General features: G+C 55.1%; 56 protein-coding genes (2 of these 56 cut by a window edge). 28 read left to right on the top strand and 28 right to left on the bottom strand.

Going from position 1 to position 56203, the window contains the following annotated elements; translation table 11 throughout:
* From RRF56_RS07010 to RRF56_RS07000, 3 genes are all read left to right on the top strand, one after another.
* Positions 1-219, top strand: partial view of an AzlC family ABC transporter permease gene (locus RRF56_RS07010; RefSeq protein ID WP_317036921.1) — the 3' portion only. Its footprint begins 459 nt before the window's first position; only the last 219 of its 678 coding nucleotides appear in the window; its start codon lies off the left edge, out of view; it ends in the stop codon at positions 217-219.
* Complete coding sequence (locus tag RRF56_RS07005) at positions 216-521, top strand: AzlD domain-containing protein (RefSeq protein WP_317036920.1); 306 nt, start codon at positions 216-218, stop codon at positions 519-521. The genes RRF56_RS07010 and RRF56_RS07005 overlap by 4 nt, the downstream gene beginning before the upstream one ends.
* A gap of 163 nt (positions 522-684) precedes the next feature.
* Positions 685-876, top strand: a complete 192-nt coding sequence (locus RRF56_RS07000) for a hypothetical protein (protein WP_317038344.1) — start codon at positions 685-687, stop codon at positions 874-876.
* 124 nt (positions 877-1000) lie between these two features.
* Here the strand turns inward: RRF56_RS07000 and rodA are convergent, their stop codons facing one another.
* The 3 genes from rodA to RRF56_RS06985 form a co-directional block, all read right to left on the bottom strand.
* Complete coding sequence (gene rodA, locus RRF56_RS06995) at positions 1001-2260, bottom strand: rod shape-determining protein RodA (protein WP_317036919.1); 1260 nt, start codon at positions 2258-2260, stop codon at positions 1001-1003.
* A 117-nt stretch (positions 2261-2377) separates the two neighbouring features.
* Complete coding sequence (locus RRF56_RS06990) at positions 2378-3442, bottom strand: Mrp/NBP35 family ATP-binding protein (protein ID WP_317036918.1); 1065 nt, start codon at positions 3440-3442, stop codon at positions 2378-2380.
* 195 nt (positions 3443-3637) lie between these two features.
* Entirely contained in the window at positions 3638-4168 is a 531-nt protein-coding gene (locus tag RRF56_RS06985) for an SRPBCC family protein (protein ID WP_317036917.1), read from the bottom strand.
* A 377-nt stretch (positions 4169-4545) separates the two neighbouring features.
* Between RRF56_RS06985 and hemF the strand changes: the two genes are divergently transcribed.
* From hemF to RRF56_RS06960, 5 genes are all read left to right on the top strand, one after another.
* On the top strand, positions 4546-5574 hold the full coding sequence (hemF, locus tag RRF56_RS06980; RefSeq protein WP_317036916.1) for an oxygen-dependent coproporphyrinogen oxidase: 1029 nt from the start codon (positions 4546-4548) through the stop codon (positions 5572-5574).
* A gap of 299 nt (positions 5575-5873) precedes the next feature.
* Positions 5874-6161, top strand: a complete 288-nt coding sequence (locus RRF56_RS06975) for an HU family DNA-binding protein (protein ID WP_317036915.1) — start codon at positions 5874-5876, stop codon at positions 6159-6161.
* An 8-nt stretch (positions 6162-6169) separates the two neighbouring features.
* Positions 6170-7276: a threonine-phosphate decarboxylase CobD gene (cobD, locus tag RRF56_RS06970; protein WP_317036914.1), complete on the top strand. Its 1107-nt coding sequence runs from the start codon at positions 6170-6172 to the stop codon at positions 7274-7276.
* Positions 7277-7339: 63 nt separating this feature from the next.
* Entirely contained in the window at positions 7340-8884 is a 1545-nt protein-coding gene (locus RRF56_RS06965) for an ABC transporter ATP-binding protein (protein WP_317036913.1), read from the top strand.
* A 132-nt stretch (positions 8885-9016) separates the two neighbouring features.
* Positions 9017-9499, top strand: coding sequence for a peptidoglycan-binding domain-containing protein (locus RRF56_RS06960; protein WP_317036912.1), 483 nt, complete (start codon positions 9017-9019; stop codon positions 9497-9499).
* A 286-nt stretch (positions 9500-9785) separates the two neighbouring features.
* Here the strand turns inward: RRF56_RS06960 and RRF56_RS06955 are convergent, their stop codons facing one another.
* The 6 genes from RRF56_RS06955 to holA form a co-directional block, all read right to left on the bottom strand.
* The gene (locus RRF56_RS06955) at positions 9786-10361 is read right to left on the bottom strand and encodes an FKBP-type peptidyl-prolyl cis-trans isomerase (protein WP_317036911.1); all 576 of its coding nucleotides are present in this window, start codon (positions 10359-10361) and stop codon (positions 9786-9788) included.
* An 85-nt stretch (positions 10362-10446) separates the two neighbouring features.
* The gene (locus RRF56_RS06950) at positions 10447-11196 is read right to left on the bottom strand and encodes a response regulator transcription factor (RefSeq protein ID WP_317036910.1); all 750 of its coding nucleotides are present in this window, start codon (positions 11194-11196) and stop codon (positions 10447-10449) included.
* 465 nt (positions 11197-11661) lie between these two features.
* The gene (locus RRF56_RS06945; protein ID WP_317036909.1) at positions 11662-13122 is read right to left on the bottom strand and encodes a GAF domain-containing sensor histidine kinase; all 1461 of its coding nucleotides are present in this window, start codon (positions 13120-13122) and stop codon (positions 11662-11664) included.
* Between the two features lie 228 nt (positions 13123-13350).
* A complete protein-coding gene (gene obgE, locus RRF56_RS06940; RefSeq protein ID WP_317036908.1) occupies positions 13351-14424 on the bottom strand; it encodes a GTPase ObgE in 1074 nt (357 codons plus the stop codon).
* Complete coding sequence (locus RRF56_RS06935) at positions 14424-14966, bottom strand: DUF4168 domain-containing protein (RefSeq protein ID WP_317036907.1); 543 nt, start codon at positions 14964-14966, stop codon at positions 14424-14426. The genes obgE and RRF56_RS06935 overlap by 1 nt, the downstream gene beginning before the upstream one ends.
* Before the next feature lie 201 nt (positions 14967-15167).
* Entirely contained in the window at positions 15168-16154 is a 987-nt protein-coding gene (holA, locus tag RRF56_RS06930) for a DNA polymerase III subunit delta (RefSeq protein ID WP_317036906.1), read from the bottom strand.
* A 288-nt stretch (positions 16155-16442) separates the two neighbouring features.
* On the opposite strand from holA, the gene RRF56_RS06925 reads away from it, so the two are divergent.
* Positions 16443-17060 carry a precorrin-8X methylmutase gene (locus tag RRF56_RS06925; protein ID WP_317036905.1) on the top strand — a complete coding sequence of 206 codons (618 nt, stop codon included), beginning with the start codon at positions 16443-16445 and terminating at the stop codon, positions 17058-17060.
* Positions 17057-18328, top strand: a complete 1272-nt coding sequence (cbiE, locus tag RRF56_RS06920) for a precorrin-6y C5,15-methyltransferase (decarboxylating) subunit CbiE (protein WP_317036904.1) — start codon at positions 17057-17059, stop codon at positions 18326-18328. Before RRF56_RS06925 ends, cbiE begins: the two co-directional genes overlap by 4 nt.
* Before the next feature lie 163 nt (positions 18329-18491).
* Here the strand turns inward: cbiE and RRF56_RS06915 are convergent, their stop codons facing one another.
* The 3 genes from RRF56_RS06915 to acs form a co-directional block, all read right to left on the bottom strand.
* Positions 18492-19304 (bottom strand): CPBP family intramembrane glutamic endopeptidase, encoded by an 813-nt coding sequence (locus RRF56_RS06915; protein ID WP_317038343.1) that lies wholly within the window; start codon positions 19302-19304, stop codon positions 18492-18494.
* A 77-nt stretch (positions 19305-19381) separates the two neighbouring features.
* A complete protein-coding gene (locus RRF56_RS06910; protein WP_317036903.1) occupies positions 19382-19759 on the bottom strand; it encodes an AbrB family transcriptional regulator in 378 nt (125 codons plus the stop codon).
* An 856-nt stretch (positions 19760-20615) separates the two neighbouring features.
* Entirely contained in the window at positions 20616-22583 is a 1968-nt protein-coding gene (acs, locus tag RRF56_RS06905) for an acetate--CoA ligase (protein ID WP_317036902.1), read from the bottom strand.
* 530 nt (positions 22584-23113) lie between these two features.
* On the opposite strand from acs, the gene RRF56_RS06900 reads away from it, so the two are divergent.
* Both RRF56_RS06900 and RRF56_RS06895 read left to right on the top strand, forming a co-directional pair.
* Complete coding sequence (locus tag RRF56_RS06900) at positions 23114-24688, top strand: adenylate/guanylate cyclase domain-containing protein (RefSeq protein WP_317036901.1); 1575 nt, start codon at positions 23114-23116, stop codon at positions 24686-24688.
* A 131-nt stretch (positions 24689-24819) separates the two neighbouring features.
* Entirely contained in the window at positions 24820-25233 is a 414-nt protein-coding gene (locus RRF56_RS06895; protein WP_317036900.1) for a hypothetical protein, read from the top strand.
* Positions 25234-25299: 66 nt separating this feature from the next.
* Here the strand turns inward: RRF56_RS06895 and RRF56_RS06890 are convergent, their stop codons facing one another.
* The 3 genes from RRF56_RS06890 to tsaD form a co-directional block, all read right to left on the bottom strand.
* Positions 25300-25647, bottom strand: a complete 348-nt coding sequence (locus RRF56_RS06890; protein WP_317036899.1) for a metal-sensitive transcriptional regulator — start codon at positions 25645-25647, stop codon at positions 25300-25302.
* 64 nt (positions 25648-25711) lie between these two features.
* Positions 25712-26125 (bottom strand): hypothetical protein, encoded by a 414-nt coding sequence (locus RRF56_RS06885; protein WP_317036898.1) that lies wholly within the window; start codon positions 26123-26125, stop codon positions 25712-25714.
* Between the two features lie 87 nt (positions 26126-26212).
* Positions 26213-27271: a tRNA (adenosine(37)-N6)-threonylcarbamoyltransferase complex transferase subunit TsaD gene (tsaD, locus tag RRF56_RS06880; protein ID WP_317036897.1), complete on the bottom strand. Its 1059-nt coding sequence runs from the start codon at positions 27269-27271 to the stop codon at positions 26213-26215.
* A 209-nt stretch (positions 27272-27480) separates the two neighbouring features.
* Here tsaD and RRF56_RS06875 point away from each other — a divergent pair, with 209 nt between their 5' ends.
* The 3 genes from RRF56_RS06875 to RRF56_RS06865 all read left to right on the top strand — a co-directional run bounded on the left by RRF56_RS06875 (position 27481) and on the right by RRF56_RS06865 (position 28749).
* Positions 27481-27981 carry a Photosystem I reaction center subunit III gene (locus RRF56_RS06875; RefSeq protein WP_317036896.1) on the top strand — a complete coding sequence of 167 codons (501 nt, stop codon included), beginning with the start codon at positions 27481-27483 and terminating at the stop codon, positions 27979-27981.
* A 38-nt stretch (positions 27982-28019) separates the two neighbouring features.
* Positions 28020-28145: a photosystem I reaction center subunit IX gene (gene psaJ / locus RRF56_RS06870; RefSeq protein WP_317036895.1), complete on the top strand. Its 126-nt coding sequence runs from the start codon at positions 28020-28022 to the stop codon at positions 28143-28145.
* Between the two features lie 121 nt (positions 28146-28266).
* Positions 28267-28749: a photosystem I reaction center subunit XI gene (locus RRF56_RS06865; RefSeq protein ID WP_317036894.1), complete on the top strand. Its 483-nt coding sequence runs from the start codon at positions 28267-28269 to the stop codon at positions 28747-28749.
* 113 nt (positions 28750-28862) lie between these two features.
* Here the strand turns inward: RRF56_RS06865 and RRF56_RS06860 are convergent, their stop codons facing one another.
* Positions 28863-30071 (bottom strand): methionine gamma-lyase family protein, encoded by a 1209-nt coding sequence (locus RRF56_RS06860; RefSeq protein ID WP_317036893.1) that lies wholly within the window; start codon positions 30069-30071, stop codon positions 28863-28865.
* Positions 30072-30280: 209 nt separating this feature from the next.
* On the opposite strand from RRF56_RS06860, the gene RRF56_RS06855 reads away from it, so the two are divergent.
* A complete protein-coding gene (locus RRF56_RS06855; protein WP_317036892.1) occupies positions 30281-31102 on the top strand; it encodes an acyl-CoA desaturase in 822 nt (273 codons plus the stop codon).
* A gap of 137 nt (positions 31103-31239) precedes the next feature.
* On the opposite strand, the gene RRF56_RS06850 is transcribed toward RRF56_RS06855, so the two are convergent.
* Positions 31240-32496 carry an aldehyde dehydrogenase family protein gene (locus RRF56_RS06850; RefSeq protein WP_317036891.1) on the bottom strand — a complete coding sequence of 419 codons (1257 nt, stop codon included), beginning with the start codon at positions 32494-32496 and terminating at the stop codon, positions 31240-31242.
* A gap of 4 nt (positions 32497-32500) precedes the next feature.
* The gene (locus tag RRF56_RS06845; protein ID WP_317036890.1) at positions 32501-32911 is read right to left on the bottom strand and encodes a hypothetical protein; all 411 of its coding nucleotides are present in this window, start codon (positions 32909-32911) and stop codon (positions 32501-32503) included.
* A 376-nt stretch (positions 32912-33287) separates the two neighbouring features.
* Here RRF56_RS06845 and RRF56_RS06840 point away from each other — a divergent pair, with 376 nt between their 5' ends.
* On the top strand, positions 33288-33935 hold the full coding sequence (locus RRF56_RS06840) for a hypothetical protein (RefSeq protein ID WP_317036889.1): 648 nt from the start codon (positions 33288-33290) through the stop codon (positions 33933-33935).
* 12 nt (positions 33936-33947) lie between these two features.
* Here RRF56_RS06840 and RRF56_RS06835 read toward each other — a convergent pair whose 3' ends face one another.
* Both RRF56_RS06835 and RRF56_RS06830 read right to left on the bottom strand, forming a co-directional pair.
* Positions 33948-34763: an FkbM family methyltransferase gene (locus RRF56_RS06835; protein ID WP_317036888.1), complete on the bottom strand. Its 816-nt coding sequence runs from the start codon at positions 34761-34763 to the stop codon at positions 33948-33950.
* 286 nt (positions 34764-35049) lie between these two features.
* Entirely contained in the window at positions 35050-38928 is a 3879-nt protein-coding gene (locus RRF56_RS06830) for a hydantoinase B/oxoprolinase family protein (protein ID WP_317036887.1), read from the bottom strand.
* Positions 38929-39105: 177 nt separating this feature from the next.
* On the opposite strand from RRF56_RS06830, the gene RRF56_RS06825 reads away from it, so the two are divergent.
* Positions 39106-40065, top strand: coding sequence for a GDP-L-fucose synthase (locus RRF56_RS06825; protein ID WP_317036886.1), 960 nt, complete (start codon positions 39106-39108; stop codon positions 40063-40065).
* Here RRF56_RS06825 and RRF56_RS06820 read toward each other — a convergent pair.
* Together RRF56_RS06820 and RRF56_RS06815 are read right to left on the bottom strand one after the other, a co-directional pair.
* Positions 40062-40253 (bottom strand): hypothetical protein, encoded by a 192-nt coding sequence (locus RRF56_RS06820; protein ID WP_317036885.1) that lies wholly within the window; start codon positions 40251-40253, stop codon positions 40062-40064. The genes RRF56_RS06825 and RRF56_RS06820 overlap by 4 nt on opposite strands.
* A 70-nt stretch (positions 40254-40323) precedes the next feature.
* Entirely contained in the window at positions 40324-40959 is a 636-nt protein-coding gene (locus RRF56_RS06815; RefSeq protein WP_317036884.1) for a type II secretion system protein, read from the bottom strand.
* Between the two features lie 317 nt (positions 40960-41276).
* Between RRF56_RS06815 and RRF56_RS06810 the strand changes: the two genes are divergently transcribed.
* The 4 genes from RRF56_RS06810 to RRF56_RS06795 all read left to right on the top strand — a co-directional run bounded on the left by RRF56_RS06810 (position 41277) and on the right by RRF56_RS06795 (position 45025).
* Entirely contained in the window at positions 41277-42386 is a 1110-nt protein-coding gene (locus RRF56_RS06810; RefSeq protein WP_317036883.1) for an S-(hydroxymethyl)glutathione dehydrogenase/class III alcohol dehydrogenase, read from the top strand.
* Between the two features lie 196 nt (positions 42387-42582).
* Positions 42583-43434, top strand: a complete 852-nt coding sequence (gene fghA / locus RRF56_RS06805; protein WP_317036882.1) for an S-formylglutathione hydrolase — start codon at positions 42583-42585, stop codon at positions 43432-43434.
* Positions 43435-43484: 50 nt separating this feature from the next.
* The gene (locus tag RRF56_RS06800; RefSeq protein ID WP_317036881.1) at positions 43485-44048 is read left to right on the top strand and encodes a DUF4168 domain-containing protein; all 564 of its coding nucleotides are present in this window, start codon (positions 43485-43487) and stop codon (positions 44046-44048) included.
* A 368-nt stretch (positions 44049-44416) separates the two neighbouring features.
* On the top strand, positions 44417-45025 hold the full coding sequence (locus RRF56_RS06795; RefSeq protein WP_317036880.1) for a TetR/AcrR family transcriptional regulator: 609 nt from the start codon (positions 44417-44419) through the stop codon (positions 45023-45025).
* Between the two features lie 91 nt (positions 45026-45116).
* On the opposite strand, the gene RRF56_RS06790 is transcribed toward RRF56_RS06795, so the two are convergent.
* The gene (locus tag RRF56_RS06790; RefSeq protein WP_317036879.1) at positions 45117-45803 is read right to left on the bottom strand and encodes a glutathione binding-like protein; all 687 of its coding nucleotides are present in this window, start codon (positions 45801-45803) and stop codon (positions 45117-45119) included.
* A 277-nt stretch (positions 45804-46080) separates the two neighbouring features.
* Between RRF56_RS06790 and RRF56_RS06785 the strand changes: the two genes are divergently transcribed.
* Positions 46081-46848: a hypothetical protein gene (locus RRF56_RS06785; RefSeq protein ID WP_317036878.1), complete on the top strand. Its 768-nt coding sequence runs from the start codon at positions 46081-46083 to the stop codon at positions 46846-46848.
* Between the two features lie 145 nt (positions 46849-46993).
* Entirely contained in the window at positions 46994-47683 is a 690-nt protein-coding gene (locus tag RRF56_RS06780) for a DUF4079 domain-containing protein (protein ID WP_317036877.1), read from the top strand.
* A gap of 203 nt (positions 47684-47886) precedes the next feature.
* Here RRF56_RS06780 and RRF56_RS06775 read toward each other — a convergent pair whose 3' ends face one another.
* The 3 genes from RRF56_RS06775 to RRF56_RS06770 form a co-directional block, all read right to left on the bottom strand.
* On the bottom strand, positions 47887-48219 hold the full coding sequence (locus RRF56_RS06775) for a hypothetical protein (protein ID WP_317036876.1): 333 nt from the start codon (positions 48217-48219) through the stop codon (positions 47887-47889).
* Between the two features lie 233 nt (positions 48220-48452).
* Entirely contained in the window at positions 48453-48713 is a 261-nt protein-coding gene (locus RRF56_RS26380) for a tyrosine-type recombinase/integrase (protein ID WP_410510543.1), read from the bottom strand.
* Positions 48714-48716: 3 nt separating this feature from the next.
* Positions 48717-49082: a phage integrase N-terminal SAM-like domain-containing protein gene (locus tag RRF56_RS06770; RefSeq protein WP_317036875.1), complete on the bottom strand. Its 366-nt coding sequence runs from the start codon at positions 49080-49082 to the stop codon at positions 48717-48719.
* A gap of 355 nt (positions 49083-49437) precedes the next feature.
* Between RRF56_RS06770 and RRF56_RS06765 the strand changes: the two genes are divergently transcribed.
* The 4 genes from RRF56_RS06765 (at position 49438) to RRF56_RS06750 (ending at position 54875) form a co-directional block, all read left to right on the top strand.
* Positions 49438-50463: a hypothetical protein gene (locus RRF56_RS06765; RefSeq protein ID WP_317036874.1), complete on the top strand. Its 1026-nt coding sequence runs from the start codon at positions 49438-49440 to the stop codon at positions 50461-50463.
* Between the two features lie 292 nt (positions 50464-50755).
* The gene (locus tag RRF56_RS06760; RefSeq protein ID WP_317036873.1) at positions 50756-51163 is read left to right on the top strand and encodes a hypothetical protein; all 408 of its coding nucleotides are present in this window, start codon (positions 50756-50758) and stop codon (positions 51161-51163) included.
* A gap of 42 nt (positions 51164-51205) precedes the next feature.
* Positions 51206-53977, top strand: a complete 2772-nt coding sequence (locus RRF56_RS06755) for a tetratricopeptide repeat protein (protein ID WP_317038342.1) — start codon at positions 51206-51208, stop codon at positions 53975-53977.
* 196 nt (positions 53978-54173) lie between these two features.
* Entirely contained in the window at positions 54174-54875 is a 702-nt protein-coding gene (locus RRF56_RS06750) for a class I SAM-dependent methyltransferase (protein WP_317036872.1), read from the top strand.
* 227 nt (positions 54876-55102) lie between these two features.
* On the opposite strand, the gene RRF56_RS06745 is transcribed toward RRF56_RS06750, so the two are convergent.
* Positions 55103-55552, bottom strand: coding sequence for a surface-adhesin E family protein (locus RRF56_RS06745; protein ID WP_317036871.1), 450 nt, complete (start codon positions 55550-55552; stop codon positions 55103-55105).
* A 3-nt stretch (positions 55553-55555) separates the two neighbouring features.
* A protein-coding gene (locus RRF56_RS06740) for a hypothetical protein (protein WP_317036870.1) crosses the window boundary here: on the bottom strand, positions 55556-56203 show its 3' portion. It continues 72 nt past the right edge of the window; 648 of the gene's 720 nt are visible here — the last part of the coding sequence; its start codon lies beyond the right edge, outside the window; its stop codon occupies positions 55556-55558.

The raw sequence follows: 56203 nt of genomic DNA, 5'->3' as shown, positions 1-56203 counted from the left end.
CTTCAGTTTGCGCTGCCCGCGCTGTTTATCTGCCTGCTGTGCAGCGGTCTGCAAGGCCACTGGAACCGAGATGCTGCTGTTGCGATCGCCGTGGGTATTGCCTTCACTCTGATCGCTCAACCCCTTGGTGCAACCGGGCTGCTGCTGGCGATTGTGGCGATCGCCCTGGTGGTCTCGCGGCTGCCGGGCCTGCAAACCCTAGGGGAGGATCGGCCATGAGCATCGGCTGGGTGATTTTTCTGGCCGGGCTGGGCACCTACGCCATGCGTAGCACCGGCATCTGGATGCCGGCCCAGGTGGTGCAGTTGCGCTGGCTCGGCTACCTGCCCCTGGCGGTAATTTTGGTGATGGCAGTGAGCAGTGTTTCAGGACTGGTGGGTACTGGGCAGGCAGCTACCGTGCAGACGACGCTGGCCGCCCTGGTCGCCAGCGCCGTCGTAGTAGTGGCCAACCTCAGGCGGCTGCCGCTGGTGGTCTGTATCGCTCTAGGCTGCGCTGCCTTTGGGCTGGGGGCTAGCTAGTAACGGTAACAATTCTTACTTGCGTCCAGTGCGCCATTGGACTAAATTACTGAGCTAAGGCTGTGTGCGTGCAGCTTGTTTTCCCAAAAATTTGGTCTAACGCCACTGGAAGGTGCTACCACCCGCCAAGACCTCCGAGTTCTTCAAGAACTCGGAGGTCTCGATCCCCTGCGCCTTGCCAGTAATTGGCACACCAGAGGGGGTGCGAGGGGCTATTAACTACCTGCATTTACTCAGATACGCCGAGCAGCGCGAGTGGAGCCAGTTCGTGACAATTCCGCCATCCGGAATTTTGATTACCCCGGAGCAAGGAGAGGTGTTTAGCTTACTGAGGCGCGATCGCCAGGTAGATTGAGGCTTCTAAGGGGTCAGGTGCCTTTTATAGCCATGACCTGATCAGTCGCAGCACCAAAGGCACCTGACCCCTGATGCAAAAACACCACTTATTAGGGTAAGGATAGAGAACTCATGCGATCGCCCTAATCGGTAAACTTGAGTCGATGGCGAAAGTTAGCCACCGATTCCACAATCCCCAGGGCAATAAAATTCGTCAGCAGCGCCGATCGCCCGTAGCTCATCCAGGGCAGCGGAATCCCCGTAATCGGGGCCAGACCAATGGTCATGCCAATATTGACGATCACCTGAAACATGATCATCGCCAGCACGCCCACCACCAGCAGCGAACCAAAGTCATCCTTGGCGTTTTGAGCAATAATCACCAGGCGATAGCAAACCAGCCAGTAGACCCCAATCAGCACCATCGACCCGACAAAGCCCCACTCTTCGCCCACCGCCGAAAAGATAAAGTCGGTGTGCTGCTCAGGAATGAAGCTTAGCTGGGTCTGCGACCCCTGACCTAGCCCCTGGCCCCACAGCTTGCCCGCCCCAATGGCAATGCGCGACTGAATCAGGTGGTAGCCTCCCCCCAGGGGGTCTTTGTGGGGGTCGAGAAAGAGAATTAATCGGTCTTTTTGATAGTCTTGCAGCAGGCTCCAAAAAATATCGCCCAGCTTGCCCGCTACCAGACTGAAAGCTGTAGCCACAACGGTACAAAACCAGCGCCAGGGCAGCGTAAACCAGGCGATCGCCCCCATCCCCACGCTCCACAGCAGCCACACCGGCAGCGACAGGTGAAACAAAATCGCCGCCACTAGGGGCGACACAAACAGCACCAGCCAGCCGGGGTTGCAGTTGGCCCAGTAGAGCATCGCCAGGGTAATCACCCCAAACACTAGGGAGGTACCCAGGTCAGGCTGAATAAACACCAGTGCCCAAGGCAAAATTGTCGCCACCAAGGCATTGGCTACCCCCCATAGCGTCGACGCATCGCGGCGGCTGAGCATAGAGGCCAGGGTAATAATCAACCCCAGCTTGGCAAATTCTGAAGGCTGAAGGTTAAAGCCGCCGATGGTGATCCAGCGCTGGGCACCCAGGCCCACAGTGCCAATAAAGATCACCGCCACCAGCAGCAGGTTTACCACGGCATAGATAATCCACTGCCAGTTCAACAGCCTTTCGTAGCGACTGCGGGCAATCCATAGGGCCAGCCCCAGGCCAATGGACCCCATGATGGCGTGGTTAAAGCCGTAGGCCACAGTATCGGTATGGCGCTGGGTGCTGTAGATGACCACAGCCCCAAAGATGGTCAGCAGCACCGGCAGCGCCATCAGGACCCAGTCAACGCCTTGCCAGCCCGCTGCCAGCGATCGCCAGCGCTTTTGTACATCGGTTACAAACATAGCCGTCGCCTACCCGTTCACCCAATCGATTATGACAAGCAGGAAGGGTTTTGGGTTTTAGGTTCTGGTCTGCCTCTAAAGCTCAACCCTGAAACCTAGCACCCAAAACCTTACTTACTAAGAGGCCAACGCCACCACCGAGACCTTCGCCGCCACCTGCTGGGCCATTGCCCGCAGCGCCTTGGCGCTCTCAGAGTCGGGGTGCTGCACCACGATCGGTATGCCCGCATCGCCGCCCTCGCGCACCGCCATTTCTAAAGGAATGCAACCCAGCACCGGCAGGCCCAGCTCCTTTGACAGCAACTCGCCGCCGCCAGAACCAAAAATGTCGTAGCGCTTCTCCGGCGCATCGGGGGGAATAAACACGCTCATGTTTTCGACAATGCCCAGCACCGGCACTTGCAGCTGCTGAAACATCTTTAGCCCCCGCCGCGCGTCGGAGATCGCCACCGACTGAGGCGTGGAGACAATCACCGCTCCGGCCATGGGCACCGCCTGGGCTAGGGTGAGCTGAGCGTCGCCGGTGCCGGGGGGTAGATCGACCACAAGATAATCGAGTTCGCCCCACTCCACCTGGTAGAGAAACTGGCGAATAATGCCGTTGAGCATGGGGCCGCGCCAGATCACCGGCTGATCGCGATCGATCAGAAAGCCCATCGATACCAGCTTGACGCCGTGGTTAAAGGCGGGTTCGAGCACTTCGCCCTGTTTCACCACTACCTGGGCTTCACTCAGGCCCATCATGATTGGCGCGTTGGGGCCATAGATGTCGGCGTCGATTAGGCCTACCTTTGAACCCATCTGGGCCAGGGCCACGGCTAAATTTACGGCCACGGTGCTCTTGCCCACGCCGCCCTTGCCGCTAGACACCGCAATGATGTTTTTGACGCCGCTAATGCCGGTGCGATCGGGGAGGGCTTTTTGCTGGGGGGTTTCGGCAGTGACTTCAACCTCGACGGTTTCAACCCCAGGTAGGGTGCGCACGGCCTTCTCGCAGTCTTCAACGATGAACTCGCGCAGGGGGCAAGCGGGGGTGGTCAGCACCAGGGTAAAGCTCACGGCCCCATCGGCGATCGCCACATTGCGGATCATATTGAGTTCGACCAGACTCTTTTGCAGCTCCGGATCTTGCACCGGGCGCAGTACGTCTAAAACGGAAGCTTCGGAAAGAGTTAGGCTCATGGAGTCGCAAAAGTGGGGCTGAGAAATTGCAAACGCAACAGAATGGCTCATCCAAAGAATGACTTTTAATCATTCCCTAGACGCTCATTCTGTTCGGGCCGGGCTCACTCTCTCGCCTTAGGCGAAAGAAAGCCAGCTAAAACCTATCTTAAGCCGCCTCGCCCCCCCTTGAGCACAAGTGCTTAGGAAGAAGCGTTACCAGGCCTGGGAGCGGGATCTGGGGCGATCTAATAGATCGGGGTGCTCAGCTGCCTCCGCTAGGGCCAAGGCTACTTTGGCGGCGTAGGGCCGCAGCAGCGACCAGGCCAAGGGTGACAGCCAACCCCGCAAGGTCACCGAGTAGGAAATCTGGGTGCCGCGCACGGTAGATTTAAGGTGGTAGGTGACCTGCTCTTCTAGGCCGGGAATGGGCAGCACCCGCACGCTGATCAGTTCGTGGGGCTGTACCCGCTCGACAAAAATTTTGACCGGAATTGGACAGAGGCGAGTAAAGGCTCGATAGATCAGCCCTGGCTTAGGGGTTAACCCCTGGGGCGCGTTAGTGCTAGTCAGCAGGGGATGCCAGGAGACATCGGCCAGGTTCATAATTGTTTGCCACAGGGTGTCAACCGAGGCTGTGCTGACGGTGAGGTAAGACTTTTCGAGCTGCTGCTGTACCTGCACCCACCGATGAATTAGCTGCAGGAGGGTGAAAAACGGACGGGGAAAACGCTCGGCGCTAAACATAGCAATGCCCTCCATCGCTAATGCCCCAAGACAGTAACTTGGGGCGGTGGCGGGTTAGGGGAATGGGCAAGACGATCATGGGGTTTACAGGGGGCAAAAGAGCGCTGGCCTAGGCCGAGCTGTCGTTACAGAACGTTGCGTTTCTAAACATTTTTCTCAACCTGGCGGATCAGGTTGGTGTTGGGTCGGGTTTCACGGTAGCGTGTGAAAACTGGGTACCGTGAAGGGCGCTGTCTAGAGCCGACTTGCCTAGGGCTGCCACTGGGCACAATGCAGGTGGCCGGAGAGAAATGGATCCGCAAGCCCCTGCTGAGGCCATTCCACAGTGTGACATATTCGACCCGGTGCCGACATAACATATTGTTTTCTCCACGCCCATGACCACTACCCCTGTTTCTAAACCTGCTGCCGCAACCACCGCACCCCCGGCAGATTCGCGCGATCGCGTCAGCGCCATGCTGATGCAGCTACAAGACAGCATTTGTCAAAAGCTAGAGGCCCTCGACGGCGGAGCCCAATTTCAGCAAGATGCCTGGGAACGCCCCGAGGGCGGCGGTGGGCGATCGCGCGTGATCAAGCAGGGCAAAGTGTTTGAGCAGGGCGGCGTTAACTTTTCTGAAGTGTGGGGCGACCATCTGCCGCCGTCAATTTTGGTGCAGCGCCCCGAAGCCGCAGGCCACCGTTTCTACGCCACCGGCACCTCAATGGTGCTGCACCCCCGCAACCCCTACGTGCCCACGGTGCACCTCAACTACCGCTATTTTGAGGCGGGGCCGGTGTGGTGGTTTGGGGGCGGCATTGACCTCACGCCCTACTACCCCTTCGATGAAGATGTGGTGCATTTTCACCAAACCCTAAAGGCGACCTGCGATCGCCACAACCCCCACTACTACCAGGTATTTAAGCCCTGGTGCGACGAATACTTCTATCTCAAGCACCGAGACGAGACCCGAGGCGTAGGCGGCGTTTTCTTTGACTACCAAGACGGCCAAGGCTTGCTCTACCGAGGCCCTGATGCGGGCAAAACCGCCGACCAGACCAGCCAGGGCATTGGCGAACTGCCCTCCCGCAGCTGGGACGATCTGTTTAACTTTGCCCGCGACTGTGGCGATGCCTTTTTGCCCGCCTACGTGCCCATCGTTGAGCGCCGTCATACCACCGACTACGGCGATCATCAGCGGCAGTTTCAGCTCTACCGTCGGGGTCGCTACGTAGAGTTCAACCTGGTGTACGACCGGGGCACTATTTTTGGCCTGCAAACCAATGGCCGCACCGAGTCGATTTTGATGTCGCTGCCGCCCCTGGTGCGCTGGGAGTATGGCTATACCCCAGCGCCCAGCAGCCCCGAAGCTCGGCTCTACGAGGTGTTTCTCAAGCCCCAAGACTGGGTTAACTGGCTGACCTAAGCGCTTGCCCCAGCGCTCAATGCTTGCCTTTTGAGGTGGTTACGGCTTGTCCAGGGTCGTCCTTTTTTTGGCGGCCCTAGGTTTTTTGGTTAACTTTCTTAAAAAAGCCCGAAATCCACATAAATTAAAGCTTTTGGCGATCCACTTTCCTGGGGATGCCCTTAGAATGGGGCAGTGAAATTCTGGATTGACAGGGGTTTCAGCCGTTCTGGCTACTGGGGCTATTGTCTATGCCCTGGGCCTATCGTCAGATAGCGGCTGCTACTCCAATATTTGTTCTTTGCCCATAGGAGACAGTTATGAACAAAGCTGAACTCGTTGATAAGGTGGCTGAGAAAGCCTCTGGCGATAAGGCCATGACCAAGAAAGATGTGGACTCAGTAATCACTGCCACCATCGACGCCATTATGGAAGCCGTAGCCTCGGGCGAAAAAGTCACCCTGGTAGGGTTTGGCTCGTTTGAGCGCCGTGAGCGCAAAGAGCGCGAAGGCCGTAACCCCAAAACCGGAGACACCATGGTGATTCCGGCCACTAAGGTGCCTGCCTTTTCTGCTGGCAAGCTGTTTAAAGAAAAAGTGGCCAAGTAACCACTCCCTTGATTCATCCACTGCCTCACACACCTTCAAATCGACCGATTCACGGGGGAAATTTAGCTTGGGCGGCTGCGATCGCCAACTGTTCCCCCGGTTCTCTTTTAGATTTTTCAGCCAGCATTAACCCCCTGGGGCCACCGGCATCGGTGACCGAGGCCATGACCGAGGCCCTGGGTCAGCTGCGCCACTACCCCGACCCCGAGTACACCGACCTGCGCTGGGCCTTGGCCAGCTACCACCAGGTACCCCCCGACTGGGTGCTGCCGGGTAACGGGGCGGCTGAGCTGCTCACCTGGGCGGCCCGCGACTTAGCCGAAGCGGACAAGCCCTGCGGTTGTCACCTGCTTACTCCGGCCTTTAGCGACTATGGGCGATCGCTGGCTGCCTTTGGGGTTCCTGTCCATCCCTGGCCGCTGCCGCTAGGTGAAGACTCCGCTGACTATGCCTTTCCCGCTGCCACCGACTGGCCCCAGGCGGCGGGCCTGTTGATCAACAATCCCCATAACCCCACGGGGCAGCTGTTTAGCACCGTTAGTCTCAAGCCGCTGCTCGATCGCTTTGCCACGGTCATTGTGGATGAAGCGTTTATGGATTTTTTGCCCCCCGACCAGCAGCAGTCGTTGATTGGCGAAATGGCTCACCACCCCAATTTGGTCGTGCTGCGATCGCTGACTAAGTTCTACACCCTGCCGGGGCTGCGGATTGGCTATGCGCTGGGCCACCCCGATCGGCTGGCGCGCTGGCAGCGCTGGCGCGACCCCTGGCCCGTCAATGCCCTGGCGGCGGCGGCGGCGATCGCCGCTGTCCAAGACACTGCCTTTCAGGCTCGTACCTGGCAGTGGTTGCCCCCCGCCCGCCAGGCCCTATTTGACGGCCTGCGGCAGCTGCCGGGGTTATCTCCCCTGGCTGGGGCCGCCAACTACCTGCTGGTACACACCAATACCCCTGCCCCTGGGCTACAAGAACGCCTGCTGCGGAGTCATCAGGTGCTGATTCGAGACTGCCTGAGCTTTGCTGAGCTAGGAGAGCACTACTTTCGAGTAGCAGTACGTCACTCTGCTGAAAATGAATGCTTGCTCACAGCTTTAAGCCAGGCTCTGGAGCTATGATGCCCAAAGCTTTGAGCGACCTGAGACCGCAGCTTCGATCAACCATCCGCTGACGTTTCCCCTATGACTGCCACTGCGCCTCCCCTGCTGCATCTCACTCCGCCGCCCGAGCTGAAGGTGGTCAGTATGACCAAGCGGTTTGGCACCCTGGCGGCCCTTGAGAATGTCAGCCTCACCCTCAAACCTGGTACGTTTCACGGGCTGCTGGGCGAAAATGGGGCGGGTAAGAGCACCCTGGTGAAATGCATTATGGGGTTCTATGCCCCCACCGCTGGGCAGATCTTAGTCAATGAGCAGATCTACCCGATCAAAAGTCCCAAAGATGCCCACGGCTGCGGCATTGGCATGGTGTATCAGCACTTCACCTCGGTGCCCGCCATGACCGTTGCCGAAAACCTGGTGCTCAGCCGCTACGATCGCACTCAGGTGATTAACTGGGGGCGAGAATACGCTGCCCTGCGCACGTTTATGGCGCGATCGCCCTTTCAAGTCGATCTTGATACGCCCGTGGGCCAGCTGGCGGCGGGGCAAAAGCAAAAACTCGAAATTCTCAAGCAGCTCTACCTGCAAAGCCGCATCCTAATTCTTGACGAGCCCACCTCGGTGCTTACCCCCGACGAGGCCGACGAGGTGCTGGGGCTACTGCGTCAAGAGGTAAAGGCCGGACATCTGAGCGTGCTGCTGATCACCCACAAGTTTCGGGAGGTGCTGGCCTTTACCGACGAGGTGACGGTGTTGCGCAAGGGGCAACTGGCGGGCCACGGAGCCGTCGTCGACCTGACTGTGGCCGATATGGCCCGCATGATGTTGGGGTCAGAGCGAGTCACCAAAGCGGTGGATAAAACCCCCCAGGCCGCGTCTCAGCCGGTGCTGACCGTCAATACCCTAGAAGCGATTAAAGACAATGGCTTGCCCGCCTTTGGTCCCCTCGACCTGACCGTGCACAGCGGTGAAATCGTCGGCATTGCCGGGGTCTCAGGTAACGGTCAGCGGGAGCTCGTCGAAGTGCTGGCCGGACAGCGTCCTGCCAGCGCCGGCCAGGTCAGCATCAACGGCACCCCCTACCGCGCTACCCGCCGTGAGATGGTGCGCCACGGCGTCTACGCCCTGCCCGAAGAACCCCTGCGCAACGCCTGCGTCCCCGGTATGTCTGTGGCTGAGAATATGGCCCTACGCACCTTCGATCGCCCTCCCCAGGCCCGAGGTCGCCTGTGGCTCAGTCTCAAGGCGATTCGCCAGGCGGCTCTGGGTTTAATTCAAGCGTTTGGCGTTAAGACCCCCTCCCCCGAAACCCCCATTCAAAACCTATCGGGGGGAAATGTGCAGCGTACGGTGCTGGCACGGGAGTTATCTTCCCCCGACGTTAACCTGCTGATCGCCGCTAACCCGTGCTTTGGGCTAGATTTCGCTGCCGTAGACCAGATTCACAATGCTTTGGTCGAAGCCCGCAACCGGGGGGTGGCCGTGTTGCTGGTGAGCGAAGATTTAGATGAGCTGCTGGCCCTGGGCGATCGCATTCTCGTGATCAGCGACGGGCAATTTGTCTATGAGAGTACCGTTGCCGCCGCCAACGTCGCCGATCTGGGTCACAAAATGGCTGGGCACTAGATGCCATGGGGGTTTACCCCCTCGCCGAGCGGCCTATGCAGCGGGTAAACTACAGATTCAGCCTTGGGAATGCTTCGTTGATTTTGTGAATACTGTACCGTCAATACCACACCGAACCACACGAGTCAGACTATGGGTGAATCGTTAGCGCATCACATTCCAGGCATTGCCAATGCCCACTGCCTGGCCCTTGTGCGGGAGTATTGCCACCTGGCCACCCGCCCCAGCCTCAACGATGCCGACAGCCAGCGCATGGCCACGCTGCTAGCCCAGGCCGAAACCGATGGCCGCCTCGACTTTTGGATCAATGAAGCCGACCACTTTATCGACCACGCTATTGGCCTGGGCAGCGCCACCAAGGTCTATGCCTCGGTGAACGAAAACCTCAAGTCGCGGCTGCGAGAACTACTTGACCTCAGCCACACCGCCAACCCCGGCGATGAAGCCCTAGAGCTGCTCGAAGAGCTAGACGAAAGCCTCACCGAGGGCACCCGCCAGGTGCAGCAGCAGTTAGCCAAGCGCGGTTACGATCCCGGCCCTGTCGATGGCGTGGCTGGTCCCAAAACCCAGCGCGCCCTGCGCCAGTTTCAAAAGTCCCAAGAGGCCGATCGCTAAGGTAGGGGCTGGCTAGGCTGGTCTCTACCCTTAGCCCCAGGGTCGTAGCCGCCTGTTCATGCTTTGCAGCGATCGCCTTCCTCTAATACCGACTCGCCATCTCACACCCCCAATTCCCAAACGGCCAACCTGTAGGGCCGCTTCGGATACGCCCGGCTGAATCGGGGGTAGCCGGGTGGTCTTTGGTGTAATTGCCTTTGGGGTAATGACACCAAAGACCGCTGCGACATCGTCAGCAGCGGTCTTTGAGTAGTTTGGAAACGGTGATTAGCTGTAACGGGTTGCCCTAGCCAATTCGCAGTAGCTCGACATCAAACAGCAGAGTAGCATTAGGTGGAATTACCCCACCTGCACCCCGGCTGCCGTAGCCCAGCTCAGCCGGAATCACCAGCTTGCGCTGACCGCCCACCCGCATGGTGCCCACGCCTTCATCCCAGCCTTTGATCACCTGGCCGACACCGATCTGAAAGCTAAAAGGCCGTCCGCGATCGCGGGAGCTGTCGAACTTAGTGCCATCTTCAAGGGTGCCCGTGTAGTGCACCGTAACCCGTTGGCCAGCCTGGGGCATGGCTCCAGTGCCTTCCACCACATCTACATACTGGAGGCCAGAGTCAGTCGTAACCAGGGTTTCTTCGGTGGGGTTCGTCATAGCGTCAGCAGTCTCAGCAGAAGTATTAGGAGCTAAATCGGCGGCTTGGGCAATTTGGGTCGCTGTATCGGTTAGAGTAGCTGCCGTTTCGGCCACCTCAACGTTCCCTAGATTAGAGGCCATTGCCTCTGGCTGAGGGCTAGTAAACTGAGCTACCACTAGCACCAGCAGGCAGGCCGCCAACACGCCCACGCTAATCAAAATCTCTCGCAAAATCTACCTCCCCTTGAGGATTCAAACCTTCTCGATCATATCGCAAACCCTTCCTCCGCTTTCATGCTTGCCATCGGCTACCCGCTCACCCAAACCGGTAGCCAAACCCTCGCAGCGTCGTCACGTACTGGGGATTGGCCGGATCGGCCTCAATCTTCTCTCGCAGCCAGCGAATGTGGACGTCAACGGTTTTGCGATCGCCCACAAAATCGACCCCCCATACCACCTGAATTAGCTCCTCCCGCGACCAAACCCGATGCGGATTCTGCAAAAACAGTTCTAGAATGCGAAACTCCTTGGGCGAAAGGTTGACCTCTTGCCCCCCCACGATCACCCTAAACTCTGCTGTGTAAAGAACAATATCTCTATAGGCTAAGACAGCAGTATCGGGCTGCGAGAGCATCCACTGGTGTCGCCGCAATAGCGCTCGGCAGCGAGCAATTAGCTCCCGCATGCCAAAGGGTTTTGCGAGATAATCGTCGGCTCCCACCTCTAAGCCCACCACCCGATCCATCTCGGTGGCCTTGGCACTCAAAATTAAAATGGGTATGTCTAGGTTGTGGTGACGCATCAGCCGACAAATATCCAGCCCGTTGACACCGGGCAACATCAAATCAACAATTGCCAGATCAATCGTTTGCCCTGGCCCGCGATCGTTAGCTGCCGCAAAGATTAAATCCAGGGCAAGCTGCCCCGATTCAATGGCCACCACCTGATAGCCCTCATCGGTCAGGGCCAAGGCCACAGTTTCACGAATCAAGTCTTCGTCATCAATAATTAAAATGCGCTCTGGGGCATGGGCGGCTGGCGATCGCCCAGGGGTTGTGTTTTGCACGGCAGAAACGCCCCATGACGGAGCGCCGACAGAACGACCAGGGCAAGCATGGGGCAATAGTCATTGCTAACGGTGGAGCAATGACTATTGCCTAAAAACAACGGATTAGCCTCTGACCTGAACGCTAATCACCCTGTCAACGCCTGCACCACGTTGTCATAGTGTCGGGCTAAGCTTAAGACAAGACCGGTTTCTGGTTAAGCTTACGTAAATAGGGCAGAACTATAGCCATAGTCACCTGGGTTAGGACATCCAGAAACCTCAAGCACGTTTGAACGTTCGAACGTCCTTGAGGAACTGTCTCAACCAGACTGGCTACAGCTAGAACAGCAGAAATTCATGCCGCTGTGATGCCTTACTCCCTGGAGAGTGAACAGTCACCCTAACGTTCAACCTTGACAGCGCAAGCGAACCCGAGACCCAGAGTTAGAGTGGGGTTATACCGCTGTATCTACGCCGCAAGTGCTAGCGCAGTACTCCTACCTCAGCTGCAACGTGGGTGGCCTCAGCCCGTACCTTTGCCCCATCGAGAACGGGTAGCAATACTGCCAGTCGGCAGCCGCTGTCTGCACTACCCTGCACCCTAATCTGCCCACCGTGACGCTGGGCCAAGTGCTGACTGAGCAACAGCCCCAAAAGCTCTTGAGGCGCAGAGCTAGCGTTTGGCAGGGGCATGGTCTGTATCCAATCATCTCTATCGGTCGGGGGCTGAAACACAGTCAGCACTTCGCTCGGTAGCCCTTCCCCCAGCCACGGATTAGCCAACCACATCACTAGCGAAAGTGCTTCACCTCGACGACAGGCATGCACACAGAGATCACTGTTGTCGCCAGCCACCTGCATGATGCTAAAGATGAGGTGGTACAAGATTTGCTTCACTGTGCGCTGGTCTAAAATCCAGTGGTGTTCCCCCGGTTCTATCGTAAACCTCAAGGTCTGGGCGGCTTTCTCGGCCAGGGGCGTAAGGGCCGTAATCACCTGCTGGCCTAGGGTGGCAATATCGACGGAGGTGGGCACCAGATCGGGCCGCTCCGGCTGGGAGGTATTTAGTTCTAGAATTTCGTCTACCAGGGCCATCAGCGTTTGGCTGCTGTGGCACATGATGTCGGTGTATTCTCGCTGCTTTTCGGTCAGGGGGCCATAGATTTCCCGGCTTAGCATTGTGGCCATGCCCAGCACCGTCGTCAGCGGGCTGCGTAAATCTTGGGTAAGTTGGTTGATCAAGTTCAGGCGCACGGCATTGATCAGCGCTTCTAGGGGCGGAGTGGCCATGGCCGAGATCTGGCCACCCGGGGATACCCTTAGCCCTAGCTTCGCGGTTGCCGTGGTGGAGGTCGCCTGCTGGCGTTCGTATTCGCTCATGCCCCAGCGAGCGGCCATGGCCAAAACCCCCAACTCTTGCTCACTGAACGAGCGCGACTGCATGTCCATCACCGCCAGGGTGCCAATACAGATGCCCTCGGAGGTCATCAAAGGTACGCCACCATAGGCTCGAATACCGTAGGCGCTAACCCATTGACTCTGAGCCACAACAGGGTTATCGGTAGTATCGGGCAACAGCAGCGGCTGTTCGCTATCTAAAATGTAAAGCCCCAGCCCTTGCTCTAGGGGCAGTTGCCGTTGCTGCGACAGCGGGTTGCCCACACCCAACGAAGACAACCCGTAGGCGGCTCGAATATATTCTGTGGGGCCGTGCGCTAGGGTGGCCACCGCCAGGGGCATTCGCAGTAATTGAGCGGCCATCTGCGCAGCCTCTTCCCAGGCAGGTATGCTGCCTGGCCCCATGAGCGCTAATGCCGAAATTGCCAGGCTGCGCTGCTGCTGTTGCTCAGCTTGAGTTAACCCCTGAAGGGGGCAACAGGGCCAGATCAGGGGAGCAAGGGCAGATTTATCCTCAGACAGTGCCGAAAAGACAGGAACGCTCATAGCCAAAGCTCAAACCTTGCTGAAACACAGCCTTAGCATGCCCGGGGAGGGCAACCTAAGTAACGGCAGTGCGGGCAAGATGGTAGCTTTTTTTACCAAGTATCCCTGGGGTAAGTGTTTGTCTTGTACCCAATCCGAATTGCATAACCCCGATTCCCAAACGGCCAGACCGTAGGGGCGCATGGCATGCGCCCTGCTGAACCGAGGGCAACCAAACAGGATTCAGTATTAGGCATCTTGCAGTTGCTCTGGGGGAGACAAGTCTGGGGTTGCCACGGCGGCAGCGGCGGCAGCGGCAGCGGCAACAGCAGCCGCATGATCGAGCAGAGTCCAAATGTGTTGCAACATGGGTGCGGTGCCGGTACCCGCCACCGCCGAAATTGCATAGACTGGCCCCGGCACTAGGGCTTCAAACTGTTGAGTTAGCTCAGCCAAATCTTCGGCGGTGAGGGCATCAATTTTGTTGAGAGCCAGCACCTGGGGGCGATCGATCAAGTCGCGTCCGTAGGCCGCCAGTTCCTGCTGAATGGTGTGGAAGTTTTCGACAGGGTGCTCAGCGGTGGCGTCGACTAAGTGCAGTAGTACCCGAGTGCGCTCAATGTGGCGCAAAAACTCGTGGCCCAGTCCTAGCCCCTGGTGAGCCCCCTCAATCAGCCCTGGAATGTCGGCAAACACCGTGCCATCGCCCGTTGGCCGACGCACTACTCCTAGGTTGGGAATGAGGGTGGTAAAGGGGTAATCGGCAATTTTGGGCCGTGCTGCCGACAGCGCCGCAATCAGCGTCGACTTGCCGGCGTTGGGCAGGCCGACAATGCCGACTTCGGCTAGCAGCTTGAGCTCTAGGCGCAGGCGACGTTCTTCGCCAGGCAAACCTGGTAACGCATGCTCTGGAGCGCGGTTGCGGTTGCTGAGAAAGTGGCGGTTACCCAAACCGCCCTTACCGCCCTGAGCAACGCAGAGTACCTGCCCTGCTGTCACCAAGTCGCCAAGCAACTCGTCAGAGTGGGCATCGTAGATGGCCGTACCGCAGGGCACTTCTAGATATAAATCGGACCCCGTGGCCCCGGTCATGTTTTTGGGACCACCGCGCTGGCCATCGTCGGCCTTAAATCGGTGGGCATAGCGAAAGTCGAGTAGCGTCTGGAGTTGCCCAGACGCTCGCAAATAGACTGACCCTCCAGGGCCACCGTTGCCTCCTGCTGGCCCACCGGCGGGCACGTACTTTTCTCGCCGAAAGGCGACGATGCCATCGCCCCCGTCACCGGCAATTACCTCAACTTCAGCCTGATCAATAAATTGCATTAGTTCGTGTCGCCGTTAACCGAGCGGGAAGATCCCTGGGACTGCTGAATTTGTACCATCGCCGTGCGAATTTGCTCGGCTAGGGATGGGTCTTGGGGGTGGGCCGCGGTGATGGCGTTGAATCGCCGCACCGTCAGCCCATTGGCCTGCACAATGGTGCTGGCTTGGTTGCAGTAGTTGACCACAATGGTGCGCACGTTGTTGCGCAGGGCGCGGGGCAGCTGGTTGAGATTGGCTGTTCCTGTGCACGACATATCAATGGCGTTGATATCGTGACTTGTGCCCGTCAGCAGGGTTTTGATCTGGCTAAAAGCCTCGTTGCGGGGGCTATCCATCTCTAACACCGAGGCGGCATAGCCCATGACTTCTTCCGGTGATATGCCGCTATCTTGGGCTTGAGCTACAGCCCCGAGGGTAACGCCCTCGGCTACGGGACTCGGTACCCCAGCACCACCCGCTAGGACGGTGAGGCTAGCCACCACCGCCGCTAAGGCCAGGGTGCGATTAGACAGGGGTAAAACGTTAATCAATCGATGAATCATTAGGTGTGTCTCTCCTGTGCTGGTTCTAACCAGAATGGTCCCGTGCTCCAATTCCATGCTCCGATAACCTTAAAACCGCTGGGAATTAAACCACTCTTGTAGGGTAAGGGTGCTGACCCCGGCGTAGATGCTGTGTCTTTTAACCCAAAAGGGTCTCCCAGCCCAGACGGGTCAGGCCCCCCATGAGTTCCAAACCTTGGGCTAGAGGCTGCCCGGTTTAAACACTCGACAGAGTTCTATGACTTTTGTTTGGAGGATGGCGCGCTCATCTCGGCCCTGCTTTAAGTCAGATTCTAATTCTAGTAGCAAAGGCAGACTCTGTTGCAATTGGGCTAAACTTAGCGATCGCACCTCTTGCTTTAAGAAATAGATGCGCTTGGGGTTGGCAATTTCGGCGGCGGCGGCCACTTCAGCATCGCTAGCCACCCCGGCCAAGACCTTGAGCCACAGCCACAGGCGAAACTGGCTAACCAGGGTTGCGACCATGCGCAGGGCCGGTTCGTTGCGATCGAGCAGATCGCTCACCAGCCCCAGGGCTGTGGAAGTGTCGCCCTGCTTGAGGGCCTGGGCAAGTTTTAGGCTAGTTTGAGTCGATACCGTTACTAACTCAGCAGCGGCGGCGGGAGGAATCGGCTGGGGGTTTGTACCCCAGTAGAGGGCTAGCTTTTCTAGTTCTAGGTGGAGTTGGCGAGTGTTGTTGCCTACTGCTTCTGTCAACAGATCTACGGTGCCAGCTTCTAGAGCCATACCCCGATCGCTGGCCACCGCCGCCACCTGTTGGTGAATCTGGTCGGTCTTCCAGGGAGGGATGGTGGCAAATTCGCGTACCTCACCCCAGGTCTTAAAAAATTTAGTAAATTTAGCTCGACCATCGGGCTTCGCGACACTGGTCAGCAGCAGTACTGTGGTGTCAGGAATTTTGGGGAGCGTGCGCTCGAACTCAGCCAGCACGGGCTCAGGACAGCGTTGACCCAGGCCCGTATTCACCAGCCACACCAGCCGTTGACCTTGCCCAAACGGGGGCGTCATGGCCTGGTTGAGGGCCTCGGCGGGGCCATTGGCAGCATCGGCCGGGATCACGTCGTAGTTGAAGCTAGCCCAGTCCTCATTGAGGGTGCGCTGGCGCAGGTCGTGGACGGCGGTTTGCAGGGCAAAATCGTCATCACCCCAGAAATAGTAGGCGGGCATGGGGAGAAGGGCGTAGATGGGTAAAGGGTAAGCAGTGAGGGGGAGATAGACAATGAGCTGATCAAGCTAGCCTGCATTATTCACAACCCTAAGGCAATGCCCGTCATTCCTATGAAAACGGGAATCTATGCGAAGCAACCTACTTCCAACTGGATTCCCGCATTCGCGGGAATGACAGCCTCCAACGTCTGTTTTCATGAATCATTTGGACTAGGGACTGTGGGATGATAGAACGTCCTAGGCCGGAACTGGCGGCTTAGCAGCTCTATGACCTACGGCGAGTATTCCATGGCGAAGCTTTGGCAAAGCCCTATTTTAGAAGAAAGCTTTGCGCTGATCGATCAAGAGTTTGGGGCTCACTCGTTTACCCCGGCAGAGTATGCCGTCGTGCGCCGGGTGATTCACAGTACTGGCGACTTCGAGTTTAAGCAGTTGGTGACCTTTGGCGAGGGGGCGATCGCCGCTGCCATCCAGCACTTGGCTAAGGGCGGCCCCATTATTGTCGATGTGACGATGGTGCGCCAGGGGGTGGTGGGCCTAGTGGAGCGCACCTTTCAAAATCCGCTGCTGACGGCGGTGACGGTGGGCGATCCGGCTGAGCCGGGGCGCACTCGTACGGAGACGGGGCTGCTGCGGTGTTTAGAGCAATATCCTGAGGCTCTGGTGGTGATTGGGAACGCGCCCACGGCGCTGATGGCGCTATGCGATCGCATTGACGCCGGTACCGTCCATCCATCCCTGGTCATTGGTGCGCCAGTGGGCTTTGTGGCGGTTACCGCGTCGAAGCAGCGCCTGGCCCAGACCGCCGTGCCGCAGATTCGGGTAGAGGGGCGCAAGGGGGGATCGCCAGTGGCTGCCGCCATGCTCAACGCTCTGCTGGTCTTGGCCTGGGAACAACAGCCATGACCCCGATTCAAGTCGTGGGCGTCGGTATGGATGGTCGATCAGGCTTGGCCCCTAGGGTACAAACCCTGATCGATCAAGCCGCTGTGCTGGTGGGGAGCCGTCGCCACCTCAGCTACTTTGCCGATGCGATCGCTGAGACCTGGTCGCTAGATGACCTACAAACCACCCTCGATCGGTTGCGTCAGCGGCTCGCCGCTGATCATACTGGCCCCATCATTGTGCTGGCCTCGGGCGATCCGCTGTTTTTTGGCCTGGGACGGCTGCTACTCGAACAGCTCCCCGCCGAGAGCTTGACCTTTCACCCGCACCTGAGTTCGGTACAGCTGGCCTTTAGCCGTCTGAAACTGCCCTGGCAAGGGGCAACGTTGATTAGTGTTCATGGCCGATCGACCGATGAACTGATGGCTGCCCTGGGCCGGGGGGATGAGTTAATCGCCGTACTCACCGACCCTACCCATACCCCCGCTGCCCTGGGCCAGTTGATTCTCGACCTGGAGTTGCCCTACCGCTACCAGCTCAAGGTCTGCGAAACCCTGGGCGGTGAGGACGAACAGGTGCGCTGCATCAGCCCAGAGGCGGCGATCGCCGCTACCTTTGCCCCGCTCAACGTGGTCGTGCTTCAGCGACAAGCCCAGGACGGCCCAACCTTAGACCCGCTGCCGCTGATCGGGTTGCCCGATCGCGCCTTTGCGACCTTCCGCGATCGGCCCGGCCTGATTACCAAGCGCGATATTCGCATTCAAATCTTGGCCGACCTCGCCCCTGAGCCCGAGCAGATCGTCTGGGATATCGGAGCTGGAACCGGCTCTGTGAGCATTGAGATCAATCGCCTGTGCCCCACGGCCCAGGTCTATGCCATCGAAAAAACCGCCGCTGGTCATGGTTTGATTCAGCAAAACCAGCACCGTCTGGGCAACGCCAATCTGTACCCGATCTATGGATCCGCACCCCACATTCTGGGCGATTTGCCCGATCCCGATCGCATTTTTATCGGCGGCAGCGGCGGTCACCTGAGCGAAATTTTAGATCGGTGTGCCGATCGCCTCAGCGCCAAGGGGCGGATAGTGCTTGCCCTCGCCACCCTAGAGCATACGGGCACCGTGCTGGCCTGGGTCGATCGATCGACCGCCTGGCAAGCTCAGCTTCGCCAAATTCAAGTACAGCACGGCGTCCGAGTCGGCTCCTTGACCCGCTGGCAACCGCTGACGCCCATTACGGTAATTACGCTCAGTCGGGATGAGGAGAGAACAGGGGGGCTAGGTGACTAGTTTTAGGATCAGGCCCCAGGGTGGGTTGTACCTAGGAGATTTCCAGGCAAAAAGATACCAGCTTTAGCCGATCAACTGTAGCCGCTGTAGGGTGGGCACTGCCCACCATTTGGGAAACTATGGTTTAGAAGTCGCCTTAGCCCAAATCCCACAGTTCCCAGGCCTAAAGCCCACTCCACCCCCAAACTCCGATCCCCGTTAACACCAGCAGCGCCAGCGGCAGCACTCCAGTCAGGGGTTGATCGGGCAGCCCGATCAGCCATGCAGGACCGTCCTTGCCGGGTTTAACTAGGGCCAGGGCGTCGATCGCGGCGATCGCAAACACCCAACCGGCATGGAGACCCCACGCTAAGCCGAGGCTGCCGCCAACTGCCCAGCGGGCTAGCAACAGCACGGCCCCCATGATCGCTAGCCCTGGCAGTTGGGGGGCTCCGGCGGGGCCATCCCAGACCAGATGAGAGACGGCAAAAATTAGGCTGACGGCGATCGCCATTGCCCAGAGAGGCCACGCCTGCCCCAGACCATTGACCAGCACACCGCGAAACACCAGTTCTTCGATCCAGCCAATAAATAGGGCCAGGGGGAGTACTGCCAGTAGCACACCCCCTGGCCCTGGCCCAGCCGCCGGCTCTGGGTTAGATGGGTCGGGTTTAGAGACAGATAAATCGTCGGGGGCTTGCCGGTGAGGCTGCCACCGCCGCCAGCCCAGCCCTATCTGTAAGGCTACCAGAGCTATTACTCCCCCGGTGGCGATCGCAAACCCGACTGCCACAAGCTGCCAAAACGGCACATTCCAGGCCACGCCGTAGTCTGCCCAGGTGCCTGCGCTTAGGCGGCGATGCCCCTCAACCGCCACGGGTGCTAACAGGTAGAGGGGCAGCAGCAGGGGCAGTTTGTGCTGCGGGGCTACCGGATAGGTGAGGGGAATTTTTCCCAAGCGAACAACCAGCAAACTAGCTGGAATGCCCAGGGCCATCCAGATCAAAAAAAAACAACCAGATGGGCGATCGCTAACATTTTTATCGTCAATGTTGGAATGGTGTATACGTACTGCTACTCGTCGGTATCGACGTCTAACTGTTTTAGATGAATGTGTTTATAGCCCAGCTTAATTTCAAATTCATCGCCAGACTTAAGGCCCATTTCTTGGGTATAAGTAGCGCCAATAACAATCTGTCCGTTTTTGTGGACGCTAACCTGATAGGTCGGTTCGCGGCCTCGGCCATCTTTGTTGCTTTCAGGATCAAGGTTGATACCTTTGGCTTCTAGCAATGCATCATAAAAGCCAGACAAATTGACCCGCACCTGCTTGTCTTTGGTGAGGGTATAGTAACCGCATTCTTTAGCGGTTTCACGTTTGGTTAGGTCAGACAGGTCTTTAACCTTTTGGAGCAATGCTTTGCCGGTTAGGGGAGTGGGTTTTTCTGCCATTGTCAGTGAAAATCCTTAGGTAAGACGTGAAGCTAGTGCTGAAAAACAACAGGTCGACTCTGAAAGTGAGGTTGGCGACCGTTCATGAATAGCAAAAGAATAATAGCAAATAAACCTGCCGATTCGCACAACTCATTCTAGTCAGGTCGCTAAAAACTGGCCCCTAAAAAGCAAATGATTTCAATGAGCCTTGCTAATTTCCTAGATTTGCCTACCGCTTAACCCCATCAGTATCTACGCTTTTACGCTTTGTAAGCAGATGGCTTGGGTCAAACACCGGTACAGCGCCTTGAATCGTTAGGGACTTTGTCGGGTTTTCTTGCGGAGCGATCAGTAGCCCGATCGATCTGTAAGAAAACCCATGCAACTCAATGCTCCTATCCTATTTTGAGCGATTTCGCCTATCTCTTAGGGTATAAAATAATTTTATTGAGATAACACTTTTTGGAGTGAGAGGTAGAGGCGTCGGTGCTTTTAGTCCAGAGCCGAAGGGCATTGACTCTGATATAGCCAGTCCGGTTAAGACATGTCTCCTAAGAACGTTTGAACGTTCGAACGTTTCTAGGGTTTCTGGATGTCCTAACCCAAGTGACTATGGCTATAAATGGCGGTGGCTAAGCGAGATTTATAGTCACGAGGTAACCCTATCTATAGCTTGGCGAATCCCCTAGTTGGGGCGATCGCCCTAACTAGGCCAAGCTTGGTCGCTAGCCAGCACCGTCATATTAAGCATCGGCTGGATAGAAAATTGGGATTAGAACATCAATAGAACCCTTGCTCCGGGCGCGATCGACAATCTAGGGGCATAGCAGGCTATGCCCCTACAAACCGGGGGATGACTAGACTTAGACGAGGATTAGCCCTGACGCAGCTGATCGAGTACGCTTTGATCCTCCATAGTGGAGGCATCACCAGCGATCGCTTCACCACTGGCTAGATTGCGCAAAAAGCGGCGGATAATCTTACCCGATCGGGTCTTGGGTAGGGCATCGGCAAACTTAATTTCGCCGGGTCGGGCGATCGCGCCAATTTCATTCACCACATGCTGCTTTAGTGCCTGCTTTAGCTCATCACTGGCGCTATAGTGGCCCTCTAAAATGACAAAGGCAAAAATATCTTCGCCCTTGATCTCGTCTTTGCGCCCTACCACAGCAGCCTCGGCCACCGCTGGGTGAGACACCAGCGCCGATTCCACTTCCATGGTGCCCAGACGGTGGCCCGACACGTTGATCACATCGTCGACGCGGCCCATCACCCAGAAGTAGCCATCTTCGTCTTTACGGGCACCGTCGCCCGCAAAATAGAGGTACTGGCCGTCAATCGGGGCAATGTGCTCCCAGTAGGTGCGGCGGTAGCGATCGTCGTCGCCGTAGACCGTGCGCATCATGCTGGGCCAGGGGTGTTTGATCACCAGGTAGCCGCCCTCGCCGGGGGGCACCGGGTGACCGTCTAAATCTACTACGTCAGCGAGAATGCCAGGGAAAGGCAGAGTAGCGGAACCGGGTTTGGTGGCGATCACCCCCGGCAGCGGCGTAATCATAAACCCGCCGGTTTCTGTCTGCCACCAGGTATCGACAATGGGGCAGCGCTCGCCGCCAATCACCTGGTGATACCACATCCAGGCCTCGGGGTTGATCGGTTCACCCACGGTGCCCAGCAGCCGCAGGGACGACAGGTCACGGGCTTTGGGCAGTTCGTCACCCATTTTGATAAAGGCCCGAATGGCAGTGGGTGCGGTGTAGAAAATGGTGACACCGTACTTTTCGATCACGTCCCAAAAGCAGCCTGGGTTTGACGGTCGAGGCACCCCTTCGTACATCACCGTCGTCGCCCCGTTGGACAGGGGGCCGTAGACAATGTAGCTATGGCCGGTAATCCAGCCCACATCGGCGGTACACCAGTAGACATCGGTATCTTTGATGTCAAAGGTCCACTTAAAGGTCATGTGGGTGTAGAGGTTGTAGCCGCCGGTGGTGTGCACCACCCCCTTCGGTTTGCCTGTAGTGCCGCTGGTATAGAGAATAAACAGCAGGTCTTCGGCATCCATTTCCTCCGGCGGGCAGTCCGCCGAAGCGGTGGCCTGAAGCTCGTGCCACCAGTGGTCGCGCCCCTCCACCATGGGACTATTGTCTTTGGTGCGCTGCACCACCAGTACGCTCGACACGCTGGGTACGCCGCCCCCCTCTAGGGCCTGATCGACCGCTGCCTTTAGCGGCACCACTTTGTCTTTACGGAAGCCGCCGTCAGCGGTAATCACCACCTTGACCTCGGCATCGTTAAGGCGATCTTTAAGGGCCTCAGCGCTAAAGCCGCCGAAAATCACGGTGTGGGGTGCGCCAATGCGGGCGCAGGCTAGCATCGCGATCGCCGCCTCAGGCACCATCGGCATGTAGATACCAACGCGATCGCCCTTTTGCACCCCCAGTCCCTTGAGCACGTTAGCCACCTGGCATACCTCGCGGTGCAGCTGGGCGTAGGTCAGGGTGCGAGTGTCGCCGGGTTCACCCTCCCAAATTAAAGCGGCTTTATTGCGTCGCCAGGTGGTCAAATGGCGATCTAAACAGTTGTAGGAAATATTGATTTTGCCGCCCACAAACCACTGGGCAAAGGGCGGCTGCCAGTCGAGCACCGTATCCCAAGGTTTAAACCAGTGCAGTTCTTGGCTGGCGAGCTCAGCCCAGAAACCGGCGGGGTCTGCCGCTGCCCGCTCACTGAGGGCATGATACTCCTCTAGGCTACGAATGGATGCCTTTTGAACAAATCCTTCGCTGGGGGAAAACAGGCGATTTTCGTGGAGAATCGATTCGATGGTGGGAGAAGCCATAGACAATGCTGAGTCTCTTGCGAACACAAATAACGTGAGATGAAAGCCGCTGTGGGGGTGCGGTGTCCTCTAAAAACCATACGATTTTTAGCGACCCTTTGAACATCGTCTACGGTTTCCTTAATGTTTTTAGGCTGATAGCTATAGCCATAGTCACCTGGGTTAGGACATCCAGAAATCTAAGAACGTTCAACCGTTCAACCGTTCTTAGGGGAAATGTCGTAACCAAACTGGCTACAGCTATAAAGGCCCCCAAAAAGGACTAGGCCAGGCCTAGCGACTACCCCAATGCGGAATTTAACGCCGAGACGGTGAGGTTTACACCCAAGGCTCATCGACGCTAAGACCGAATGACCTGGTTTATCCCAAATCTGACAACGCTAAGACTTAATGTAGAGGCGCTGTTTTTCGTCCTGCTGCTGATTTAATCAGAGTCATTATTACCACTATCGAACGGGCTAGAGCCGCTATGCTCCACCGGATAGGAGCCCGTCGCTTGAAGGGTTTGTCATTTCCATTTAGGGTTATCAATGGCTAATGCTTTATCGTCGGTTCAGCACTTCAGCCGAGGGTGGCCCAAGCTTTTAGCTGTGGCAGCGGGCTATTTTATTGTGGCCAAACTCAGTCTTCAATTCACTATTCTATTTGGTGACGGGGAGCCGGTTCTACCCATTTGGCCCCCAGCGGGCTACAGCCAAGGCGTTTTACTGCTGACGGGGGCCCCCCTGACCCCGGGAATCACCGTGGGGTCGCTCTTATTTACCCTCACCTCCTCTGATCTAGACTGGCACTGGCATCTGGTTGCCGCCGTCAACAACACTCTTCAGCCGCTAATGGGGGTTTGGCTGTTGCGTCGGGTCGGTTTCAGCAACTCGCTCGCTCGGGTTAAAGATGTGGGAGCCTTCATTGGTCTGGGGGCCGTAGCCACAGCTATCTTTAGCGCTACGGTAGGCATCACCTACTTTTGCTTGATGACCCCTATGGTCTGGGCGACCTATTTCTCGGCCTGGTTTAGCTGGTGGATTAGCAATGTAACCGGGGTCGTGTTAATTACCTCTCTGATGATTACCTGGCAGCAGGGTATACGGCGGTTTCGTAATTGCTACGCCCCCCTAATCGGGCTGTGGTTGGCTGTTTTAATCGCGCTGAGCTGGTATGTATTCTGTACCGCCGACAGTCACTACAGCTTGAGTTACATGCTTTTTCCGGTCGTGATGTGGGCAGCGTTGCGGTTAGGGCCCTTTGGGGCGGCTTTAGGCTCCGCTCTGGTCACCGTAATCGCCACCTGGGGAATTACCCAAGCGGCAGGGACCCTTGTGCCCGCTTTCCCCAATCAAAATTTGGCGCTGTTGCATTTGCAGGCCTATCTCTGTGTGCTCACGTTTACGGCGCTGATCTTAGCGGGTGTGGTGGCCGAGCGCGAGCAGGCTCGCCAAGCCCTGCAAGCAGAAAAAGAAAAGTCGGAGCAGCTTTTGCTGAATATTTTGCCTTTGCCCATTGCCACTCGCCTTAAACAGGGGCGCAGCACCATTGCCGATCACTTTGCCGAAGTCACTGTGCTGTTTGCCGACATTGTAGAGTTTACACAGCTGTCTGAAACCCTGAGCCCGCAGGAACTAGTCGCGCTGCTCAACGATGTGTTTTCTCAATTTGACCATCTGGCCGAGCAGCACCAGCTGGAGAAAATTAAGACCATTGGCGATGCCTATATGGCGGTGGGAGGCATACCCTACGAGCGCCATGACCACGCCCAGGCCGTAGCCGATATGGCTTTGGATATGCAGGCTATGGCCCAGACCTTTAGCGATCGCACCGGCAAAGCTTTCCGCCTACGCATTGGCATCAACACTGGCCCCGTGGTGGCTGGGGTGATCGGCACCAAAAAATTTATTTATGACCTCTGGGGTGACACCGTCAACACGGCGAGCCGCATGGAGTCGTTCGGCGTCGCCGATCACATTCAGGTAACTGAGACTACCTATCACTGCCTCAAAGACAGCTATGATCTTGACCTGCGTGGAGAGGTATTGGTCAAGGGAAAAGGCCCCATGCGCACTTACTTTTTACGGCAAAAAACCTTTGTAGCTACCGTCCATTCGATCTAGGCTCAACGTCTAGCCGGTAACCACGATTTTGATCGGGCGACTGGGTAAGCTAACGTTAAGGGGAGTTCCTCTTCAGGCCGGTTCTGTCCTAGGCCTGACTATTCAGCATTCTGTGTCATCTTCATTGGTCTATGACTACGGCTAAGGCATCGGTACCGGCGCAGCCTGCGCCCTCCCTCTCTACCCAAGACGCCCAGTTGGAGAATATTATTGGGGTTGCTATTTTTGATTTCAGCGGTCTCCCCCGTGAATATTTCATCACCGCCGACAACGAAAGTACCAGCTGGGTGCAGCTGGTGTTTCAGGCCCTGGGACTCAAGTCACTGTTGATGGCATCTCTCAAGCTGGAGGGATTTTCCCATATCTCCATTGACTTAGACCAGCAGAGTGCGATTGTCGTTCGTACCAAAGAAGAGTACGTGGCCTTGCTATTGCGCCATCCACCCACCTTTGCCACTGCTCAAGAGAGCGATCGCTTTAGCCATTGGGTGAGGCAATTTGAGCGTCACCTGCTGCGTGAGCACAAACGATTTATCGCAGCCTAAGCAAAAAATAGCGATCGGTTATTGGTTTCAGGCTTGCCCTCAACCCGATAACCGGCTGCTGCAAACCTACGGCAAGAAGCGATCGAGCGCGGCCTTGAGTTCGGCAATTTCGGCCTCAATATTGCCGTCTTCGGCGGCGCGGCCAATACATTCGGTCAGGTGTTCGTCAAGAATGATGCGGGCTACCCGATCTAAGGCCCCGCGCACGGCAGCCACCTGCACCAGAACATCGGGGCAGGGACGACTCTCCTGCACCATCGTCTTGATACCGCGAATGTGACCCTCAATGCGGGCCAGACGATTGACAATCCGCCGCAGCGACTCAGGGTCGTGGATGTGGGGATGAGCACTGCTGTCGGCGCTGATGTCGACCTCGTGCAGGTGAGGATGGGGCTGGGAGCTAGGATTTTGCAAGGGAGGTGATCTTGATAAACATCATCAAACCTTAGTCTCTGCCGTCTGGCAGTTCCAGATAACTTTACTGGGCTGAGAAGCGCGATAGAGCGGCTAATTCATCTAGGGATTTCACCCCAGGATACAACTGACCGTCAATTTCCCAGGTGGGATAGCCCTGAATCCCTCGCTGCTGGCAGAGTTCTGGTTGGGCATTTTCGCCGTCGGCGTCGCACTCTACGTAGGGCACGCGATCGACAGCGGCTTGAAACATGTCTTTTTGATCGGCGCAGTAGGGGCACCAGTGGGTGCCATACATCACACTGCCGGTAGTGGTTAAGTGATCGGCTAGCTGGGCTTCGTAGGTGTTAGCGCTGTCTGCGCCGCCGCTACCCCCCTGGGGGCCACAGCCCACAATCAGCAGTGACCCTAGGGCCAGACCGCCTACCATCGCCCAGGACGAAATCTGCCGAGGCTGAGAATCATGCGATGTAATCATAAAACTCATTGAGATTAGACTTGGCTTCTGGGCTATAGCTCAGAAGGTTGCCAGACAGACTCTTGCCAGACACCCTTTAGTCTAGCGTTAAGCCATTGGGATAGGCTGGTAGAGCTCCATAACTCGGGCTAGATCGAGCCGAGACTGTACCCCGAGCGCCAGAGTCGAGCGGTGCCCTCGATTGAGGTGGTCGGCGGCGGCACAGCCGATCATGGCCGCGTTGTCGGTGCACAGACTCAGCGGTGGAATCATCACCCGCAGGCCCTGTTGCTCAGCCGCTTGTTGGAGCTGGTGGCGCAGGCCGCTGTTGGCGGCTACCCCACCCCCTAGGGCTACGGTAGTCAGACCGTAGGCTTGGGCACAGGCCATTACCCGTTTTGTTAAGCTGCGGGCCACCGTGGCTTGAAAGCTGGCGGCTAGGTCATGGATGGGCAGCGGGTCTACTCCCTCGGCCCTGAGTTTTTCGACTAGGCGCAGCACCGCCGTTTTTAGCCCGCTGAAGCTCGAGTCGTAGGGATGAAAGCCCCCCCCAGGCAGCGAAATATTGCCCTCGGGCAGCGGAAACGCCTGGGGGTTGCCCTGTTGGGCCAAGCGGTCGATCACCGGGCCGCCGGGGTAGTCTAACCCCAGCAGTCGAGCCACTTTATCAAAGGCTTCTCCCGCCGCATCGTCGCGGGTCTGGCCCAGGGTCTGGTAGTGGCCACAGTCTTTGACGTAGATCAAGCTGGTATGCCCGCCGGAGACCAGTAGACACAGGTAGGGCGGCTGGAGGTCGGGGTGAGCCAAGTAGTTGGCATAGATGTGCCCTTCGAGATGGTGAATGCCCAGGAACGGCTTTTGGTGAACCATGGCCAGGGTTTTGCCTGCGGTCAGGCCCACTAAAAGTGCCCCCACCAGGCCAGGGGCACAGGTGGTGGCCACGCCGTCAATCTCGGCCCAATGCAGGCCCGCCTGATCTAGGGCGGCGCTAATACTCTCTCCTACGGCGGTGACGTGATACCGAGAGGCCACCTCGGGCACAATGCCGCCGTAGGGCTGGTGGATATTAATTTGAGAGGCGACTACGCTGCTGAGTACGGTGCGATCGCGCACGACCGCCGCCGCCGTTTCATCACAACTAGTTTCTAACGCCAATATCGTCGCCATTACCCATGCCACACTAAGAGATACTGTTAAGCGAGATCAGGGTGATCCCGGCCGTAATTTGTAGAGATGTAAACACCCCACCGATCTTAGCTTTACGGGGGTTCGGCTGCGGGGTATTATGGCGACCAAGTTGGGTGAATTTTTGTTCAAAAAACTTAACTTTACGTTCAAAGCGCCCTAGTTTCTTAGGTAATTAAAAGGAACAGTTTATGCGACGGTTTTTTGCTGTAGCGCTCGTAGTGTTTCTCTGGTTTGGGTTTACTGCCCCGGCATCCGCTAGCCTGGCTGGCGACAATGTATCCGGTCTGACCCCCTGTGGCCAAAACGAGGCTTTTCTGAAGCGGGCCGCTGGTGCCAAGACTGAATCGGCCAAGGCTCGATTCGATTTTTACGGTAGCTCTACCCTGCTGTGCGGCAGCGACGGCCTGCCCCACCTGGTTGTAGACGGCGACCTGGCCCATGCCGGGGAGTTTCTCATTCCCAGTCTTTTGTTTCTGTACATTGCAGGCTGGATTGGCTGGGTCGGTCGTGCCTACGTGATTACAGTGCGGGGTCGCAAGAACCCCGAAGACAATGAGATCATCATTGATGTGCCCCTGGCCATTAAGTGCATGCTGACTGGGTTCGCCTGGCCCCTCGCTGCTTTCAAAGATATTGCTAGCGGTGCCATGTTTGCCAAAGACGACGAGATCACTGTATCTCCTCGCTAGCGCCTAGCCCAAGGAAAACTATCCAGGAGAACTAGACAATGGACAATAACTTGCTTCGGTATCTGTCTTCTGCCCCGGTGCTAGCCACCGTGTGGATGGTGATTACCGCCGGTGTTTTGATTGAGTTCAACCGTTTCTTTCCCGATTTGCTGCTGCATCCCTAGGGAAGGCGACTTAGAAAACAGGTTTTGAACCTGAAGCAGAGATGGTTTTTATAGACTCAACGGCCTCTAAAAACCGTCTTTTCATTTGCTGTGATTTTGTTTGAGTTGGAGATACTCCCCCATGACAGATCTAATTCAGCCCGCTGGGGATCCACAAATCGGCAATCTAGAGACGCCGATCAATTCCTCTGGGTTTTCTAAGGCTTTTATTGGCAACCTGCCCGCCTACCGCAAAGGGCTTTCGCCCCAGCGTCGCGGCCTCGAAATTGGCATGGCCCACGGCTATTTCCTCTACGGCCCCTTTGCCCTACTCGGCCCCCTGCGGGATTCTGACATTCCTGGCCTGGCTGGACTCCTGAGTGCGGCGGGTCTGGTGGTAATTTTGACCGCTTGCCTCTCGATCTACTCGGGTGCTGGCGTTAACGATGCCGTCACCAAAACCACGACTCCCTTTACTCCTCCTGCTAGCCTCGAAACCGACGAAGGCTGGAGTGAGTTTGCCGGTAGCTTTTTGATCGGCGGCATTGGCGGGGCTACCTTCGCCTACCTGCTGGCGGCTAATTTGCCCATGTTGACCACGCTGGTCAGCGGCGGCCACAGCTAGGGTTTGCTCTGCAACTTTTGCTCTGCAACTTTTGCTCTGTAAGAGGGGGCGATGGATAACTGTCCATCGCCCCCTCTGCTTTTAGGTTGCGTAGCGTGAGAGGAGGTGTGCCCTCAAAGCGGTCCGATCGCAGCGATCGCGGCTTCCAGGGCCAAAGCTACGTGGGTCCAGTGGGTGCCGCCCTGGCAGTAGACAATATAGGGCTCCCGCAGGGGGCCATCGGCGGAAAGCTCTGAGGTGCTGCCATCGATAAAGGTGCCCCCAGCCATCACCAGATCGCTGTCGTAGCCAGGCATGGCGGCCGGCACGGGTTCGACGTAGGCATCAATAGGTGAATGCTGCTGTACAGCCTTGCAGAAGGCAATTAGCTTCTCCGGCGACCCCAGTCGAATGGCCTGAATGACGTCGCGGGGAGCACTAGGGGCCGGGTTGACTGGATAGCCCAAGGCATCGAAGGTGGTGGCCAGCAAATAGTTGCCCTTCATGGCTTCGCCTACCATTTGGGGGGCCAAAAACAAGCCTTGGTATAGCAACCGGTTGAGGTTAAGGCTCGATCCGCCGCTGGCCCCAATACCCGGAGCGGTGAGGCGACAGGCGGCAGCCGCGACTAGGTCGGCGCGGCCAGCGACATAACCGCCGGTGGGCGCAATGGTGCCGCCCGGATTTTTAATGAGTGACCCGGCGATCAGATCGGCTCCCACGGCGGTGGGTTCACGGTCTTCTAAAAATTCGCCGTAGCAGTTATCGACAAAACAGACAACGTCGGGATTCTGGGCCTTGATCGTACGGACGATGGTTTCGATTTCCGCTATGGTAAGGGTTGAACGCCAACTATAGCCACATGACCGCTGGATGTGCACCAGTCGGGTATTGGGCCTGACTGCTGTGGCCAGGGCATCCCAGTCAAGGTTGTGGGCGGCAGTCAATGGTAACTCTCGATAGGACACTCCAAACTCGGCTAACGATCCCTGGCCTTTGCTGCGTAGACCAATTACTTCTTCTAGGGTGTCGTAGGGGGTGCCCGCTACGGCTAGCATTTCATCACCGGGGCGCAGCACCCCGTACAACGCGCAGGCGATCGCATGGGTGCCAGACACAAACTGCGATCGCACCAGAGCAGCTTCTGCCTGCACAATGTCGGCAAACACGCGATCGAGGGTGTCACGGCCTAGGTCGTCGTGGCCATAGCCCGACACGCTGTTAAAGTGGTGGCTACCTACCCGGTGCTGTCGAAAGGCTCCTAGCACCCGCGACAGATTTTGCTTGACCTGAGCGTCAATTCCATAAAAAATCGGAAGAAGTGTCGAGTCTGGCGGCATCATTAGGTTTGATGGTTGCAATGGTTGAAATTTTTCGTTAAGAAACAGGGGGATATCAAGTCCAACCCAGAATCGGTTGGTTTCTCACCGACCAACCTCCATTTCTGGACTTGGATTCGGTTAACAATTCTCCCCTACATTTACTCCGCCTGCGCAAAATTCTGGCCTAGAATTTCTGCTGGGTCATTTGTCCAAAATTCTGAGACTTTTGCATGACTGCTATAACTACCGAGCGTTTGTCCCGCGATTGGGTCACCCTTGGCTTTATGATCTTTGTCCACAGTATGGCGGCCCTGGCGTTTTTGCCCGCCAACTTTTCTTGGGCCGCCATTGGGGTAGCGCTGCTGCTGCATTGGGTCACCGGCTGTCTCGGCATTACCCTGGGTTGGCACCGGCTGGTTTCTCACCGCAGCTTTACCGTGCCCAAGTGGCTAGAGTATTTCTTTGTCTTTTGCGGCACCCTGGCCTGCCAGCACGGTCCGATTATGTGGATTGGTCTGCACCGCCACCACCATGCCTACTCTGACCAAAACCTCGACCATCACGACTCTAACAAAGGCTTTTGGTGGAGTCATATGGGTTGGATGCTACGCGACGTTCCGGCTCGCCACGATGTCGATCGTTTCATCCGCGATATCAAAGACGATCGCTTCTATTTGTTTTGCGAACATTATTTTCTGCCGCTCCAGATCGCATTGGGCGTGGTGCTCTATGCCCTAGGCGGCTGGCCCTTTGTGCTGTGGGGCATCTTTGTGCGCCTGGTAGTGGTTTACCACTGCACCTGGTTGGTCAACAGCGCCACCCACAAGTTCGGCTATCGCAGCCACGAAACCGATGACAAATCGACCAACTGCTGGTGGGTGGCTGTCGTCACCTATGGCGAGGGTTGGCACAACAACCACCACGCCTACCAGTATTCGGCGCGCCATGGTCTTAAGTGGTGGGAAGTTGACGTTACTTGGATGACCATTCGCCTGCTACAGGCTGTTGGTTTGGCCAAGAAGGTCAAACTAGCGGGGACTAGCGAAGGTTAAACGGTTATTCTTAGGCCAGTATGGGCTTTAAACAAGCGGGACGTTGCCAAAGGTAACGTCCCGCTTGTTTCGTGTCTAAACCATCAAGCTAGAAATGACCTACAGGTGAGATATTAGGACTGCCGGGAATCAGGACATTACTCCAGACCCTGCAAAATGTGCTGGGTGGTGAGCAGGGCGCTGAGGCCCACAAATCCGCTGCAACGGCCCCGCTGGGCTGTCATCCCCAGGGCAATGCTAGACGACTGGGCCGGGTTGCGCACAAACCGAGGCGAAGTGTTGATATAGACTACTGCGCTACAGGTTAGCTGGGTAAAACGGCTGCTTTCGGCGTAGCTTTCGGTGGCTAGGGCATTGGCGTGCCCACTGCTGTGGCGATTGATAAAGGCAGCGGCGGCTGGGCCATTTTCGACCAGACTAAGGGCGACGGTTTTACTCAAAAAGGGGCGGTGCCAATCGGCTTCAGTGGCCGACTTCACATTGGGCAAATCGGCCAGCAGAGCACCGTCGGCCAGCACTTCAAAGTCTTGATCCCACAGGGTATGGCAGAGTTGCACCACGGCTGAGGGGCTACAACTGCGGTGGATCAAAACTTTTTCGATCGCATTGACGGCATCGGGTTCGCCCCGGTGGCTATCAATAATCATGTGAGTAACGGTATCGAGGTGGCCGGTGGCCGACCAGTAGAGGTAGCAGTTGCCGATAGCGGTGGGCAGCACTGGCACCCCGGCCTGGCGCACCACCTGCTGCACCAGACCAGGCCTGCCGTAGGGAATGATCAAGTCGATGCCTGGCTCTTGTAACAGCCAGGTGCGAGCCATATCCCCCTGTTCTTCGGTGAGGGAGAAAATACAGTGCTGGGGCAGGCCTAGCTGGTCGAGGGCTTGGTGTAGGGCTTGCAAAATCACCTGATTGGTTTGGCTGGCCTCGTTGCCGCCCTTGAGAATCAGGCCATTGCCCGTGCGCAGGCACAGCCCTGCCATAATCGCCGCCAGTTCGGGAAACGCTTCATAGACTAGAGCCACCACCCCCAAAGGAACCACCTGGCCGTAGCCCGATATCGCCTTACTCAGGCGGCTTGGAGCCGGGAGCAGCAGTCCTCGAGGGTCGCCCAAATAGGCAAGGCGGCGCAAAATTTTGGCGGCGGTCTGTAAGCGTTCTGGGGTGAGTTTGAGCCAGTCGAGCACCCGATCGGGTACCGCCATATCGAGGCTGGCCTCTAGGTCGAGGGTATTTGCTTCGAGAATGTCGTCAAGGCTGGCTTCTAGCTCAGTGGCGACGGTCTCTAGCAGCTTGCTCTGGAGATCGACACCGGCAGTCACTAGGGTGTGGCTCGCTTCACGAACTTGACCAACCGCTGCGCTAAAGTCTGCCTGGCTGCCTAACTGTGTCATGGGCCTAGCGCCGTGAGGCCAGCCAAAACATCCCTACCACGGCCACCGATACGGCCAGGGTGGTCAGCAGCCGTGCTGCCGAAGGGGTGCTGTTGGGGGTCTGTAGGGTAGCTAGCAATAAAAAGAACACCATAATGCCAAAGGCTGCCAGCACCACTAGGGGCAGATAGCTAACGCTGAGCGAAGACCGGTCTAAACGCCACTGTTGGCCGGTCCAGCGCCAGATGCGCTTATAGGGGTAATGGGTAGAAAGCTGCTCAATGACATAGCCATCGTCTTGAACAACAAAAATCTGTTGGCAGCGATCGCAGCCAAAGGCTTCAGTCAGAGTAATCGGCTTAATGCGACCGTTGCGACGACAGGGGCAGGGGTAGTCGGCGTTTTGGTCAATCTTTTGGCTTTTGTAGGTACGCACAGCACTACCGAAGGGGGAGCGGGGTGGGCTGGTAACCACCTTCATTCTGACACATTAACCAAAACCGCCACTGAAATACAACCTGTCACTAGCAGAGGTTTGGGTCGGGGAGATGCACTGGTTCAGCTGGCTGACGGTGGTAGCCTCCAAAGGCCTGAACTATATCGTCTAACTACATTGCCTAAATATATGGCTAGATATGGCTAGATGTATCCTCTGTCGCTTGAATTTTTGAGGATAAACATGATAGTTAAGGAGCGACTCAATTTACTGGCAACTACTGATAGCCCCTTTTGTCTAACCGAGCTACCGTGGCGCGGGCAGCATCAGGGCCATTCCCCCTTGACCCAATTTCTCCCACCCGCAGGATGTTGTTATGGCCACCGATCGCCTGGAGACGGCAGTGAGAAATTTTCAGCACGTCAATCAGATGGTGGAGCGCTATACCCGTCTATGCCGCGCCTACGTCAACCTGTCGGAACGATTCCACCAGCTCGATGTCGATCATATGACCCTCAAGGGACAGGTCGTTCCCCTGCTCAAAGCGCTCAAGACCCAGCAAGCTAAACTCCAAGCCCTTGAGGCCGAGAAAGCGGCCCTTCAAACGACCCTCAATCAGCAGGAGACTTCTCTACAAGCGGCACTTGCCCAGCAAGAGGCCCAGCACCGGCAAGAACTTCAGCAGTTGACAAAAACCTACGAGGAAAAGCTACAAGCCCTCACAAACCATGTAGCCGAGCTGCAACCCCTCGAACAACTGCTCAGTGCAGACACCCATCACGAGCTCAGCATCGCCGAAGAGCAGATGGAGCTAATCGAAGCGACTCTCCAAGAAATTGAAGAAGACAGTTCTCCTGACCTCTCTAGCGAGGAAAAAGCGCTGCTAGCGGCTTACCGATCTGACCCGGCTGCCTTTCTAGTCGCCGCTGCCCCTACAGGGAGCGAGGTGGTCGCCGAAGAACCCGTCGCTGCGCTGGGGCACTACTACTACGATGAGCAGGTGCCCGAAGGGTTTAAGGCGTAACCGCTCAGGTCGCTAAGACACCAGCTTGCTCACCAGCCAGTTGGCCAGGCCGCCCCCATAGGGAGCACAGAGGCGGCGAATGGGATCTGCCGCAAAGCGCTGTTGATAAAAGCAAAGAATATTGCCGTAGACGCCATTGGGGTAAAAGGGCGACTCCTGAGCTAAGGCTAGTGCTTGCAGGTCAAACACCTTGGCCTGGGTGCCCGAGGCGTAGTCAACCATGATGCTAAAGTCGTAACCCAACTGTTGTAGGGTCTTGAGGCAGGTCATGGTGCCCTCAAAAAACCGGGGCGACCAACCCTTTTCGCCTAGGGCACGACTGCCGCCGCCGCCGTACTCAAACATCACCACCTGAGGCAGTAGCTCCGGGGGCAGCTCGGCAAACTGTTGAATCACTACGGGTTCCCACCCTTCAATATCGATCTTAACGGCGGTGATGCGGGTTGCGCCCACTTGCTCTAGCAGCGTAGACAGATCGAGGGTGGGCACTTCGCGGGTGGTGCCCGAGGCCCCAAACCAGTCGGCGGCCAGCGAGCTGAAGTTGCTGTTAGCTAAGTTGGCAAACTGGCCCATATGCAGGGTCTGGGTGCCGACGCGATCGGAAAGGCACTGCTCGATCAGCTGGATGGGGTATTGCTGGCAAACCGCGCGCAACTTATCGGTAGGGGAAGGTTCAACGGCGACAGTGGTATAGCCCAGGCGAGCAAATAGTTCGCAGTAAAAGGCAAAGGTGCCTACCCCCACATCAATACAAAGCCCCTGTCGCTGGGGGTCGAGATCGGGCAGTAGGTGCTCAAAGAGGGCCTGACAGCAAGCTTCAACACGCATTAAGTCGCCCTTAGAGAAAAAATATGCCTTAAGCGTAGAACATCTGGGCTAATTAGAGATTTTTGGTTGGCTAAATTTAGCGGTGAATTGGTCTTGGCGTGAGCATGTCACCCGAACGGGATGTAGTGAAATAGCCACCGTACAGATTGTTTCAGGTGTTTATTTTCAGCCTTGCACTTTATACCGAATCCGACTTGGCTAGCCCCGGTTGGGTTGGGCAAACACCGTTTGCCCACCATAATCTGCCTGTTGGGAATTGGAGTTATGTGATGACTCGGGTTTGGTATTACTTGTTTGAGTAGCCGTAGCCGCCACCCCCCGGCGTCACAATTTGAATGCAGTCCCCTGGTTCTACGGCCACCGTGGCCTGACCCGGTAGCACCTCCACCTGGCCATTGGCGCGAATTACAGTATTCTTACCCACCTGTCCTGGCTGACCGCCAGCTAACCCAAAGGGCGGTACCCGGCGATGGTTCGAGAGAATCGCTGCCGTCATCGGTTCGCGAAATTCGATCCTGCGGATAATGCCGTTGCCGCCCGAAAATTCTCCAGCTCCGCCGCTGCCCGGTTGAATGGCAAACTCCCGCAGCAGCACCGGAAACCGCCACTCCAGCACCTCGGGGTCGGTGAGGCGCGAGTTGGTCATGTGGGTGTGTACCGCATCGGTACCGGGGAAGCCGGGGCCAGCCCCGGAGCCGCCGCAGATGGTTTCGTAGTACTGGTGATGCTGATTGCCAAAGGTGACGTTGTTCATGGTGCCCTGGGAGGCGGCGATCGCCCCCAAGGCCCCGTACAACGCATCGGTCACCGCCTGAGACACCTCCACATTGCCCGCCACCACCGCTGCCGGATAGCTGGGGTTCAGCATGGAGCCTGCCGGAATCACAATTTCTAGCGGTTTTAGACAGCCCGCATTGAGGGGAATATCGTCATCCACCAGGGTGCGAAACACGTAGAGCACCGCTGCTTTGCACACCGCTGTCGGCGCGTTGAAGTTGCTGGGCCGCTGGGGCGAGGTGCCAGTAAAGTCAATGCAGGCGCTGCGCTGTTCACGGTTGACGGTGACCTGGACGGCAATTTGGCTACCGTCATCCATGGGGTAGGTGAAGTGACCATCCTGGAGGCGCTCGATTACCCGCCGCACGCATGCTTCGGCGTTGTCTTGCACATGCTGCATGTAGGTCTGTACGGTGTCGAGGCCGTAGTGATTGACCAGTTTTTGCAGTTCTTGCGCTCCCTTTTCGTTGGCCGCAATCTGTGCCTGGAGGTCGGCCATGTTCTGCGTCGAGTTCCGCACGGGATACGGGGCAGTCGTAAGGATTGTTAAAAGCTCAGATTCGAGAAAGTGACCCTGATCCACCAACTGCACGTTGTCGAGCAGCACGCCCTCTTCTTCAATGCTGGTGCTGTGCGAGGGCATGGAGCCGGGGGTGATGCCGCCGATGTCGGCGTGGTGACCACGGGAGGCGACGTAGAAAAGGGGGGAGCGGGGAGTGGGGAGCGGGGAGGGGGCTGTCCCCTCTGGGGAGGGGGAGGGGAGGGTCTCTCCCAAAAAGACCGGCGTAATCACCGTGATATCTGGCAAATGCGTGCCGCCGTTGTAGGGGTTGTTTTGCAGATACACATCGCCGGGTTTGAGGCGATCGCCCTTGGCCTCAATCAAACTCCGCACGCTCTCGCCCATCGACCCCAGGTGGACCGGAATGTGGGGTGCATTAGCCACCAACTGCCCGTTTTGATCAAACACTGCACAAGAGAAATCGAGCCGCTCTTTGATATTCACCGAGTAGCTGGTGTTTTGCAGCGTGATCCCCATCTCCTCGGCTACGGCGCGAAAGAGGTTATTGAAGATTTCGAGCAAGACGGGATCAGGCAATTTTGGATGTTGGATTTTGCATTTTGGAGGGGTAGCGTGGGTTGAGCTAGTTTCCACTGTGCTATGGTCCACAGTCTCTTCGCTAGCGAAACCCACGGACCTTTTACGTGAGGTGTCTTTCTTTAAGATCAAATGCCCTTTGAGGGTGAAAGTGGCCTCCCACCCTGGTTCGACGACGTTGGTGCCGGTGGGTTCGATGATCAGGGCAGGGCCTGCGATCGCATCCCCAGAACACAAATCCTCACGATGGTAAACCGGTGTGTCGTGCCACGCATCGGCGGTGTAGCCCGGCACGGTGGTTTTTGGCACCAGAGGGGTGGTGCGAACCGTGTGAATCTCCGGCTCGTCGGGACTGTGGGTGTGGCCGACGACTTCGACGGCAGCGGTATCGACAATCAGGCGCTTAGTGTCTTGGGCAAAGCCGTAGCGCTGGCGGTGCAGGGTAGTGAACTGTGATCGCATCGTCTCTACCCCAGCCAACTCCACCGCCAGCACCGAATCGGTGCCCTCATACTTCAGCAGCAGCCGGGGCAACACCAGAGGCCGTTTTGAATTTTGAAGGTTGGATTTTGAATGCTCTGGTTCCCCTCGCCCTCGGGGAGAGGGGCTAGGGGTGAGGGGCATCGGGAAATCTTCAATTGCAAAGCCCTGTTGCTGTAGTTCTTCTAAACCTTTGGTGGCCAGGGATTCTACAGTTTGCTGAATCTGCGGCAGCGTATCTTCACCCAGGGGTAACTCAACCGATCGCTCGTTCAGCGACCTGACATCTGCCAGCCCCATACCGTAGGCCGACAGCACCCCGGCGTAGGGGTGCAGAAATATCTCCGTCATGCCCAGGGCGTCGGCGATTAGGCAGGCGTGCTGGCCCCCGGCCCCGCCAAAGCTGCACAGCACATAGTCTGAAACGTCGTAGCCTCGCTGTACCGAGATTTTTTTGATCGCGTTGGCCATCTTTTCGACGGCGATCGCCAAAAAACCTGCCGCCACCTGCTCAGGGCTACGCACATCCCCTGTTGCCGCATGGATTTCCTCCGCCAGGGTCGCAAACTTCTTGCCCACCACCTCGACATCCAATGGCTGATTCCCCCCCGGCCCAAACACCTGGGGAAAAAACTCGGGCTGAAGCTTACCGACCATCACATTGCAGTCGGTCACCGCCAGCGGTCCACCGTGGCGGTAGCAGGCCGGCCCCGGATACGCCCCCGCCGACTCTGGCCCCACCCGGTAGCGGCTACCGTCAAAACTCACTATTGAGCCGCCCCCCGCCGCCACGGTGTGGATCGCCATCATCGGAGCCCGCAGCCGCACCCCGGCTACTTCGGTTTCAAAGGTGCGCTCGTACTCGCCCCGGTAGTGGGACACGTCTGTAGAGGTGCCGCCCATGTCGAAGCCAATCATGCGATCGTACCCAGCCTGGCGGCTGGTCTGCACTGCGCCAACTACACCCCCCGCTGGCCCCGAGAGAATGCTGTCTTTGCCCCGAAACAGCGCCGCATCGGTCAGGCCGCCGTTGGATTGCATGAACATTAACTGGGTCTGAGGCAGAGCTAGCTCTGTCTCAGACCCAGTCCTTAATTGCGCCGCCACCCGATCCACATAACGCCGCAAAATCGGTGACAGATAGGCATCCACCACCGTTGTGTCGCCTCGGCTGACGAGCTTAATTAACGGGCTGACCTGGTGGGAAAGAGAAATTTGGGTAAAGCCGACCTGGCGGGCGAGTTCCCCCAGGCGCAGCTCGTGGGCGGGGTAGCGATAGCCGTGGAGCAGCGCGATCGCACAGGCCCGAATGCCAGAATCAAAGGCTTGTTGGAGTTCTCCGATCAGCCGTTCTTCTTCCGCTGTATTTAGAGCAACCAGTACGTCACCTTGGGCGCTGAGTCGTTCGTTCACCTCGATCGCCCGTTCGTAGAGCATTTCGGGCAGCTCAATGTGGCGGGCAAAAATATCCGGGCGGTTTTGGTAGCCAATGCGGAGGGCATCGCGGAATCCCTGCGTTGTCAGAAGAAGGGTGCGATCGCCCTTCCGCTCTAGCAGCGCATTGGTGGCCACGGTCGTCCCCATCTTTACCGCCTCAATCGCCTCGGCGGGGATAGGGTCTTGTGGCCCCAGCCCCAGCAGGTCGCGGATGCCCTGAATGGGGGCATCGGCGTAGCGATCGGGATTTTCTGACAGCAGCTTGTGGATCGCAATCTGACCATCGGGGCGGCGGGCCACAATATCGGTAAAGGTGCCACCGCGATCGATCCAGAACTGCCAGCGCTGGCCAGAGAGAAAGGATGGGAGCATAGCGTCAGAGTGCGTCAGGGGGTGGAAAATTTTAGAGTAGCCTCAAGCCCATTGTGAACTACGACTAAACTCTAAAGGCAGCCTATTGTCATTGCCCAAGGCCAGTGCCAGACTCATGCCAATGGGGTCTGCTTGTCTAATTGAGTGCTGATGTAATTGCTATCTCAACTAACGTTTATGGATACTCACTCTAAAATTTACGTTGCTGGCTCCCGTGGTCTGGTTGGTAGTGCCCTGGTCAGAACACTCAAGGCCCAGGGCTATGGGAATTTGCTGCTGCGCTCTAGCCGAGAGCTAGACCTGCGCAATCAGGCCGCAGTGGATGAGTTCTTCGCTACTGAGAAGCCAGATTACGTCTTTTTGGCAGCGGCAAAGGTCGGTGGTATTCAGGCCAACAATACCTATCGGGCTGAGTTTCTCTACGACAATTTGATGATTGAGGCCAATATCATTCACAGCGCCTACCGCTACGGGGCGCAAAAGCTGCTGTTTTTGGGGTCATCCTGCATTTATCCAAAGCTGTGCCCCCAGCCGATGAAAGAGGAGTATCTGCTAACGGGGAATTTAGAGCCGACCAATGAGCCCTATGCGATCGCCAAAATTGCCGGTCTCAAGCTCTGCGAAAACTACTGTCGCCAGTACGGGGTCAACTTTATCTCAGCGATGCCCACCAACCTCTACGGCCTCAACGACAACTTTGATTTGGCCAACTCCCACGTACTGCCCGCCCTCATGCGCAAGTTCCACGAGGCCAAGGTCAACGGCGACCCCACCGTGACTATCTGGGGCACGGGCACCCCTCTGCGCGAATTTCTCTACGTCGATGACCTGGCCGACGCCCTGATATTTTTGATGAATACCTACGACGACGTAGACTTCGTTAACGTGGGTACTGGTCAAGAGGTCTCGATCAAAGCCCTAGCCCTGACCATGCAATCCGTGGTGGGCTATGAGGGTGAGCTGGTATTTGACTCCACTAAACCCGACGGCACCCCCCGAAAGCTGCTCGACGTGTCGCGGCTCAACTCCGCTGGGTGGCAGGCTAAGACCGATCTTAAAACCGGCATTGAACAGACCTACGCCTGGTTCTTGCAAAACTACGATTCTCTGCGCGGGCGCGAGGCCGCCGAGGCCTAGACGGGGTTACATTTGCCGCTGCGAATGAGTCCTACCCGGCGGGCGATCGCCTCGTTTTGAGTTGCATAGGGTCCCCATACGGGGCGTTGATCCTGAAGTTTGTCACGACTGACGTGCTCGGCAGACAGCACCTCACAGCTGCCGTCCCGGGTTTGAATGATGTACCAACCTTCGTTTCGTTCTGTCATGGCCACGCTTCCTCAACCACTCACGGTGCTAACCCATTAAACTCGCTTTTGCGCCGAATGGGTGTTGAAGTTAGTAGCAGAAGCGTCCATTGCTGTTGGCTTTAGTCTGGCCCTGGCCTTTGCGCATGGCACCAAGCACTGTAGAAACAATCACACAGCGGTTGGTATGTCGTTGGCCTGTAACGGTGACCGTGATGGTGCCCTGCTCACCAATCCATTTAGCTCTCAGATTGCCGTGCATGTCAAAGCGAGTATAGTGAATGCCGCTGCTTTTGGTGAGAGTGTTGTCTTCGTTGGCGAGTACAACGCCATGGCTTAGAGGCTGCCAATTGGTCACCCTCACTGCCGGGATAGATTCGGGATGGTTGGCCCATTCAATGTAGCCATCGCGCTCTCGCAGACTAAAGCGCCGCTCGTGACGCTGTTGCATGGCGTCGGACTGGGTAATCCGTAGCGCTTGGTAGAGCATGTCTTGAGTCGCGTTGATCTTGCGTTGGTGCAAAAAATCAAGCCAGGAAGGGGCGGCGATCGCCGCTAGTAGCCCAATGATCACGAGTACAATCAACCCTTCGATCAGCGTAAACCCAGCTACGGGGGCCGCCAACTCAGCTGCTGACCTAGGCGATCGCTGGGAGCGTTGAGTCTGATTAAACTGAGTTTTATTGAGTTGAGTCTGGTTAAACCGAGTTCTATTGCGTTGAGTCATGGTGAATAGATGCACAGAAAATAGATGCACAGGGCCTGCTGGGGTCAAGATGCCCCTCCGCTAAGGAGCACAGGCGACAGCGCACCCAACATCGGTCATTGTGCGGAGGAATGTCTGAACAAGCTGACACGTAGCCTAAGCGCCGCAAAATCGGTAAGCTGACTAAGGTATTGCGATGGCCCGGTCAGAGGGTTGTTTGGTTCTTGCTCAACCGGCTAACGTGCCATGTTGCCCAGGTGTTTAGCGCCAGACCATAGCCGGTTGAGCACAGCCATTTAGTCATCGCTTCACTGCCCCTGCCCAAAGGAGACTCGCCCGTGGATGTTAGAGCTGCCGTTGCCCATGGCCCAGGCCAACCCTTGAGCGTCGAAACCGTTCAGCTCGACGGACCGCGCGAGGGCGAGGTGCTGGTCGAAATCAAAGCTACCGGCATTTGTCACACCGATGCCTACACCCTGTCTGGCAAAGATCCCGAAGGGCTGTTTCCGGCGGTATTGGGCCACGAAGGAGCCGGAGTGGTGGCCGACGTTGGCCCCGGTGTCACCAGCCTCAAGCCCGGTGACCATGTGATTCCGCTGTATGTGCCTGAGTGCCGCCAGTGCGAATACTGCCTCAGCTTTAAGACCAACCTCTGCCAGGCCATTCGCCTCACCCAGGGGCGCGGCCTCATGCCCGATGGCACCAGCCGGTTTTCCTTCGGCGGCGAACCGTTGTTTCACTACATGGGTACGTCCACCTTCTCGAACTACACCGTGGTGCCCGAGATTGCCCTGGCCAAAATTCGCTCCGATGCCCCCTTTGAGAAGGTCTGCTACATCGGCTGCGGCATCACCACGGGCATTGGCGCAGTGATTAACACTGCCAAGGTCGAGCCGGGGGCCAACGTGGTGGTGTTTGGCCTCGGCGGTATTGGCCTCAACGTGATCCAGGGCTGCCGCATGGTGGGAGCCAACAAAATCATCGGCGTTGACCTCAACCCCGACAAAAAGGAGCTGGCCGAAAAATTTGGCATGACCCACTTCGTCAACCCCAAAGAGGTCGAGGGCGACCTGGTACCCTACCTGGTCGAATTAACCGGCGGCGGGGCCGACTACAGCTTCGAGTGCGTCGGCAATGTGAAGCTGATGCGCCAGGCGCTGGAATGCTGCCACAAGGGCTGGGGGGTGAGCGTGATTGTGGGTGTCGCCGCCGCTGGCGAAGAGATCAGCACCCGCCCCTTTCAGCTGGTGACCGGGCGCGAGTGGAAAGGCACCGCCTTTGGCGGGGCCAGAGGTCGCACCGATGTGCCCAAAATTGTCGATTGGTACATGGACGGCAAAATCAATATTGACGATTTGATCACCCACGTCATGCCCCTCGACGAGATCAACACCGCCTTTGACCTGATGCACCGAGGCGAAAGCATCCGCAGCGTGGTGACGTTTTAGGGGTGTTGGGTAACGGGTATTTGGTGTCGGGCATCAGGTTTACGGTGCAAGGCAAACGGCAACTATGCATTGTGTACCGACAGCCGTAGATCGTTAACTGTAAACTGCCGAAACCCGAAACCCGATTAACCCACCCCTGCCCCTCCGAGGAGGGGATGCCGAAACCTGTAACCCGAAACTTCCACCATCGCCTCCCATGCCTCTCACCCTCGACAAACAACACGCCTGCTTTGGCGGCACGGTGGGCTATTACAGCCACCCGTCTACTACTTGTAATTGCGACATGCGCTTTGCGGTGTTTGTGCCACCCCAGGCAGAGGCTGGCCCGGTGCCGGTGCTGTTCTACCTGTCGGGGCTGACCTGCACCGAGGACAATTTCACCAGTAAGGCCGGGGCGCAGCGCTATGCCGCCGAGCAAGGGCTGATGCTGGTGGCCCCCGACACCAGCCCTCGCGGTGAGAGTATCCCCGATGAGGCCGAGGCCTGGGATTTTGGTGTTGGGGCCGGATTTTACGTGGATGCTACGGAGTCGCCTTGGAGCACCCACTACAACCTGTACAGTTATGTGGTGAACGAGCTGCCCGAGCTGATTGCTCAGGAGTTTGCGGTGCGGCGCGATCGCATGGGTATTTTGGGTCACTCGATGGGGGGCCACGGGGCGCTGGTCTGCGGCCTACGCAACCCTGACCTGTTCAAGTCGATCTCGGCTTTTGCGCCGATCGCTGCCCCCTCCCAGTGCCCCTGGGGCCAAAAGGCGTTCACAGGCTATCTGGGTACAGACACCGAGCGCTGGAAGGCCTACGATGCCACCGAATTGGTAAAGGAGCAGGCTCAGAAAGACCGCACTATTTTGATCGACCAGGGCACCGCCGACCCCTTCTTAAAGCAGAACCAGCTGCTGCCCGACGTGTTTGCAGAAGCCTGTGAAAAAGCGGGCCAGCCGTTAATTCTGCGTATGCAGCCAGACTACGATCACAGCTACTTTTTTATCGCTTCCTTTATGGCCGACCATTTGCGCCACCATGCCGATGTGTTAACAAAGGGCTAGGCTAGGGAAGAGTATCCAAGCTGACGTTTCGCGTAATTAGGAGACCCGCTATGGTGAGATATTGTGTTGCCGCTCTACTAATGATGCTGGTGTGGCTGGTGCCAGGGACGGCGTGGGCTAACTCGTCATCGCCCCTCATTGCCCAGGCAGACGGGGTTGAAGTGGCCGAAACGGCGACCCAGATGGTCATTAGCGACGACGACATTACTACCTTTGCCAAGGCCTATCAAGAAGTTCAGGGTTTGCGCCTGCGGGCGGAACAAGAGATGGCCCAGGCTGTAGAGGCCGAAGGGCTAACCATTGACCGATTTAATGCGATCGCTGAAACCCAGCTCGATGGCGGTGCCCAAAGCCCCGATGACATCGCTAAGGTGGCCGCAAAAGCCAAAATTTCTAAACAAGAAACCAAACAGTTTGAAGCGGCGGTAGAGCGCATTATCGCTATTCGCCAGAGCACCGAAGGCGAAATGGAGAAAGCGATCGAGGCCGACGGTTTGGCCATTGAAACGTTCAATGGCATTTTGGAGCAATCTGCCGACGATACTGCGCTGCAACGGAAGATCAGCGACGAGATTGTCAAACAGACTTTGGCGATCGCAGAGTCTGCGTCCTAGGAGATTTCTAGAAAAAAGATCTCTGTTTTATCCGGTGACTGTCGCTATCGTAGGGTGGGCAGTGCCCACCATTGGAGGTAAAGTTTTTCAGAAGTCGCCTTAGGCTGACAACTACCCCCTTGCTTTTGCCAGGTTGGGTCAGAAAGGTGAGGGCTCAAGGGGTATGCCTATACCGTGAGCCTTCACCTTTTTGCCAATTTTATCGGTCATCGTTTCTTGATCAAGTAACTATCTAAGAACCGTTGCCCCTCCTTAAGAGTAGTTATCTCAGGTTTTATGAGGTTATGTGAACCCCGCCCCAGGCTTTAGGGCAATGGGGGCACAATGGGCCAAAGAAGCCAATCTGTGCTTTCTAGAGGGTTTTTGTAATGGTGCCATTCTTTAAGACCGCCCCTGCGGAAACCGATACGGAAACCAAGATTTTGCAAGCGGCCCTCAAACTCTTTGCCAAACGGGGCTACGGAGGCACCACGACCCGCGAACTGGCCCAGGCGGCGGGGGTGGCTGAGGGCACCCTGTTTCGCCATTTTGAAAATAAGAAAGCTATTCTCGTGGCGGTGGCCAGCCAGGGCTGGGTCGAAATTCTGACTGACCTGCTCACCGAGCTGAGCGAAATGGCCAGCTACAAGGCGATCGGCCAGGTGATGCAGCGGCGTATGCTCAACCTGCAAAAAAACTCGGCTCTGATGCGGGTGTGCTTTATGGAGGCGCAGTTTCACCCCGAGCTGCGCGAGCAAATTCAGACTGAAGTGATCGGCAAAATGATCGATGTTGCCGAAGCCTTCTTTCAAACCGCCATGGATCGCGGCGTCTATCGCCCGATGAATGCCCGCATGGTGGCGCGAGTCTTTCTGGGCATGTTTACAGTGGCTGGGTTTAGCCAAGACACTCTCGGCGACGAAGCCGCCTCACCCCAAGCGATGAAAGACTTGGCGGAGTGTTTGACGGATATCTTTTTGAATGGGGTGCTGGCTTAGAAAAACTAGAGACTGGGAAAGTTTGAATGTTCAATGTTGAGTTGAGAGTCTAAATTCAAAACTCAACATTCAAAACTTTCCCGCTTTCCCTCTACCGTCTGCCCTGGCCAAACAAGATCTTTTTCGCCTCCTCGGTCATGGTTGATTCGGAGCTAATGGTTTGGGCCACTTCGTAGGCCCGCTGCACCGCTGGTCGCGCCTGGATCGCCTCGAACCAGCGCTTCAGGTGGGGAAAATCCTCCAGGTTTTGCTGCTGGGTTTGGTAGGGCACAATCCAGGGATAGCAGGCCATATCAGCGATCGAGTAGTCGCCTGCGATAAACTCCTGACCTTCAAGCTGGGTGTTGAGCACGCCATAGAGCCGCTCGGTTTCTTTGACGTAGCGGTTGATGGCGTAGGGAATTTTTTCGGGGGCGTAGCTACCGAAGTGGTGGTTTTGGCCCAGCATTGGCCCCAGCCCGCCCATCTGCCAGAATAGCCACTGCATGACGTTGGCGCGATCGCGCAGCCCCTGGGGCAGAAACTGTCCGGTCTTCTCGCCCAGATACTGCAAAATGGCTCCCGACTCAAACAGGCTGATGGGGTCGCCACCGTCGGCCGGCGCGTGGTCGACGATGGCGGGAATGCGGTTGTTGGGGGCGATCTTAAGAAACTCGGGGGCGAACTGCTCGCCCTTACCGATGTGAATCGGCTGGATGGTGTAGTCTATGTCGGCTTCTTCGAGAAAGATAGTGATTTTGTGGCCGTTGGGCGTTGTCCAGTAGTACAAATCGATCATGGCGAGTATCCTTTGGGGCAAGGGAGTGGAGCAGTTCAGACTAGCCTAACGAAGTCTGTTGCCCCGTGGGAATGGTAGATCGTATGTACTATAAATGCAAGGGAAGCGCTACAATTAAATCAGTGTTCAGGTAGGCTGCGGAGCATGATTTCTTTCGGCTTTGTTTCTGCCTGAATCGCTATCTGGCCTTAAAATCAAGCGATAATTTCGGACTCGCGCCCGATCGTTAAAGCCTGGCCCCTAAAAGCCAGCCTACAGCCCCAGAGGATGACACGCTATGGCCATTATTGCCCTCAAAGCCTGGTATCTTGAAGCCTATGAGCCGGTGCGAGATCTGGAAAAGCGCCCCCATGACCTGCGGCTGAGCAAAAATAGCCTGCTCAAGTCAGCGCTGCGGGCCGACTTTTTAGACGACAGTGCCGACGTGAAGCAATCGGCCTGGTTTCAGCGCTACCTCGATGGCGAAACGGTGGAGTTTTACATTGAAGGCAGCGGCGGCTATGGCATCGCCAACATCGACCTGATCAGCCACGAGATCTACTTCACCAAGCTGGAGGTGATGGCCCACCTGGAGCCGACGATCTACTTCTGCTACCAGCAGGAGTATGGCGAGTCGGCGGCGGTGCTGCACCAGGCGCTGACCGATGCGATCGAGAACTTGAACAAAACATCGCGGGTTGCCCTCACGCTGGAGGTATCGAACCGCCTCAGCGACGGCCCAGCCCGGCTAAACAGCGCCCTGACCCGCAAAATTCGCAAGGCACTGCTGTTTGTGGCCGATGGTACCCCCATTACCTCGGTGGAGGGCAACACCACCCTGCTGGTGCCCAGCCCTAACGTGTGCGTGGAGATGGGCTACGCCCTACAGGCCAAGCCCGCCGAGCAAATTTTGCTGGCCCAGATGGAGCGCCCCGACATTATTGGCCAGTACCCCTTTGACCTGCCCGCCCAAAACCGATTGAGCTTTAAGACCAAGGGCGACCTTGCCAAACAGTTGCCCAAGGCCCTGGAGCAACATTTATCTCGCTTTAATCTTTGGACCTAGGGCGATCGCTACGGTAGAACCAGCCAAGGCACCCAACCAAAACCGATGAACGCCACGACTGTTAAGCGGATCACGGCGTGAATTGGGCCGGTGGCTTAAAGTAAGGACAATTCTGCCCCAAGCGCGTTTCTCCTGAGGACCTCTGATGCTAGATGCCCCCGATTTGCTGAGACTGCTGCACCCGGTTTTAGCCGTCACCGTTGTAATGCCGCTAATTGGCATTGCTGTTTACTTTGCTGTGCAAACCCGCCAGCGGCGGTTGGCCGTGGTCAACCAAGTCAAAACCACAATTTCGCCGGTGGTGGGCAAAGAGCATGTGCGGGTGGGGCAATGGCTGTCGGGGTCGGTGGTAGGGCTGGTGCTGCTGGGGTTAGCCCACCCCATCTTTAAGACCATCGCTCGCGAAAATGCCTGGGCCGAAGACCCCTTTCGGGGAATTTTTGTGTTGGCCATGTTTGGCCTCACGATCGTCAGTCTGGTGATGCTGTACCGGGCAGCGACAGCGCTATGGCGAGGGGTCTTTGCTAGCCTCACAGGCATGGGGCTGTGGCTGTTGGGCATGCAGCCGGGGGTGTGGCGGCGCGGCTTTGAGTGGTATGTATCGCACTTTTATCTGGGTATGGCGGCGGCCATGCTGATGATTTTTGCCCTTGCCACCCTGCCTGAAATCTACAAGTCAAAGCGCTGGCGGCTAACCCACGCGGTGCTCAATACGGTGGCGGTGCTGCTGTTTATCAGCCAGGGCATTACCGGCACGCGCGACCTGCTCGAAATTCCGCTGCACTGGCAGGAGCCGTTTATCTTTCAGTGCGATTTTGAGAATCGGACGTGCTGAGGTGCGTTCATGCAATGTCTCGGAACGAGAATCGCTCTACACCTTTAGCTTGCCTGGGCCAAAGCACCCTCGGGGTAAAAAGCGCGCTCATCTTTGCCCAGCAGTGGCACCGGATGGGGATGGGATTGACCTTTGCATCGGTTTGACCCACCCCGCCCTCCGGGCACCCCTCCTAAGGAGGGGACGGTGTTATCTCGGTGAGGTCACTCTAGCAGGATGGTTTTGGTCAGAATGACCATCCAGGTGATGCCCGCTGGGGAAGCGGCGTCAGCGACTGGGCCAGACGACGGGGGCACGGGGATAGGATCGCTCCAGTCGTTGGGGTCGGTGTAGCCGTAGGCGTGGAGGATTTTGATGGTGCGATCTATGGCTGCGCGGCTGCCGTAGAGCAGATGGCGCACTTTCTCGGGGTTTAAGGACCGGGGTAGGGACCGGCTCCCTTTGCCTTGGCCTCCAATCTCTGATGAAAGCGGTAGGGACCCGGTTCCTTGAGTCCCCTGGTCGTCGCTGGCCTCTGGTTCGAGGTATTCAAACATCGGTTCTGTCTCCGGTTGTGGTGTAGGAAGACAGAACGCGAAAACCCTAGCCACCCGCAGTTGAGATGCAAACTGAGGGGGCTAGGGTACCATGGGCCTAGCCTCGCAATCTGCTTCGGAGATTTGCGGGGTTAGCTGTTCGTAGGTGTTGCGAGCACCTGCGGGCAGCGCTAAGATTTTCGAGTTCTGCGTGGCCACCGTTCTGCTGAACGGCTTAAGGAAAGAGAATACTGTTACAAAAGCTCCCCGTCAACCGTGGAGCCAACGAGAACGCCAGGTGGGCTAGCCATCCAGCGGACTACGCCCTGCTCTAAGTGAGTCTGCAATGGCTGGATCAAGGTTTGAGGCAGCACCGTTACTCGGCTCTCATTTCCCTTGGTATTTCGCAAGACAAGCTGCCGTTGAGCAAAATCTACGTCCTTTACCCGCAACTGTAGCCCCTCTCTCAACCGCAAACCACTGCCATAGAGCAGTTGAATCAGCAGTTTATGCACTCCTTACAGTTGCTGAAGCACAGCCTGTACTTCATGTGGAGTGAGCACCGTTGGCAAATAGCGCGATGGCTTTGCTCGAACCGCATTGATCCCCAACAGTTCCTTTTCTAAAACTACCCGATAGAGAAATACAATGGCGCTCAATGCCTGGTTCTGAGTGGATGCTGCCACCTGTTCTTGCACCGCCAGATGGGTTAGAAACTGAGTAACTTCTGCTGTACCCATCTCCTGTGGGTGACGTTTGTTGTGGAACAAGATGTAGCGGCGAATCCAGTAGATATAGGTTTGCTCCGTCCGGTAGGAGTAATGCTTGAGCCTCAAGGCATCTCGGACCTGGTCTAGCAGCTTCTTGGGACGAGGCGGTTCCATGGCAGACTCCGTACATAGGTATCAATTAAAACACTATAGTACGTGTGAACTTCAGGGGGGCCGGAAGATATGCTGATCTTGTCTACCTATCTACCCCTGAGAGGATTAATATGCAGATTATTCGCCGCCTATCTACCCTCCAGGGGTGATTATGCAGCAGACAATCTGCCTATCTACTCCGTAGTGGGGATATAGGCAGATTAGATCAGTCCAATAACTTGTTAGACAGACTGTACTCGCAGACGTAACACGATCTCAACGTTACGATAATTTTAAACGGCTTGTTTTTATATCTCATTAGGATTAGCATCGTTATTAATTTCAAGCGTTACAAAGTAGGGTTCGGAGTAACGTTATGCTTAATACCAGCAAAAGAATTTTGATTGTTCTCTTTTTTCTTGCGGTTTTCGGTGGTGCAAGCTCAAGCAATATCTCTGCATCCGCTCAATCTCCTTCAACTTATTTACCGCCTCAGCAACAGAAGTTTATTTTGACCTGGGAACTTGTGACTCAGTTCGCAACTGCCTTGGGCGTGGGCATATCAGCCGCATCTATTTTGGCAAGCTATCGCCTCTATCAAATGTCAAAGCGTGATGAGTATGTAAATAATTTGAGAACAAGTATTTTATTAAATCAAGAAAGGTGTTCAAGACTAGAGGCCTTGGTGAATTATGAGCTTGCTAATGAAGTTGTAAACTGTGTTATTCACTCAAGAGATTTAGAGTTGCCACTGTTAGATATTCTGAATGATTTCTTCAAATCCGATACAGCTACAGAAGAAGAGTTAAAAGCTTATATTGTTGAAAGGTTTCCTTTTATAAGTACACCGATCCATTCTGATACCGTATCTTTGTTTGATGACTTGACGGTAATGATTAGCTCTGATTTGGCTCGATATCAAGTGGATGCACCAGGGTTTTACAGAGTAATGTCATCACTTAGAGATCTTTACAGCATTATTGAAACTAACTTGAAAAATATTATAAGGAATGAGAAGCACTGGATTGCATATTTGACGTATCTCTTTAAGAACGCAAAAGACGAAATTCAGGATGTTGGAAGGCTGAAGCAAAGACTTGCCAATCTTTTTATTACAGAAATCAATAATTCTTATTTGCTTAGAAGTCGCAAAGATACAAGCGATTTATCTCATATTGCGCGGATGGTTTCTCATGCATATCTAAGTCTTAATGAAACAAATCTATTTAAATTTTCTAAAACTGAGAGGAGACAGGATCTTAAGCCGATATCAAATGATATATCAGACAACTTAAGAGAAGCCGAAAAATCTTTAAAGCATTTGCTAGAGCCGGACAACCTTCACAAATATTGGGAGCTTATGGCTCGATTTGAAGAGCGTAATGAATCTGATAACTCTTGATAGCAGTTTAAGCTTTTCCTATTGGTAGTGAACTGTTTTTTATAATATATGTTTTGGTGATTGACTGTCTAACACTATGTTGGTGCGGACGGTACAGAGGCTACCTGTGTTTGTGCGGTGTTGTCTGCCGCCGCACAACTTCACCGTTAGCCTGTTCTGACTCTAGGGTGGGACGTGCTTTGTATTCTTAGACTACATAGTAAAAATCTATGATGGAGGTGATCTGGATTACAGCCTCCTACTGAGAAGAAGCTATAACGAAGAAAATCTTGATCATATTGAGAAGTAAGCTATGACTGATCCAGTAAGTTTGTCAGCAGGGGCGATCGCTGTTTTGGTCGCTACAAAAGCCTTAGAGAAAACGGGTGAAAAGCTCAGCGACAGTACATGGAAGTTGGTCAGCCAATTTCTAGCTTCTTTGAGACGAAAAGACCCAAATACTGCAACTGCTATTGAGAAAGTTTCTCAGCAGCCTAACTTAGCAGAGCAGCAACCAGAAAACTTTGGAACTGCTGTTTTAATTCAGAAAGTAGAAGATCTGGCAAGAAATGATTCTGAAATTCAAGAAGCAACACAAGCGATTGCTAATACACTACAAAATCAGCCAGGTGCTGTTGTGAATTTAGCTAAGGTAGCAGAAAAAATTGGAGTCCTAAACCAAGGCTTAATCCTTAATCAACAAAACACAATCAATATTTGACTAGAGTCGTCGGGAGGGGCACCGACCAAGAAAAATACCCGTATCAATGGAATTATTACAAATCCACCGAACTTAGCTCAGTGGCAGTCTCGTCGTGAACATGAATCATTTATTCATAAGAAGTTTCATAACAGACAACTGAGGATAATTGGAGTTCAGGGTATTGGAGGAATTGGAAAATCTTGGTTAGCTGCATATTTTTACACTGCTATCAAAAAAATATCTCAGACAAATAATAGTTCTGAGCAATTTTCGCAGGAAAAGTATGCACATTTACGATTTCACAATCAGCTTTGGGCAGATGTTAGGCAGGCTCCTGAGTTCTCAATTTTTGCAGAGCAAGTTTTAAAGACCTTGACGAATGAATCTTTAGAAGAGTTTTTAGAGCTTTCTATCATCGAGCAAGTTGACAAGCTAATCAGTTGTTTGAATCAATATCGCTATCTGATTGTTGTTGATAATTTAGAAGTCTTTCTAGATAACCAGGCATGGAAAGATGATGGGTATCGGCAATTTTTCAGTTGCTGGAAGGAGCAGGGGAAGAATAGCGTTATTCTTCTCACAAGCCAAGAAATTCCGACTTCTCTTCAGTATGAAGATTGGCTTGCATTGAAAGGGTTTCCCAAAATAGATGGTGCTAGTTTTTTATCCTTGAGGTTAGGAAATAGCATAATAAAATCTGAGGCTGACCAATCAGCTCTCGAAACTATATCTGAATTGTTAGATGGTCATCCCTTAGCCCTACGATTGGCAGCGAGTTATATACGTTTATACTGTGGAAATGACAATATTTTAACTCGTGCAAAACAGGCAGGTTTAATAACATTTCCTAAAATTCTTAAGGAAGCTTCAGATGAACATCGAGGTCAACAAACCTGTTTAGAAAGAGTTTTAGAGTGTCACTTAGAAAAATTAACCCAAGAGTGCCGCTCTAGCCTTGTTTCCTTAAATGTATATCGTCTACCCTTTTCTGGAGATGCAGTAAAAGAAATAACCTCTGAAACAAAACCCATTCAAGCACTCAAAGTTTTAGAAGCTCTTGTACAACGCTCTCTAATAATTAAAGAGCAGGGGTTTTATCATATTCAACCTTCAATTCAAAGGTATCTTAAAAGCATTTCTGGCATACAACTAACAGATCACCAAGCAGCGATAAGATATTACAACAAAAAACTTAATCCCGAACCGTGGTCTGATATTGAAGATATTAGGGCTAATCTAGAATTGTTTTACCATCAGTATGAAGTTGAAAATTATTTAGATGCTTTTAGCACTGTAGAGAATATCGTAAATTTTTTAGATTTAAGAGGTTACACTGTACAAGCATTCAATATGTACGAAGCTCTTTTAGAGGCTTTGAGAAACAATGGATCGTATCAGAAGGAGCTATGTACGGTTTGGAATAGACTTGGTAGTATCCTCCATGATGTGGCTCAAGCAGAGTCATCCGTATACTGCTACAACCAAGCAATTAAAATTTCTCGAATTATTAGAGAAAGGCAACATGAAGCATTAGCCGTGAAGGGGCTAGGAGATTATTACAATAAACCTGGAAGTTTTGATCAAGCAATTTCTCATTATCAATATTCGCTAAAAATTGCAGAAGAACTAGGGGATCGTTATATAGAAGTTGATACGCTTTCAGGTCTTGGGCATGCTTATTTTGAACGTGGTCAATACAATGAATCAATTGACGCATATGAACGAGCGTTAAAGCGTCATCGTTCCGCTGGAATAAAAACTCAAAAGGACAGGAAAACAGAACTGTCTATTGTTATTGCTTTAGGAGTTTCCTACAAATGGCAACATGAATATGAACAAGCCATAAGAGTTCATCAAGAACTTTTACTACTGGCAATAACTGCTGGAAATAAAAGGTATCAATATGATGCTTTATTTGGTCTTGGTTTCATCAAGCTGGTTCAAGAAAAATATACAGATGCTATAGATTTTTACAATAAAGCCTTAGAACTTGCTAAAGATATTGGTCTCCAAAGACAGGAGGCAATGGTCGTAACTGATTTAGGTCGCATTTGCCAAGCTTGTAATAAATATCAAGAAGCAATTCAGTATTACAAACAAGCCCTCGAAATCCTATATAAAATCAATGATCGTAAAGGGCTTTCATGGACTCTAATGCATCATGCCAATGCTTATCGATCATTGAAGGAGTACAAGGATGCAATAATTCTATATAACCAGGCTCTCGACATTGCATATGAAAGCACCCAATTAAGAAACGTGATTTGGATCTTATGCGATCTGGGAATCACCTATGACTTCATGCAGCAGTTCGAGGAAGCAAAGAGAGTTTATCAACAAGCTATAGAGGTTGCAAAACAGACAGAATACAAGCATCATGAAGCTATGTCTTATCTCCTTCAAACAATTTCATTGGCAAAGCCCGGAGATGGATTTAATGCGCTTTTAACAATTCAGAAAGCAAAAGATTTATTTCAGGAAATGGGAATTAAAGATGAAGAAAAGCATTGTGATTCTGTAAGTAGCCAGTATGTTTTTCAGCACAGTGATCCATTAGTTCCACAGTTTAGAATCCCTAGCATTCCAGACCCTAAATCAGGTTCAAGAAAATCTTCTTTAAGAGATATAGAGCAATCAACGATTAATTCTTTATCTGAAAACTCAAACTCAACTTCTGATGTACTACTATCTTTCTCAATTGCGTTTTATATGCTCATCTCTTTATTTATTGTAGCCAACTTTATTCAAGGACATATAATTCTAGCTACTACTCTTTTATTTGTAGCTCTGTTTTTCTATCTGTGGCAACGTTCTTCAAAGCTTCGCACTTAAAGTAGCTACGAAGTTTGCAACTACCATTTTGAACAGGCTAACAACCCCGCTGCACCGGAACGAACTCAAATTGTCGGTAAGATGCAAAAGTTATCTGCGTCCGGTGAGCGGGAACATTGGCGGCTGCGCGCGGCTTAGATGTTATCGCAACATTCAACCTGTAAAATGATGAATCGCCGCCCCATTCGCGTTCATCATGCAAAATCAACAGCCACCCATTTTATTTGACCAAAAAGCTGCTGCTTGCTACGACCATCAAACTGCTCTTTTGGTGGGGCGCGAGGCGCTCTTCTCGTTAATGTGCCTGATTTTCTCAGAACTTCCGGCTGATGCACGGATTCTGTGCGTCGGTGCAGGAACCGGAACGGAAATGATCGCTCTGGCGCAAGCCTTTCCACAATGGCAGTTCACCGCTGTCGAGCCTGCGCCTGCGATGTTGGATATTTGTCGTCGAAAAGCCGAAGAAAGCGGCATCGCCCCACGTTGCACGTTCCACGAAGGTTATCTCGATTCACTTCCCGTATCTGACCTGTTCGATGCAGCGACTTGCCTATTGGTCTCTCAGTTCTTAAAGCAAGCGGAAGAGCGGAGCCACTTTTTCGGGCAAATTGCGCAACGCCTTCACCCTGGTGGAGTTTTGATCAATGCCGATTTGGTTCTGGGTATGTCGCCTCCGGTTTATCGGAGCTTAATTGAAGTTTGGCTGCGAATGCGAGGCTCCGGCTGGAGTGAGGAAGACATCGAAAAGATGCGCGCTGGCTGGAATCTACACATCACGACTTCAACACCATCTGAAGTCGAAGCAATAATCACAGCGGGTGGCTTCGATACTCCGGTATTGTTCTTCCAAACCCTTTTCATTCACGCTTGGTTTTCAAAGCGAACAGCACCAGATTAAATTTCCTAAAAGTCGCCGAACAACCGGGCTGCACCGGAACGTCTCAAGACACTGGTTCGGTTGCAAAGGTCATCTGCATTCTGTGAGCGCGAACGTTAGACGATTCGATGATCATCCGAGGTCGCTTGAGGGGCTTCTTCACTAAAGGGCCGAACAACCCTGTTGATTAACTGCGGCGACATCTACTGGGTCACCCTTGATTCCGATTGGGCGGCACTCTAGCGCCCTCATGAAGATGCAGGGGGGGCTGCCTGGGGTTGGTCACAGACAAAGCGCAAGACAGCTGCTGCGCTACTGCCTGCCTGAGGTTGTGTCAATTGACCAGCATCCCCATAGTTAATGCGCTGAATCTCCTGCCCATCTTTATCACGAGCAATGATTTGCCTAAGCCGAGAAACACCGCCTGCACAATCGACAGAGCGATACAGCATGGCACTATGAACGGGTTGATCCAGCTCAACCCCGACAAAGGCATTGTTCGGTTCAGGGAAGTCGCGATGTTCCCAGTACCAAACAGCTCCAGCCCTAAATTGAATGGAGTTACGCTCTACCAGAAAGCGATCGCCCACAGCATTGCGCGTCACCTCAACCCACTCTACTGGAGCAGACTGAGCCAGCGCACCAGAAGCACTGACAGCAGAAACGATCGCGGCCAAACCAACAAGCAAAGTTTTCATAAGTTACTGGGAATTGGGCTCAGGTTGACTAACAGACGTATCTTCAGGAGTGCGCGTGCGATACTGCTCAACATTTTGGATGGCTTGCTGGGCATAGGAATTATTAGGACGTTCGTCTAATGCCCGTTGAAAATAGAGCAGCGCGGTTGCATAATCACGTTGCTCGGTGGCCTCATAGCCTGCCGCCATATAGCGATCAAACTCGGATGACTGGGGCGGTTGTTGCACCGAAGGCGGAGAGGATTGAGGCGCAGTCGCCGCCGCTGCTGTCCCTTGCTGCCCCTGATAGGCCGTCACGACCCTCTGAATGTATTCTGCGATTTCAGAACTGTTGTACTGAGACGGGTCACCCCGCATCCACCAGGCAGCGGATCGTCGCACCGCTAGTATTTCATTGTTATTGCTAGCGCCATATTCCTCTTTCAGCACATCTCGCATCACACAGGTCACAACCGAACGGGCGACGTCTGGGCTAGCCTCAAACTCGGTCGGTGAAAGCTCTCGACCAATGCATGACCTTGACCACCGGGGAATGTTTCCTGGCATAATCTGCCAGTCACTATAGAGCCCGTCATCGGCACGTCCTGTTTGAGGAGCTGCTTGACGAAGCGCCTCGACCAATGCTGCAACTTGACGTTCTGAAACTTGTGC

The sequence above is a fragment of the Nodosilinea sp. E11 genome (assembly GCF_032813545.1).
GTDB lineage: Bacteria > Cyanobacteriota > Cyanobacteriia > Phormidesmidales > Phormidesmidaceae > Nodosilinea.
This window is presented reverse-complemented; position numbering and strand designations above follow the sequence as displayed.

Bases quoted from the DNA above. Each gene is read 5' to 3' on its own strand.
- RRF56_RS06815 (WP_317036884.1), bottom strand. From the start codon at position 40,959: ATGACTCAACGCAATAGAACTCGGTTTAACCAGACTCAACTCAATAAA.
- RRF56_RS06840 (WP_317036889.1), top strand. From the start codon at position 33,288: ATGGCCACCGATCGCCTGGAGACGGCAGTGAGAAATTTTCAGCACGTC.
- RRF56_RS06850 (WP_317036891.1), bottom strand. From the start codon at position 32,496: ATGACACAGTTAGGCAGCCAGGCAGACTTTAGCGCAGCGGTTGGTCAA.
- RRF56_RS06900 (WP_317036901.1), top strand. From the start codon at position 23,114: ATGGCTAATGCTTTATCGTCGGTTCAGCACTTCAGCCGAGGGTGGCCC.
- RRF56_RS06830 (WP_317036887.1), bottom strand. From the start codon at position 38,928: ATGCTCCCATCCTTTCTCTCTGGCCAGCGCTGGCAGTTCTGGATCGAT.
- RRF56_RS06785 (WP_317036878.1), top strand. From the start codon at position 46,081: ATGGCCATTATTGCCCTCAAAGCCTGGTATCTTGAAGCCTATGAGCCG.
- RRF56_RS06790 (WP_317036879.1), bottom strand. From the start codon at position 45,803: ATGATCGATTTGTACTACTGGACAACGCCCAACGGCCACAAAATCACT.
- RRF56_RS06835 (WP_317036888.1), bottom strand. From the start codon at position 34,763: ATGCGTGTTGAAGCTTGCTGTCAGGCCCTCTTTGAGCACCTACTGCCC.
- RRF56_RS06825 (WP_317036886.1), top strand. From the start codon at position 39,106: ATGGATACTCACTCTAAAATTTACGTTGCTGGCTCCCGTGGTCTGGTT.
- psaJ (WP_317036895.1), top strand. From the start codon at position 28,020: ATGGACAATAACTTGCTTCGGTATCTGTCTTCTGCCCCGGTGCTAGCC.
- RRF56_RS06945 (WP_317036909.1), bottom strand. From the start codon at position 13,122: ATGAGCGTTCCTGTCTTTTCGGCACTGTCTGAGGATAAATCTGCCCTT.
- hemF (WP_317036916.1), top strand. From the start codon at position 4,546: ATGACCACTACCCCTGTTTCTAAACCTGCTGCCGCAACCACCGCACCC.
- RRF56_RS06985 (WP_317036917.1), bottom strand. From the start codon at position 4,168: ATGTTTAGCGCCGAGCGTTTTCCCCGTCCGTTTTTCACCCTCCTGCAG.
- RRF56_RS06795 (WP_317036880.1), top strand. From the start codon at position 44,417: ATGGTGCCATTCTTTAAGACCGCCCCTGCGGAAACCGATACGGAAACC.
- RRF56_RS06770 (WP_317036875.1), bottom strand. From the start codon at position 49,082: ATGGAACCGCCTCGTCCCAAGAAGCTGCTAGACCAGGTCCGAGATGCC.
- RRF56_RS06935 (WP_317036907.1), bottom strand. From the start codon at position 14,966: ATGATTCATCGATTGATTAACGTTTTACCCCTGTCTAATCGCACCCTG.
- holA (WP_317036906.1), bottom strand. From the start codon at position 16,154: ATGCCCGCCTACTATTTCTGGGGTGATGACGATTTTGCCCTGCAAACC.
- RRF56_RS06925 (WP_317036905.1), top strand. From the start codon at position 16,443: ATGGCGAAGCTTTGGCAAAGCCCTATTTTAGAAGAAAGCTTTGCGCTG.
- obgE (WP_317036908.1), bottom strand. From the start codon at position 14,424: ATGCAATTTATTGATCAGGCTGAAGTTGAGGTAATTGCCGGTGACGGG.
- RRF56_RS06990 (WP_317036918.1), bottom strand. From the start codon at position 3,442: ATGAGCCTAACTCTTTCCGAAGCTTCCGTTTTAGACGTACTGCGCCCG.
- RRF56_RS06915 (WP_317038343.1), bottom strand. From the start codon at position 19,304: ATGGCCCTGGGCATTCCAGCTAGTTTGCTGGTTGTTCGCTTGGGAAAA.
- fghA (WP_317036882.1), top strand. From the start codon at position 42,583: ATGCCTCTCACCCTCGACAAACAACACGCCTGCTTTGGCGGCACGGTG.
- RRF56_RS06750 (WP_317036872.1), top strand. From the start codon at position 54,174: ATGCAAAATCAACAGCCACCCATTTTATTTGACCAAAAAGCTGCTGCT.
- RRF56_RS06885 (WP_317036898.1), bottom strand. From the start codon at position 26,125: ATGATTACATCGCATGATTCTCAGCCTCGGCAGATTTCGTCCTGGGCG.
- RRF56_RS06960 (WP_317036912.1), top strand. From the start codon at position 9,017: ATGGGTGAATCGTTAGCGCATCACATTCCAGGCATTGCCAATGCCCAC.
- tsaD (WP_317036897.1), bottom strand. From the start codon at position 27,271: ATGGCGACGATATTGGCGTTAGAAACTAGTTGTGATGAAACGGCGGCG.
- RRF56_RS06760 (WP_317036873.1), top strand. From the start codon at position 50,756: ATGACTGATCCAGTAAGTTTGTCAGCAGGGGCGATCGCTGTTTTGGTC.
- RRF56_RS06860 (WP_317036893.1), bottom strand. From the start codon at position 30,071: ATGATGCCGCCAGACTCGACACTTCTTCCGATTTTTTATGGAATTGAC.
- rodA (WP_317036919.1), bottom strand. From the start codon at position 2,260: ATGTTTGTAACCGATGTACAAAAGCGCTGGCGATCGCTGGCAGCGGGC.
- RRF56_RS07005 (WP_317036920.1), top strand. From the start codon at position 216: ATGAGCATCGGCTGGGTGATTTTTCTGGCCGGGCTGGGCACCTACGCC.
- RRF56_RS06975 (WP_317036915.1), top strand. From the start codon at position 5,874: ATGAACAAAGCTGAACTCGTTGATAAGGTGGCTGAGAAAGCCTCTGGC.
- RRF56_RS06875 (WP_317036896.1), top strand. From the start codon at position 27,481: ATGCGACGGTTTTTTGCTGTAGCGCTCGTAGTGTTTCTCTGGTTTGGG.
- acs (WP_317036902.1), bottom strand. From the start codon at position 22,583: ATGGCTTCTCCCACCATCGAATCGATTCTCCACGAAAATCGCCTGTTT.
- RRF56_RS06895 (WP_317036900.1), top strand. From the start codon at position 24,820: ATGACTACGGCTAAGGCATCGGTACCGGCGCAGCCTGCGCCCTCCCTC.
- RRF56_RS06800 (WP_317036881.1), top strand. From the start codon at position 43,485: ATGGTGAGATATTGTGTTGCCGCTCTACTAATGATGCTGGTGTGGCTG.
- RRF56_RS06765 (WP_317036874.1), top strand. From the start codon at position 49,438: ATGCTTAATACCAGCAAAAGAATTTTGATTGTTCTCTTTTTTCTTGCG.
- RRF56_RS06775 (WP_317036876.1), bottom strand. From the start codon at position 48,219: ATGTTTGAATACCTCGAACCAGAGGCCAGCGACGACCAGGGGACTCAA.
- RRF56_RS06780 (WP_317036877.1), top strand. From the start codon at position 46,994: ATGCTAGATGCCCCCGATTTGCTGAGACTGCTGCACCCGGTTTTAGCC.
- RRF56_RS06910 (WP_317036903.1), bottom strand. From the start codon at position 19,759: ATGGCAGAAAAACCCACTCCCCTAACCGGCAAAGCATTGCTCCAAAAG.
- RRF56_RS06820 (WP_317036885.1), bottom strand. From the start codon at position 40,253: ATGACAGAACGAAACGAAGGTTGGTACATCATTCAAACCCGGGACGGC.
- cbiE (WP_317036904.1), top strand. From the start codon at position 17,057: ATGACCCCGATTCAAGTCGTGGGCGTCGGTATGGATGGTCGATCAGGC.
- RRF56_RS06745 (WP_317036871.1), bottom strand. From the start codon at position 55,552: ATGAAAACTTTGCTTGTTGGTTTGGCCGCGATCGTTTCTGCTGTCAGT.
- RRF56_RS06865 (WP_317036894.1), top strand. From the start codon at position 28,267: ATGACAGATCTAATTCAGCCCGCTGGGGATCCACAAATCGGCAATCTA.
- RRF56_RS06965 (WP_317036913.1), top strand. From the start codon at position 7,340: ATGACTGCCACTGCGCCTCCCCTGCTGCATCTCACTCCGCCGCCCGAG.
- RRF56_RS06855 (WP_317036892.1), top strand. From the start codon at position 30,281: ATGACTGCTATAACTACCGAGCGTTTGTCCCGCGATTGGGTCACCCTT.